This window comes from Salmonella sp. 32120201201600049SM (assembly GCF_017572835.1).
In the GTDB taxonomy this organism is placed as follows: domain Bacteria; phylum Pseudomonadota; class Gammaproteobacteria; order Enterobacterales; family Enterobacteriaceae; genus Salmonella; species Salmonella enterica.
The window spans coordinates 460034-517704 of record NZ_JAGESA010000002.1; the positions used below are offsets into that span (position 1 = coordinate 460034).

Annotated in this window: 54 protein-coding genes and 1 pseudogene (1 of these 55 cut by a window edge); 21 read left to right on the top strand and 34 right to left on the bottom strand. The window is 52.1% G+C overall.

Annotation, left to right across the window (positions count from 1 at the left end):
• Positions 1-522: 522 nt before the first annotated feature.
• From J4650_RS08170 to J4650_RS08180, 3 genes are all read right to left on the bottom strand, one after another.
• Complete coding sequence (locus tag J4650_RS08170; protein WP_000540892.1) at positions 523-1446, bottom strand: polysaccharide deacetylase; 924 nt, start codon at positions 1444-1446, stop codon at positions 523-525.
• A gap of 38 nt (positions 1447-1484) precedes the next feature.
• Positions 1485-2363 carry a carbon-nitrogen hydrolase family protein gene (locus J4650_RS08175; RefSeq protein ID WP_000089255.1) on the bottom strand — a complete coding sequence of 293 codons (879 nt, stop codon included), beginning with the start codon at positions 2361-2363 and terminating at the stop codon, positions 1485-1487.
• A gap of 395 nt (positions 2364-2758) precedes the next feature.
• A complete protein-coding gene (locus J4650_RS08180; protein WP_000784371.1) occupies positions 2759-4063 on the bottom strand; it encodes an MFS transporter in 1305 nt (434 codons plus the stop codon).
• Between the two features lie 403 nt (positions 4064-4466).
• On the opposite strand from J4650_RS08180, the gene uxuA reads away from it, so the two are divergent.
• The 3 genes from uxuA to uxaC all read left to right on the top strand — a co-directional run bounded on the left by uxuA (position 4467) and on the right by uxaC (position 8658).
• Complete coding sequence (gene uxuA / locus J4650_RS08185; protein ID WP_000815487.1) at positions 4467-5651, top strand: mannonate dehydratase; 1185 nt, start codon at positions 4467-4469, stop codon at positions 5649-5651.
• A gap of 110 nt (positions 5652-5761) precedes the next feature.
• Positions 5762-7234, top strand: a complete 1473-nt coding sequence (locus J4650_RS08190; protein WP_000437136.1) for a fructuronate reductase — start codon at positions 5762-5764, stop codon at positions 7232-7234.
• 11 nt (positions 7235-7245) lie between these two features.
• A complete protein-coding gene (gene uxaC, locus J4650_RS08195; protein ID WP_076727201.1) occupies positions 7246-8658 on the top strand; it encodes a glucuronate isomerase in 1413 nt (470 codons plus the stop codon).
• 299 nt (positions 8659-8957) lie between these two features.
• On the opposite strand, the gene J4650_RS08200 is transcribed toward uxaC, so the two are convergent.
• Positions 8958-10013 (bottom strand): methyl-accepting chemotaxis protein, encoded by a 1056-nt coding sequence (locus J4650_RS08200; RefSeq protein WP_000475251.1) that lies wholly within the window; start codon positions 10011-10013, stop codon positions 8958-8960.
• Positions 10014-10682: 669 nt separating this feature from the next.
• A complete protein-coding gene (gene gss / locus J4650_RS08205) occupies positions 10683-12539 on the bottom strand; it encodes a bifunctional glutathionylspermidine amidase/synthase (RefSeq protein ID WP_000033690.1) in 1857 nt (618 codons plus the stop codon).
• 226 nt (positions 12540-12765) lie between these two features.
• Here gss and yghU point away from each other — a divergent pair, with 226 nt between their 5' ends.
• Positions 12766-13632 (top strand): glutathione-dependent disulfide-bond oxidoreductase, encoded by an 867-nt coding sequence (yghU, locus tag J4650_RS08210; protein ID WP_000774853.1) that lies wholly within the window; start codon positions 12766-12768, stop codon positions 13630-13632.
• A gap of 67 nt (positions 13633-13699) precedes the next feature.
• Here yghU and J4650_RS08215 read toward each other — a convergent pair whose 3' ends face one another.
• From J4650_RS08215 to J4650_RS08280, 14 genes are all read right to left on the bottom strand, one after another.
• Positions 13700-14410, bottom strand: coding sequence for a molybdate ABC transporter substrate-binding protein (locus J4650_RS08215; RefSeq protein WP_001748656.1), 711 nt, complete (start codon positions 14408-14410; stop codon positions 13700-13702).
• The gene (locus J4650_RS08220) at positions 14410-15462 is read right to left on the bottom strand and encodes an ABC transporter substrate-binding protein (protein WP_001032007.1); all 1053 of its coding nucleotides are present in this window, start codon (positions 15460-15462) and stop codon (positions 14410-14412) included. The genes J4650_RS08215 and J4650_RS08220 overlap by 1 nt, the downstream gene beginning before the upstream one ends.
• A 75-nt stretch (positions 15463-15537) precedes the next feature.
• A complete protein-coding gene (gene hybG / locus J4650_RS08225) occupies positions 15538-15786 on the bottom strand; it encodes a hydrogenase maturation factor HybG (RefSeq protein ID WP_000334887.1) in 249 nt (82 codons plus the stop codon).
• 27 nt (positions 15787-15813) lie between these two features.
• A complete protein-coding gene (gene hypA, locus J4650_RS08230) occupies positions 15814-16155 on the bottom strand; it encodes a hydrogenase maturation nickel metallochaperone HypA (protein ID WP_000544945.1) in 342 nt (113 codons plus the stop codon).
• Entirely contained in the window at positions 16148-16636 is a 489-nt protein-coding gene (gene hybE, locus J4650_RS08235; protein WP_023203800.1) for a hydrogenase-2 assembly chaperone, read from the bottom strand. The genes hypA and hybE overlap by 8 nt, the downstream gene beginning before the upstream one ends.
• Positions 16629-17123, bottom strand: coding sequence for a HyaD/HybD family hydrogenase maturation endopeptidase (locus J4650_RS08240; RefSeq protein WP_001221960.1), 495 nt, complete (start codon positions 17121-17123; stop codon positions 16629-16631). Before J4650_RS08240 ends, hybE begins: the two co-directional genes overlap by 8 nt.
• Positions 17123-18826: a hydrogenase 2 large subunit gene (gene hybC / locus J4650_RS08245; protein ID WP_023993928.1), complete on the bottom strand. Its 1704-nt coding sequence runs from the start codon at positions 18824-18826 to the stop codon at positions 17123-17125. Before hybC ends, J4650_RS08240 begins: the two co-directional genes overlap by 1 nt.
• On the bottom strand, positions 18823-20001 hold the full coding sequence (gene hybB / locus J4650_RS08250; RefSeq protein WP_000017678.1) for a Ni/Fe-hydrogenase cytochrome b subunit: 1179 nt from the start codon (positions 19999-20001) through the stop codon (positions 18823-18825). Before hybB ends, hybC begins: the two co-directional genes overlap by 4 nt.
• Positions 19991-20977, bottom strand: coding sequence for a hydrogenase 2 operon protein HybA (gene hybA, locus J4650_RS08255; protein ID WP_001081721.1), 987 nt, complete (start codon positions 20975-20977; stop codon positions 19991-19993). Before hybA ends, hybB begins: the two co-directional genes overlap by 11 nt.
• Positions 20978-20979: 2 nt before the next feature.
• A complete protein-coding gene (gene hybO / locus J4650_RS08260) occupies positions 20980-22098 on the bottom strand; it encodes a hydrogenase 2 small subunit (protein ID WP_000145429.1) in 1119 nt (372 codons plus the stop codon).
• A gap of 189 nt (positions 22099-22287) precedes the next feature.
• Positions 22288-22575, bottom strand: coding sequence for a DUF2623 family protein (locus J4650_RS08265; RefSeq protein WP_001059119.1), 288 nt, complete (start codon positions 22573-22575; stop codon positions 22288-22290).
• Between the two features lie 84 nt (positions 22576-22659).
• On the bottom strand, positions 22660-24303 hold the full coding sequence (locus J4650_RS08270; protein ID WP_001238434.1) for a methyl-accepting chemotaxis protein: 1644 nt from the start codon (positions 24301-24303) through the stop codon (positions 22660-22662).
• 306 nt (positions 24304-24609) lie between these two features.
• Positions 24610-25104, bottom strand: coding sequence for a TIGR00645 family protein (locus tag J4650_RS08275; protein WP_000439335.1), 495 nt, complete (start codon positions 25102-25104; stop codon positions 24610-24612).
• Between the two features lie 278 nt (positions 25105-25382).
• Positions 25383-25886 (bottom strand): hypothetical protein, encoded by a 504-nt coding sequence (locus J4650_RS08280; RefSeq protein ID WP_001534190.1) that lies wholly within the window; start codon positions 25884-25886, stop codon positions 25383-25385.
• A 103-nt stretch (positions 25887-25989) separates the two neighbouring features.
• Here J4650_RS08280 and J4650_RS08285 point away from each other — a divergent pair, with 103 nt between their 5' ends.
• The 3 genes from J4650_RS08285 (at position 25990) to J4650_RS08295 (ending at position 27799) form a co-directional block, all read left to right on the top strand.
• Positions 25990-26400 (top strand): hypothetical protein, encoded by a 411-nt coding sequence (locus J4650_RS08285; protein ID WP_000936441.1) that lies wholly within the window; start codon positions 25990-25992, stop codon positions 26398-26400.
• Entirely contained in the window at positions 26387-26791 is a 405-nt protein-coding gene (locus J4650_RS08290) for a hypothetical protein (protein ID WP_000665657.1), read from the top strand. Before J4650_RS08285 ends, J4650_RS08290 begins: the two co-directional genes overlap by 14 nt.
• A 123-nt stretch (positions 26792-26914) precedes the next feature.
• A complete protein-coding gene (locus J4650_RS08295; RefSeq protein WP_000019032.1) occupies positions 26915-27799 on the top strand; it encodes an SDR family oxidoreductase in 885 nt (294 codons plus the stop codon).
• Between the two features lie 113 nt (positions 27800-27912).
• Here J4650_RS08295 and exbD read toward each other — a convergent pair whose 3' ends face one another.
• Both exbD and exbB read right to left on the bottom strand, forming a co-directional pair.
• Positions 27913-28338, bottom strand: a complete 426-nt coding sequence (exbD, locus tag J4650_RS08300; RefSeq protein ID WP_023994023.1) for a TonB system transport protein ExbD — start codon at positions 28336-28338, stop codon at positions 27913-27915.
• A 6-nt stretch (positions 28339-28344) separates the two neighbouring features.
• Positions 28345-29079: a tol-pal system-associated acyl-CoA thioesterase gene (exbB, locus tag J4650_RS08305; RefSeq protein ID WP_000527859.1), complete on the bottom strand. Its 735-nt coding sequence runs from the start codon at positions 29077-29079 to the stop codon at positions 28345-28347.
• A 251-nt stretch (positions 29080-29330) separates the two neighbouring features.
• On the opposite strand from exbB, the gene metC reads away from it, so the two are divergent.
• Both metC and yghB read left to right on the top strand, forming a co-directional pair.
• Positions 29331-30518 (top strand): cystathionine beta-lyase, encoded by a 1188-nt coding sequence (metC, locus tag J4650_RS08310; protein ID WP_000130262.1) that lies wholly within the window; start codon positions 29331-29333, stop codon positions 30516-30518.
• A 139-nt stretch (positions 30519-30657) separates the two neighbouring features.
• On the top strand, positions 30658-31317 hold the full coding sequence (gene yghB, locus J4650_RS08315; RefSeq protein WP_000268444.1) for a DedA family general envelope maintenance protein YghB: 660 nt from the start codon (positions 30658-30660) through the stop codon (positions 31315-31317).
• A 63-nt stretch (positions 31318-31380) separates the two neighbouring features.
• On the opposite strand, the gene J4650_RS08320 is transcribed toward yghB, so the two are convergent.
• Entirely contained in the window at positions 31381-32280 is a 900-nt protein-coding gene (locus J4650_RS08320; protein ID WP_001078198.1) for an AraC family transcriptional regulator, read from the bottom strand.
• A gap of 192 nt (positions 32281-32472) precedes the next feature.
• On the opposite strand from J4650_RS08320, the gene yqhD reads away from it, so the two are divergent.
• From yqhD to J4650_RS08340, 4 genes and pseudogenes are all read left to right on the top strand, one after another.
• Complete coding sequence (gene yqhD, locus J4650_RS08325; RefSeq protein ID WP_001058729.1) at positions 32473-33636, top strand: alcohol dehydrogenase; 1164 nt, start codon at positions 32473-32475, stop codon at positions 33634-33636.
• A 105-nt stretch (positions 33637-33741) separates the two neighbouring features.
• Positions 33742-34569 (top strand): 2,5-didehydrogluconate reductase DkgA, encoded by an 828-nt coding sequence (gene dkgA / locus J4650_RS08330; RefSeq protein ID WP_000013100.1) that lies wholly within the window; start codon positions 33742-33744, stop codon positions 34567-34569.
• 165 nt (positions 34570-34734) lie between these two features.
• Positions 34735-36220 (top strand): annotated as a pseudogene (locus tag J4650_RS08335) (DASS family sodium-coupled anion symporter).
• A gap of 44 nt (positions 36221-36264) precedes the next feature.
• Positions 36265-36720: an HIT family protein gene (locus J4650_RS08340; protein WP_000128242.1), complete on the top strand. Its 456-nt coding sequence runs from the start codon at positions 36265-36267 to the stop codon at positions 36718-36720.
• Between the two features lie 157 nt (positions 36721-36877).
• On the opposite strand, the gene J4650_RS08345 is transcribed toward J4650_RS08340, so the two are convergent.
• Together J4650_RS08345 and J4650_RS08350 are read right to left on the bottom strand one after the other, a co-directional pair.
• Entirely contained in the window at positions 36878-37072 is a 195-nt protein-coding gene (locus J4650_RS08345; protein WP_000525382.1) for a hypothetical protein, read from the bottom strand.
• Between the two features lie 202 nt (positions 37073-37274).
• Positions 37275-39446: a YgiQ family radical SAM protein gene (locus tag J4650_RS08350; protein ID WP_001274458.1), complete on the bottom strand. Its 2172-nt coding sequence runs from the start codon at positions 39444-39446 to the stop codon at positions 37275-37277.
• A 488-nt stretch (positions 39447-39934) separates the two neighbouring features.
• On the opposite strand from J4650_RS08350, the gene J4650_RS08355 reads away from it, so the two are divergent.
• Genes J4650_RS08355 through J4650_RS08365 form a run of 3 tightly spaced genes read left to right on the top strand, consistent with a single transcriptional unit; the run spans position 39935 to position 42760 of the window.
• A complete protein-coding gene (locus J4650_RS08355) occupies positions 39935-40918 on the top strand; it encodes a TRAP transporter substrate-binding protein (protein WP_000799367.1) in 984 nt (327 codons plus the stop codon).
• Positions 40919-40959: 41 nt separating this feature from the next.
• Positions 40960-41442 carry a TRAP transporter small permease gene (locus J4650_RS08360; protein ID WP_001221828.1) on the top strand — a complete coding sequence of 161 codons (483 nt, stop codon included), beginning with the start codon at positions 40960-40962 and terminating at the stop codon, positions 41440-41442.
• Positions 41443-41452: 10 nt separating this feature from the next.
• Entirely contained in the window at positions 41453-42760 is a 1308-nt protein-coding gene (locus tag J4650_RS08365) for a TRAP transporter large permease subunit (protein ID WP_000345259.1), read from the top strand.
• Between the two features lie 44 nt (positions 42761-42804).
• On the opposite strand, the gene ftsP is transcribed toward J4650_RS08365, so the two are convergent.
• From ftsP to J4650_RS08390, 5 genes are all read right to left on the bottom strand, one after another.
• On the bottom strand, positions 42805-44217 hold the full coding sequence (gene ftsP / locus J4650_RS08370; protein WP_000010658.1) for a cell division protein FtsP: 1413 nt from the start codon (positions 44215-44217) through the stop codon (positions 42805-42807).
• A gap of 73 nt (positions 44218-44290) precedes the next feature.
• Positions 44291-45028 carry a 1-acylglycerol-3-phosphate O-acyltransferase gene (gene plsC, locus J4650_RS08375; RefSeq protein WP_000965730.1) on the bottom strand — a complete coding sequence of 246 codons (738 nt, stop codon included), beginning with the start codon at positions 45026-45028 and terminating at the stop codon, positions 44291-44293.
• Between the two features lie 256 nt (positions 45029-45284).
• Positions 45285-47543 carry a DNA topoisomerase IV subunit A gene (parC, locus tag J4650_RS08380; RefSeq protein ID WP_001281853.1) on the bottom strand — a complete coding sequence of 753 codons (2259 nt, stop codon included), beginning with the start codon at positions 47541-47543 and terminating at the stop codon, positions 45285-45287.
• Positions 47544-47653: 110 nt separating this feature from the next.
• The gene (locus tag J4650_RS08385; protein ID WP_000998786.1) at positions 47654-48520 is read right to left on the bottom strand and encodes an AraC family transcriptional regulator; all 867 of its coding nucleotides are present in this window, start codon (positions 48518-48520) and stop codon (positions 47654-47656) included.
• A gap of 71 nt (positions 48521-48591) precedes the next feature.
• Positions 48592-48984, bottom strand: coding sequence for a YgiW/YdeI family stress tolerance OB fold protein (locus J4650_RS08390; RefSeq protein ID WP_000731552.1), 393 nt, complete (start codon positions 48982-48984; stop codon positions 48592-48594).
• Between the two features lie 151 nt (positions 48985-49135).
• On the opposite strand from J4650_RS08390, the gene qseB reads away from it, so the two are divergent.
• From qseB to J4650_RS08410, 4 genes are all read left to right on the top strand, one after another.
• On the top strand, positions 49136-49795 hold the full coding sequence (qseB, locus tag J4650_RS08395) for a quorum sensing response regulator transcription factor QseB (protein ID WP_001221574.1): 660 nt from the start codon (positions 49136-49138) through the stop codon (positions 49793-49795).
• Positions 49792-51141, top strand: coding sequence for a quorum sensing histidine kinase QseC (gene qseC / locus J4650_RS08400; protein WP_000779328.1), 1350 nt, complete (start codon positions 49792-49794; stop codon positions 51139-51141). The genes qseB and qseC overlap by 4 nt, the downstream gene beginning before the upstream one ends.
• A 106-nt stretch (positions 51142-51247) precedes the next feature.
• The gene (locus J4650_RS08405) at positions 51248-51829 is read left to right on the top strand and encodes an NAD(P)H-dependent oxidoreductase (protein WP_000065416.1); all 582 of its coding nucleotides are present in this window, start codon (positions 51248-51250) and stop codon (positions 51827-51829) included.
• A 31-nt stretch (positions 51830-51860) separates the two neighbouring features.
• Positions 51861-52175, top strand: a complete 315-nt coding sequence (locus J4650_RS08410; protein ID WP_000958587.1) for a putative quinol monooxygenase — start codon at positions 51861-51863, stop codon at positions 52173-52175.
• 124 nt (positions 52176-52299) lie between these two features.
• Here the strand turns inward: J4650_RS08410 and parE are convergent, their stop codons facing one another.
• Genes parE through nudF form a run of 5 tightly spaced genes read right to left on the bottom strand, consistent with a single transcriptional unit; the run spans position 52300 to position 56704 of the window.
• The gene (parE, locus tag J4650_RS08415) at positions 52300-54192 is read right to left on the bottom strand and encodes a DNA topoisomerase IV subunit B (protein ID WP_000195318.1); all 1893 of its coding nucleotides are present in this window, start codon (positions 54190-54192) and stop codon (positions 52300-52302) included.
• A 27-nt stretch (positions 54193-54219) separates the two neighbouring features.
• Positions 54220-54801 carry an esterase YqiA gene (yqiA, locus tag J4650_RS08420; RefSeq protein ID WP_000105725.1) on the bottom strand — a complete coding sequence of 194 codons (582 nt, stop codon included), beginning with the start codon at positions 54799-54801 and terminating at the stop codon, positions 54220-54222.
• Positions 54801-55628, bottom strand: a complete 828-nt coding sequence (cpdA, locus tag J4650_RS08425) for a 3',5'-cyclic-AMP phosphodiesterase (RefSeq protein WP_000444735.1) — start codon at positions 55626-55628, stop codon at positions 54801-54803. Before cpdA ends, yqiA begins: the two co-directional genes overlap by 1 nt.
• 24 nt (positions 55629-55652) lie before the next feature.
• Complete coding sequence (locus tag J4650_RS08430; protein WP_000833404.1) at positions 55653-56075, bottom strand: DUF1249 family protein; 423 nt, start codon at positions 56073-56075, stop codon at positions 55653-55655.
• Positions 56072-56704, bottom strand: a complete 633-nt coding sequence (nudF, locus tag J4650_RS08435; RefSeq protein WP_001231950.1) for an ADP-ribose diphosphatase — start codon at positions 56702-56704, stop codon at positions 56072-56074. Before nudF ends, J4650_RS08430 begins: the two co-directional genes overlap by 4 nt.
• 200 nt (positions 56705-56904) lie before the next feature.
• Between nudF and tolC the strand changes: the two genes are divergently transcribed.
• On the top strand, positions 56905-57671 hold the 5' portion of the coding sequence (gene tolC, locus J4650_RS08440) for an outer membrane channel protein TolC (RefSeq protein ID WP_001663008.1). The gene runs 709 nt beyond the window's last position; 767 of the gene's 1476 nt are visible here — the first part of the coding sequence; the start codon lies at positions 56905-56907; its stop codon lies off the right edge, out of view.

Below are 57671 nucleotides of genomic sequence, written 5' to 3' on the forward strand. Positions count from 1 at the left end.
GTGGCCAAATACAATTGAGGTTATACTGAACGCTCTCTGCCATATTCAATCCCTTTTATCGCAAAGTATCCCTGGTGCCGGTATCACAGCGTCGTTATTCAAAAATTGACATTTCAGAATAATAATCAGCTATATATAAAAAACACATCAAAAAGCAAATATCAACTTAATTTTTACTTATTTAATAAAAAAATCCAAATTGATTTACATCAATTAACACATGCAAAAGCATTAAAAATCAAAGCGTTAAATAAAAATTAATCACTATGGAAATTTTATTTTTCTTAATACTCACATTATAAATGTTATTTGCTTATTTTCCTGTGAACACAAAAAATGATTTAAATCAAAAAACAAACTATACTCGTTGATTAACGTTTTGACCGAAATAAAAAAGATTTTATACGTCCCGGGATAGTCTCCCTTTCTGATGGACAATATGCATTAACAAGCGGGCAAACAGGTAACTTCTGCCCGGGTAATCCGTTACCCGACTGATATTAACATTGTCATGAGGTGATATCATTTGCCCGGCCAGCCATAATCATCCGGAACCGGCGCTACGCCACGAACATCAGGACGGAGCATTTTTTGTCGATCCTCTTCGTCATCCACCCAGACACTGGCTATCTCTTCACAGGTTGCAAACCATACGCCATCATGCCCTTTAATATGTTCAATCAAACGTGACAACATCATCATATGATGCCCATGACCGATTATCTGCGGATGAAGAGCCATCGCATATAAGCCGTTTTCCTGATGGTTATAAGCATAGGTAAAAATATCCTTCCAGCGTCGCAGAACACCGTCAGTATCGCTCATCCCCTCCTGGTTGCCGGTATACGCCAGTGCGGGAAAATCATCCAGATACCAGCTAACAGGAATTTCCAGAATCGCGCTGGCCGGGCCTGCGATATTTCCCGTTTCCCAATTCACCTGCCAACGTTGAGGATGGTAAGGCACAAGATCTCTCGCCATCAGGCTACTGTCATAGAGAAAACCGGCTTCCTCCAGAAGATCCAGCGTATTCTCGCTATAATCCCAATAGGGAGAACGGTATCCCACAGGACGTATGCCGAAATGTCTTTTATAACAGGCGAACGCCAGATCCATAAGTCGGCGTTCTGTATCACGATTCACCAGCGTCGGATTTTCATGATAGTAGCCATGGTGAGCGATTTCATGCCCGGCATCAAAAATCGCTTTACTGATTTCCGGGAAGGTGTCTACAGTGTGTCCGGGAATAAAAAAGGTGGTTTTGATATTATTTTCTTTAAACAATTTCAGAAGCCTTGGTACGCCAACTTGTGCGCCAAACTCTCCTCGTGACATAAAGGATGGCGACGGTCGATTAAATCCGCCCAGCCATAAAGACTGAGCATCTACATCAACACCAAGATTGACCGCAATCCTTTTACCCTCAGGTAATTTTAAATATCCCATAACGACCTCCAGCTAATACATAGAAGGGACACATTCTGTTATTTAATGTGTGATGGCCAGATATTATATATGCCTGCTTTTCTGCGTCTGTCCTTGAACGTTGTTGCTGCCCCCCCAAGTCTATTTTCATATAGAACATCGAGGTTAATTTCTCCTGAAATGACATCCTCTTGATTGACGTGCGCCTCTGCGATAATACCTTGTGGATTTTTCCACACGACATCACAGGGGCTTAAAATTGAACTTCGGGCCCAGCAGCCAGGCAGTGGCCCGCCCGGGTTTCCGCCCAGGCAACAGTGAACAAGATAAATTTGATTTTCAATACAACGTGCGTGGCAACAATGCCTGACTCGCCAAAATCCCTGTTCAGTAAACGTAGCGGAAGGCGTTAAAATTAACTCCACACCCTGTTCCGCCAGCGTCGCGGCACACTCCGGTATTTCTGCTTCATAACAAATATTAAAACCCACCTTTGCAAATGGCAGTTGAAAAACAGCCATTTTATCGCCTTCCTGAGTATACCAACCCCGTTCAGCCGGGAAGATATGCGTCTTACTGTGAGCATAATGTTCGCCATCGGGTCCCCATATATGCGCAACATTCTCATAGCGATCTGCTCCAGTCTGCTCCAGATGAGAGCCAGCAATAATGAACTGTCCTCTTTCTTTCGCTTCCTGTTGAAAAAGCTGCTTATAGGCATCCGTGAACTGATCAATTAAAGTAAGGTGTGAAATGGGTCTTTCTTGCCATTTTTTCAATAGTGTAAATAGCTCAATGGTAAATAGCTCCGGGAAGATAACGACATCAGCTCCCTGACTTTTATTAAGAAGTATCCTTACCTTTGTTATGAAATCTTCAAAAGTGTTTATTTCAGTAACAATATACTGACAAGCTGAAACAGTAAAATTACGTGACATCGTGATATCCCCGGCATGAAATTTAAACTTAAATTAACGTATAGCGCATGGAGAATATTAGGGAGCAGACATTACGACATCAGGTTATTTTTTGTGAAGCTGCGCAAAATATATGGAGAAAAGAGTAGAAGCATTGAACCTTTATTTACATAAAGGGGACTTTATCGATGATCGCAGCGAGACAGAGAGTCGATAAAAATCCAGGCGAAAAACAATAACCCTTACCACAATATTATTTTCAGCATCTGAAAATAATCAGGCAAACTAAATGATAACGCGCTGGTATAAAACCAACGCGTATTTTTACCGATAAGGGTAATGAAGACGGCCACCCGAAGGTGGCCGTTAGAACCCGGTAGCGCTTCGCTTATCAGGCCAGTGAAACCGAGACAGCTTTAGCGGTGAGACGCCAGCGGCTGTTCCGTCATTGGCGGGTGGTGCTTTTCTGGATCTTTAATCAGTACCCACAGGATGATGGCGCCGATAATATCGAACAGACTGAGTGCAATGAAGAACGGGCCGTAACCGATAATAGCGACCAATGCCCCCATAAACAGGTTGAAGCTTAACTGTCCCATCCATGCCGCAGATCCTGCCAGACCGGCAACCGTCGCGACCTCATTTTTCTTGAACAGGTCAGCGCTCATGGTAATCACGACGGTAGACAGCGTCTGGTGCGCAAAACCGCCAATACTCATCAATGCAATGGCGACATACGGGTTAGTCGTAATGCTGACAAAACCGATCGAAATCATCAAAACAGCGCCGATGGTAAAGCTACAACGACGCGCATTGATCGTGGTCATGTGCATCTTTTCCATGAAGAACTTCGCCAGGAAACCGCCTGCAACGCAGCCAAAGTCCGCCGCCAGGAACGGCAGCCAGGCAAACATGGCGATCTCTTTTAACGGCAGATGCATCACGTTAATCAGATACAGCGGCATCCAGAAACTCAGCGTTCCCCATGCCGGGTCAGCCAGAAAACGGGTAATCGCCAACGCCCAGAAGTTACGCTTTTTAACGATCTCTTTAACGGCCGGTTTTTTATTATCGTCCTGGAGATAGCTTTCCTGGCCGTCTTCGATATAACGCAGCTCTTTGTGGGTGATCCACGGGTGTTTATTTGGCGAGTTATAAATCAGGAACCAGGTGATGGCGAACAGCACGCCGATCCCACCGGTAATCACAAACGCCATTTCAGTACCGATGCCGCTATCAGCAAAGGTCAGCATCGCCCAGACCACCAGCGGCGGCGCCAGCATCGCACCAATCGAAGTACCGATATTAAACAGGCCCCCCGCAATACCGCGTTCTTTCGTCGGGAACCATTCGGCGCTGGCTTTAATCCCGGCCGGAATCGCTGACGCTTCGGTTAGCCCCATCAGACCACGCAGAAATGCCAGACTTATCCAGCCGCCGGCCAGCGCGTGCGCCATGTTAATCAGCGACCACAACAAGGCAAAGATAAAGAAGCCGATTTTCAGTCCGATGACATCCATCAAATAGCCGGTGATCGGCTGCGCAATGGTGTAACAAAGCTGGAAGGCGCTCACCACCCAGGAATATTGTTGCTCATCAAAATGGAGTTCTTTCATCATCGCTGGCGCCGCAACGCTAAGCGAGCTACGGGACAGGTAGTTTACGATGGTCCCTACGCAGACCAGGCCGATAATCCACCATCTTAATTTTGTCATCTTCATGATAAAGCCTCGTTAAAAAACATTAGCTCCGCGCCGTCTGACCTGTAGCGGGAAAACTGAAATCACAAAATTGGTTGACCAATCAATATTTTCTCATCCGGACCGGTCAAAATCTGGCGGCAACTCCCGCCCTTAATATTCTTGAAATAAATACATCAACTCATTTCAAGTTGAATGGTGAATGCTTTTCACCCAGCAAAAATTGACACAGATCAAATAAATAAAATTGGCAGACCGTGAATGATGATATTTGTGATTTGGTTAGCCAATTTAGACAATAAGGTTGACATGAGAAAAATTTTGGTTGAATTTAGGGGGCAGAACGGGTTTACAAAGCACGTTTCGAAGTTGGCTGGCAATGGGTCAACCACGAAGACGTTATCGCAAGAAGAGGAAACGAGATATGAAACAAACCTGGCGCTGGTACGGACCTAACGACCCGGTAACGCTGTCAGATGTACGCCAGGCTGGCGCAACCGGCGTGGTAACGGCGTTACACCATATCCCGAATGGAGAAATTTGGTCGGTAGACGAGATCCAGAAACGTAAAGCAATCGTTGAAGAGGCGGGTCTGGAGTGGTCTGTGGTAGAGAGCGTACCTATCCACGAAGACATCAAAACCCACACCGGTCAGTACGATTTATGGATCAAAAACTACCAGCAAACGCTGCGTAACCTGGCGCAATGCGGTATCTATACGGTTTGCTATAACTTTATGCCGGTGCTGGACTGGACACGTACGGATCTGGAATACGTATTGCCGGATGGTTCAAAAGCGTTGCGTTTTGACCAGATTGAATTCGCCGCGTTCGAACTGCACATCCTGAAGCGTCCGGGAGCAGAAGCCGACTATACGGCAGAAGAGATTGCTCAGGCAGAGCGGCGTTTCGCCACCATGAGCGAGGAAGACAAAGCACGTCTGACCCGCAACATTATTGCCGGTTTACCTGGCGCGGAAGAAGGCTATACGCTGGATCAGTTCCGTCAACACCTGGCGACGTATAAAGATATCGATAAAGCAAAACTGCGTGAACATTTTGCCTATTTCCTGAAAGCCATTATTCCGGTTGCCGACGAGGTTGGCGTGCGTATGGCCGTTCACCCTGACGATCCGCCGCGCCCTATTCTCGGCCTGCCGCGCATTGTCTCTACCATTGAAGACATGCAATGGATGGTGGAAACCGTTAATAGCATGGCGAACGGCTTCACCATGTGTACCGGATCTTACGGCGTGCGCGCCGACAACGATCTGGTTGATATGATCAAACAGTTTGGTCCGCGCATCTACTTTACGCATCTGCGCTCTACGCTGCGCGAAGAGAATCCGAAGACCTTCCACGAGGCCGCCCATTTGCACGGCGATGTGGATATGTATGAAGTCGTTAAAGCGATTGTGGAAGAAGAGCACCGTCGTAAAGCCGAAGGTAGCGACGATCTGATCCCAATGCGCCCGGACCACGGTCATCAGATGCTGGACGATCTGAAGAAGAAAACGAATCCGGGTTATTCCGCCATTGGCCGTCTGAAAGGGCTTGCGGAAGTCCGCGGCGTCGAACTGGCTATCCAGCGCGCTTTCTTTAGCAAATAACCTTCTTTCGCATGGCGCGACGCGTCATGCGATTTCCCCTACTCAATGCAATAGCAACATGCCTCGCCCCGGAGATCGCGGGCGAAGACGTCGAATGACAGGAGTTTGCAATGGAACAGAATATCGCCACCGCCCAGGTTTCCGTCGCCCGCCCAAACTGGGACAAATCACGTCTGGTATCCCGTATTGTGCATCTGGGCTGCGGGGCGTTTCACCGCGCGCACCAGGCGCTCTTTACCCATCATCTACTGGAAAAGAGCGACAGCGACTGGGGCATTTGTGAAGTGAACCTGATGCCGGGTAACGACGCGCGGCTGATCGCGAACCTGAAAGCGCAAAATCTGCTGTACACCGTTGCAGAACGCGGCGCAGAAAGCACCGAACTGAAAATTATCGGTTCAATGAAAGAAGCGCTGCACCCTGAATTCGACGGCCATGCAGGGATTCTGGCGGCAATGGCGCGCCCGGAAACCGCCATCGTCTCCTTAACCGTGACCGAAAAAGGCTACTGCACCGACCCCGCCAGCGGCGAGCTTGATGTCAATAACCCGCTGATCCAAAACGATCTTGCCCATCCACAGCAGCCTAAATCCGCCATTGGCTATATTGTCGAAGCGCTAAACATGCGCCGGGAGCAAGGACTGAAAGCTTTTACCGTGCTGTCGTGTGATAACGTGCGCGAGAATGGTCACGTCGCGAAGGCTGCCGTCCTCGGCCTGGCGAAAGCTCGCGATGCCGCCCTCGCCGCATGGATTGCCGACAATGTGACCTTCCCCTGCACCATGGTTGACCGCATTGTTCCGGCAGCGACCGAAGAGACGCTACAACTGGTTGCCGACCAGTTAGGGGTTTATGATCCTTGCGCTATCGCCTGCGAACCCTTCCGCCAGTGGGTCATCGAAGATAACTTTGTGAATGGTCGCCCGGACTGGGACACCGTCGGCGCGCAATTCGTTGCAGACGTCGTACCGTTTGAGATGATGAAGCTGCGTATGCTTAACGGCAGCCACTCTTTCCTCGCCTATCTGGGTTATCTCGGCGGGTATGACACTATCGCCGATACCATGACCAACCCGGCTTACCGTCGCGCGGCGCTGGCGCTGATGCTTGATGAACAAGCGCCGACGTTATCAATGCCGAAAGGCACCGATCTGGAAGGGTATGCGAATTTGTTGATCGCGCGTTTCACTAACCCCTCGTTGAAACACCGCACCTGGCAGATCGCGATGGATGGCAGTCAGAAACTGCCGCAGCGTTTGTTGGACCCGGTACGTCTGCACTTGCAACAGGGCGATGACTATCGCCGCCTGACGCTGGGCGTCGCCGGATGGATGCGTTATGTCGGCGGTGTCGATGAACAAGGTAAAACCATTGATGTCGTCGATCCGCTGCTCGCGCAGTATCAGGCGATTCATCAGCAATATCAGACGCCGGAAGAACGCGTTCGCGGGCTACTGGCCATCGAATCTATCTTTGGCAACGACCTGCCGAAGAACCACGAATTTGTGCAAGCCGTTACCGACGCTTACCAACAGCTATTGCAGAATGGCGCGAAAGCCACGGTAGAAGCGCTGGCTAAGTAAGGAGATAAATCATGGCTACGTTTATGACTGAAGATTTTCTACTTAAAAACGACATTGCCCGCACGCTGTACCATAAATACGCCGCGCCCATGCCGATTTATGACTTCCACTGCCATTTAAGTCCGCAGGAAATCGCCGACGATCGCCGTTTCGATAACCTCGGTCAGATCTGGCTGGAAGGCGACCACTATAAATGGCGAGCGCTACGAAGCGCAGGCGTGGATGAGTCGCTGATCACCGGCAAAGAGACCAGCGATTATGAAAAATATATGGCCTGGGCCAATACCGTTCCAAAAACGCTGGGCAATCCGCTGTATCACTGGACGCACCTTGAACTACGCCGTCCATTTGGCATTACAGGTACGCTGTTCGGACCGGATACCGCGGAAAGTATCTGGACGCAGTGTAATGAGAAACTGGCGACGCCGGCCTTTTCCGCGCGCGGTATTATGCAGCAGATGAATGTGCGGATGGTCGGAACCACCGACGCCCCTATAGATTCTCTGGAATATCACCGCCAGATAGCCGCCGACGACAGCATTGATATTGAAGTCGCGCCAAGCTGGCGCCCCGACAAAGTTTTCAAAATCGAACTGGACGGCTTTGTCGATTACCTGGGGAAACTGGAAGCGGCGGCAGATGTCAGCATTACCCGTTTCGACGATTTACGTCAGGCGCTCACTCGCCGCCTCGACCATTTCGCCGCCTGCGGCTGCCGCGCGTCCGATCATGGCATTGAAACGCTGCGATTTGCGCCGGTGCCCGACGACGCGCAGCTTGACGCCATTCTGGGCAAACGTCTGGCAGGCGAAACGCTGAGCGAACTTGAGATCGCCCAGTTTACCACGGCGGTGCTGGTCTGGCTGGGCCGTCAGTACGCCGCGCGCGGCTGGGTGATGCAGCTACATATTGGCGCGATCCGTAACAATAATACCCGTATGTTCCGCCTGCTCGGGCCGGATACCGGCTTTGACTCTATTGGCGATAATAACATTAGCTGGGCGCTCTCCCGTTTGCTCGACAGTATGGATGTGACCAATGAACTGCCCAAGACTATCCTCTATTGCCTGAACCCACGTGATAACGAAGTCCTGGCGACCATGATCGGTAACTTCCAGGGGCCGGGAATTGCCGGAAAAGTGCAGTTCGGTTCCGGCTGGTGGTTTAACGATCAGAAAGACGGGATGCTGCGCCAACTGGAGCAACTGTCGCAAATGGGACTGTTAAGTCAGTTTGTCGGGATGCTGACCGACTCCCGCAGTTTCCTTTCTTATACGCGACATGAATATTTCCGGCGTATTCTCTGTAACCTGCTGGGACAGTGGGCGCAGGACGGAGAGATTCCTGATGATGAAGCGATGCTAAGCCGTATGGTTCAGGATATCTGCTTCAATAATGCCCAGCGTTATTTCACGATTAAATAATCGCTATTAATCTGTGAGCACAGGTCTCAGGTATTTCGAGGGGCAGGAAGGCGGTAAGAGAGTGAGAAATTTAGCAGTAACGCACTTTTCCAGCCAAAGTCTGGCCGCCGATAAAAAGCAAAGATGTTGCTGATTAATCCCGAATCACTTACTAAGGTAAGTGATTCGGGTAAACAAACACAGCCATCTTCTGCGTCATGCTTTTTTTCTCTGTCCGGAATAACTCCAGTGCAGAAAGTGTGATACATCAGTCCTGTTGATGATGGCTCCTGTTGGTTATACGGTAATAACTCATGACTTCACAGTGTGGTTTCTTTTAATAAATCGACAGCCAGCATTTCCAGCTGGTTAACCACCTCATTACTGGAACGCTCCATTCTGTCGAGTTCTTGCGACATCGCATTCATATCGCCTGCGGCAAAATAGTTCAGCGCAGAGTGACCAGCGCTATGCACCTCTTTATGCGGCGCTTCCAGACTACGGAAACTGTAGTAATTGCTAAACTGCTGCCCTTCAAAACCGTAGTACCATTTCCCCAGCCGACACTGATCGTGCATCGTTATTTTGCTGTTTATGTCTTTATTTAAGAGTAATTTGTAGACTTCCATTTTCCAGATAACATGGTCAACTTTAACAATATTCAAAAACTGCACCGTAGAGATGTACTGCATGACCGATTTCATGCTCAGCGATTTATCGATGACGATGCCAATAGACTCCACAATTTGATTTATGTTAGTCGTAATATTATCAATAACCGGCTGTTGGTTATCCAGCACCTCACTCACTCTGGCCGTATTATCTTTGATTACAGAGGTTAACGTACTGACGCTTTTCGAACTGTGTTTAACATCTTCGGACAGGTTTTTCACTTCTTTCGAAATAACGCTAAAACCACGCCCGGCATCCCCTACGCGCGCGGCCTCGATCGCGGAGTTAATCGCTATCAAATTGGTCTGGTTAGCGATCTTCTGTATCTCTTTAATACACGCATTAATTTGCGTTAAGGAGGTATTTAAGTCGCCCATACGACAGCCAATATCCGATGAAGTCGTGCCAATTTCGGTGATAAATTCCACGAGCGATTTTAATGAACTTCTGGCTTTATCATTCTGTTCGTTAAGTTCATTAATGCGTTCTTTTTCAATGTTGAGCTGCTCACAGGACTTAATGATGGCATTACGAATGATATCGATCGTCGAGATCCCCATCAGAATTTTTTGACACAGTATCCGCTCATAAGGCTCAGGAGTATCCACCACCACGTCAGACGCATTAGCGCCAGATTCTGCTGGCGGCGGTATTTTTACAACATTATTATTCCAGTGGCGCAAGCCTAATACTTTTTTAAACATATACCATTCTCCTTATTATATGTGGACATCCTGATCTATGCCTGGATAAAGTATTATCAACTCATGCTAACATAATGAAAAATCGGCTGTCATCTGCCATAACCATACGTTCACCAGAATAAGACAAAACGTCCACTAAACTTAAATAATTACAGAGTAAACTATTCAATAATACCATTAATAGTCATAATGGAAGTCGCTTCACTTTATACGAAAATATCATTCACAAGGCTGACAATAATAGTTGAATAATAATTAACTGCATTTACTTAGGTGTATCTATATCTCGTTCCGAAGATTGCAGACAGGGTTTAAACGCAAACTTTTGCGATAGAAAAATAACCTAACGTAAACTTTTTATATGACTAATAATGTCATTTGAACTCGTCAATATATTATGCTGTCCGTTTACCAACCAAACAGGCATGACCTAAATCCAAAGGGATAGGGGCGGCGTAACCAGCCGCAAAAAGTATCGAGTAGTCGAAAATCAGGAAACGGATGCGCCAACGCGGCGAGCGTCACCGCCTGCGTCAGAAAAGTTAAGAATAATTTGTGATATTATTTCTCATATGTTACCAGTAAATGGCAGGCTGATAGCCGTTCACTGGTAAACACAACAGGCGGGATATCGGCACCCACGCCGATATCCCGACGAGAATGACCCCGTTACGCTTTGATGACGATTAACGGTTCAATATCGCTCTCTTTTTTAATGACTAATGAATCATCGCCGCGCAGGCACGTACCGCCGTAGTTACCGCCCACGGTAAACGTACAGACCTGAATATACTTCCCGGCGACCTTCGGCAGGCACCACAACTGCTGATAGATATTTTTCTGCGTGGCGAACTTGCCGCTGGTTTTATCCAGGAGCTCTTCCTGATGGCTCACCAAATCAATATTACTACCGCAACGTCCGGCAATCGGTTTTACCGCATAGCCGGTCTGCACCAGCTCATCGTTAACGGTAAAATCCGTGTCGAGCAAATAGCGATGATGTGGGAAGAGCGACCACAGGATGGGCAGGATCGCTTTGTTACCCGGGATCACCGTCCACAGCGGTTCAAACACCAACACTTCCGGGCGCAGTAATACATCAATCAGCCGGACTTCATTTTCCGGGTGCCCGGTACGAATAGGCACTGCGGCGTACTCCGTCTCGCTGACTTCGCGTATCTGCTCCATCGCCGTTTCCCACGCCCAGGTTTTCCAGACACAATTCACCAGCCGTCCGTCGCCATCAATCAACTGCCCGGCGTCATCCCAGCGCAACTCGCCCAGCCCGCGGAGAATTTTGCTCGCGAAACCAGCCTGATGCAGCGCCTGCTGCATAAACTGCGCGTGATAGTCCTCCTCGATATCATCATCCTGCATGATATGAACGAAAGGACGCGCTTTACTGTGTTTCCAGGCGCCTGCCAGCTCGTTAATTAAGCCCTCCGCCGGGTTATGCCCTTTACCGGTATAGCCCTGCTCAGCCCATTTTTCGAGAATTAATCCCGCTTCGGTATGGCATGATGCGGAATCGGCATTGTATTCATAGACTTTCAGCCCGCGTTCATCCATGCAGAAATCCATACGACCGGTGATCATATGGTGACGACGGCGCTGCCAGGAGAGACGCAGGCGCGGCCAAAGAATTTTGGGGATATCGAATAGCGCCAGCAGATTATCGTCTTTTAAAACTTTGTCCGTGGCGTGCAGGTACATCAAATGCAACTCATTGGTCGCTTTGATAAGCTCCTGTTCAGCGCTCTCGGTGATGGTAAAATACTGGTACGGGTCCTGATTGATAACGTGTCCGTTCGCCTGTACATAGGCTTTTTGTAACGGATCGCGCTCATCCAGCCACTGACCGTCAAACTGACCTTTCTCTGGCAGTCTTGCGCCGCGAATCGCCAGCGACTGATTCGCGATGTCAGGCTGTGACAAACTGTATTGCGTGTCGTCGGTCTGGATCATCCAGCCTAAAATCGTCGTGTCATCAAAGGTGTCGCGCAGGGTGTAACACCCGTTTTCTACGACCATTTCCAGTTCGCGAGTCCACTGCTGCCCTGGCGGCAATGGCGTGTGGATAACGTTTTGCTCAGCAATACGAATTTTGTTATCCAGGAGCTGGGTGATAATCGCAACGTGCCCGGTTTCGTTAAACTCGCCGCCCTTTTGCCAGATGAGCAGCGCCCCGGCCTCCGGCGCGCGCGGCGAACCGTTCGGGAAGGCCTGCAAAGGCAAAATATTATCATTCACCACCTCGCGCAGAAAACGCAGCGAGAAGATTTCCCAGGCCATGCCGACGTCAGTAAAAACAACGCCATAATTCAGAAAGAGAAAACGGCGGGCAAATTCCACGCACTGCCATTTATGCCCCATGTATTCATCGTCGATGTAGCTACGAAAAGCTGCGTCGTCGTCGTCCCACGGATCGAGGGAATTGTAATCTGAAGAGTAGATCGCTACGCCGCCGGGGGCGTAACCCAATAATGTCCCGAAGGGGGCATCCTGACTGGTGGTTCCTTTGCTCATGCACTTACCTCAAAACAAGACCGCCTGAGCAGCCTGGCGTGATTTCGCTCTGATTGTCTGCTCTGTGACACTAACCGGACAGAGGTCGACATAATCATACACCTCAATAAGGCACACTGAGGCCAGAAGGTTAAAATTTCACTCGCCGGAATGTCCCAATCGGTTAAATGTCCGGTTAGCAAGCTGCTACACTGCTTCAACACCACCACTGTGAAGGCAGGTCAATATGGCAGATAATACTTATCAACCCGCAAAAGTCTGGACGTGGGATAAATCCGGCGGCGGCGCGTTCGCTAACATTAATCGCCCGGTTTCCGGCCCGACGCACGACAAAACGCTGCCCGTCGGCAAACATCCGTTACAGCTTTATTCGCTGGGGACGCCTAACGGCCAGAAAGTGACTATTATGCTGGAAGAGCTCCTGGCGCTGGGCGTGACCGGCGCCGAATATGACGCCTGGTTGATTCGCATCGGCGAGGGCGATCAGTTCTCCAGCGGCTTTGTTGACATCAATCCGAACTCAAAAATCCCGGCGCTGCGCGATAACTCACACAACCCGCCGATTCGAGTTTTTGAGTCGGGCGCAATTCTTGTTTATCTGGCGGATAAGTTTGGCCATTTCCTGCCGCAGGATCTGGCTAAGCGCACAGAAACCCTTAACTGGTTGTTCTGGCTACAGGGCGCGGCGCCGTTCCTCGGTGGCGGTTTCGGTCATTTCTATCATTATGCGCCGGTAAAAATTGAGTACGCCATTAATCGCTTCACCATGGAAGCCAAGCGTCTGCTGGACGTGCTGGATAAGCAGTTAGCTCACCACCCGTATGTCGCGGGAGAAGAGTACACTATTGCCGATATGGCCATCTGGCCGTGGTTCGGCAACGTGGTGCTGGGGAATGTCTATGATGCAGCGGAGTTTCTGGATGCCGGAAGTTATCAAAACGTACAACGCTGGGCGAAACAGGTAGCCGAACGTCCGGCGGTAAAGCGGGGGCGCATTGTCAACCGGACCAACGGCCCATTGAACGAACAGCTTCACGAACGCCATGACGCCAGCGACTTCGAAAACAATACCGAAGATAAACGTCAAAGTTAAACCATGATGCCGGATGAGGTAGTAATGTCGTCATCCGGCATGGTATTCCCTGCTGACGCTTCGCTTATCAGTTCTGCGAGTGTGTCATATTCGGCGCTTCACTAAACCCATGTTGCATGAGAATCAACCTCGCCCGTGCTGATAGTAAAAAGTCGGCAAGCGTTTTTCCCTGCTCGCTCAGGCAGGCAAAGCCATATTCAGCCACGGGATTATAAGGTTCCGGGATATCAATCACTCGCAGCGAATTAACCTGCCGTAGCCTGGGAGCATAGCTGGCATAGCCGATAAAGATATCGGTGTAATCATGATTGATGAGCCATTCCGCTGCCAGCCGGCCCGCCGGTAACGGCAAAGTCTGCCTGCCGCCAACCAGCGCTACCGCGCGTTTTCGGACCGCTTCGCCCTCGTTGCCCATCCGCGAAAAAAGCTGCTGCGTATAATCGCCGGAAGGATCGCAACCTGCTGTTGAGGTGCCGATCCGCAGATCCCGCCGGGTTAATAGCGACAGCCAGTCCTCGCCTTCACGCATCGCCTGTGCCCGCACGCTCAGACACAAACGGTTCGTCGTAAAAGGCGCGACCCGCAGCGCCCGCCCGCTTTCCAGCAGCGCCTGCGGATGCGCCAGGTTCGCCGAAGCAAAAAAGTCGCATGCTTCGCCCGCTTCGATGCGTTCACGTAACAGCCCCGCCGGACCGAAATCACATACCGCATCCGCCTGAAACGCCGTCATTAGCTGCGGCCAGACGACGCGCAAGCTCCCCGCAGCCAGTATTCGCATCACTGTACGCCCTGATAGTCAGTACGGTAAAAACGTTGATACCAGTCGTTAGCGGCCTTTTGCATGTCAATATCGTGGAATTTTTCCGGATAGAGTTTTTTCGCCATCCACAGTTCGCCGATTCCCACCGCCTCCGGCATCGGATATCCCCAGGCTTTGGCATAATCCGGCATCAGGTAAACCCGATGATGCTTCACCGCGTCAATGACCTGCCACTGGGGATTGTGCAGGATCTCATTGACGACCTTTGGATAGCGATTCTGGACAAAGATCACCTGCGGATCCCAGGCGATCACCTGCTCCATTGTCACCTGCTTAAAGCCTTTCACCGAGGATGCCGCTACATTCAGCGCCCCCGCATGGGCCATCATCAGACCGGTATATTTACCGGAACCGTAGGTGGTCAGCTCCGGATTCGCCATATAGGCGCGAACCCGCTCATTTTCAGGAACCGACTGCAAACGGTCGCTGACCATCTTGCGACCTTTATCCATCGCCTCAATCAGCGCTTTCGCCTCTTGCGGTTTATTGACGATATCGCCAATCAGCGTTATTCCTTCACGCAGCCCGCGATTATAAGCCTGCTCTTCATCGGCCAGGGTCGGGTTCATTTTAGCCTGCTCGCCAGCAATATCATGGCGCAGCGAAATCGCCACTACCGGAATGCCAAGACGGCTGATCTTGTCGATCATCTCCTGCGGAGCGTAATTCGTGACAAACACCACCTGCGGGCGCAGCGCCACCAGTTTTTCAGGATCAACGTGCGTTAGATCGCCCAGCGAGGCTTTTTGCGCCAGTTCCGGCGCCAGACGCGCATAGCCGTCGCCTAATTGCTGTTTCCAGTTCGCCATGACCCCAACGATTTTGTCAGTGGCATTCATCTGTACAAGGAGATTGAGCGTTTGATGCTGGAGCACCACCACTCTGTCGACGGTGTCCGGAACCGTGACCTGGCGGCCAATTTGATCGGTAAAAGTACGCGCCGCCTGTGACATTAACGGCCAGCAAAAAAGCAACGCCAGCAGAGAGAGCTGGCGCAAAAATTTATTCATAGGTTTCGCCCCATAATCGATATATAAATAATTATACAACGATTATAGAGCGATATAATAGAGGTGATTAAGGGATCACGCGCTGGTGATGTCGTACTCCATGCGGCGCAGCGCATCTAACGTGGCTTTCGCTTCGTCTTCGTCAATGATGCTCATCGCAAAACCAACGTGTACCAATACCCATTGCCCTATCAGATCGGCTGGCTTACCTTCACAAATCAGAGCAATATTGACATCACGTTTGATGCCACACACTTCCACCTGCGCAAGCTGGTGAATATCATCTCCGACGGCCAGCACCTGACCGGGGACGCCAATACACATAATTAACCACCTGAAATAAAATGCGGGTTATTCGACCTCAATACTTTTTACTTTCAACGAATCGCCGGTATCCACCCGCAGGCGATCGCCATGACAATGCGGACATTGCGCGTCATGCCTGAGAATTTCCACCACCTGACTGCAATCCCAGCACCAGGCCTGGGCCGGTCTGTAGTCGATGTGCAATTCGCACCCTTGCGCTAAAGTTCCCTGGCAGGCGATGTCAAAGCTGAAACGAACCGCGCGCTCTTCAACGCACGAAAGCGCGCCTATCTCCAGCCATACGCCGGTGACGCGCGCCACGCCGTGCTGTTCTGCCTGCTGCTGAATAATTTCAACGGCGCTTTGGCAAAGAGACAGCTCATGCATTCTCACAGCTCCGACGGCCAAACAGCAACGCACGCCGGCTTGTCTGCGGCGCATCAGGATTGCTTACCGGCAGGGATAGCAGCATCCGCGCGCAGTCATCCGCCAGCCGGACGCCCTCTTCCGGCGACAGGCTACGGGAAAGCGGCGACATCAACGAGCAGGCAAGATATTGCGAAACGCCTTCCAGTTCGCCAACGGTAAAGGTCATCGCGCCATAAGGCAGTTGCAGACCGAGTTTTTCACCGACGGTACGCCCGGGCCAGATCTGGTCCGGGCCAGGGAAGATTAATGCGCTTAACATCCACGGCGTAATTACCGTGCCCGTCCATTGTCCTTCAAACAACGTAAAATCAGAGACATGCACAGGCATAGTCGGATGCAGAAACGAAAGATCGTGCATCGAACGATGGGCTATCTCTTCAAATGCCGCCTGAACCCGGGCGACGGGCGCCGTGTCGAATCCGGAAAACGTTTCAGACATGCGCCGTCTCCTTAGGAATTGCTTCGACGCCGGACTCACGCAGCGCAGCAAGAACCTGCTCAAGCGCAGGTTCAATCATCGCTTCTACGGTTGGCGTTAAGCCGATGTGCGGTTCCAGCGACTGTGGAATAACGCCGACCAGGGTCAGTTTCTTCGGAAACTCGCCGGTAAAGCGGAGGGCCGACAATACGTCGGCCAGTCCAAGCTGATGGGGGGAGATTTTGTTGGTGAACAGCGCCGGAACTTCATCGTCGCGCAGTACCATAATGGTTCCCGGCGCGTTCTTTTTCGACACGATGGCGTCGGCAATGATCAAATGATCACGATTCGCCATATCGCCAAGAAGTTCCATTCCCGCCGTACCGCCATCCAGAATCTCAACGAAATCCGGCAGGGTGTATCGTTGCTCTAACGCTTCAACAATACGTACCCCGATGGCTTCATCGGTCAGCAAAATATTGCCGACCCCTAAGACTAATATCCGCATTACAAAACCTTCACCGAGACCACTTCATTGCCATCGGCGTCCACCACGTGTACCGCGCACGCCATGCAAGGGTCGAAGGAGTGGATGGTACGTACCACTTCCAGCGGCTTCGCCGGATCGGCGATCGGCGTACCGACCAGCGACTGTTCGTACGGCCCCACGTCATCGTTGAAGTTACGCGGACCTGAGTTCCAGGTCGATGGCACCACTGCCTGATAGTTACTGATAATACCGTCTTTAATCACCATCCAGTGAGACAGCATACCGCGCGGCGCCTCCAGGAAGCCCACGCCCTTGAACTCGCCCGTCGCCGGAATGTTCGGCTTCACAAACGTGGTGTAATCACCTTTGCCGATATTTACAATCAGCGCGTTGTATTGATCCTGCAATATGTTTTGCAGTTCACAACAGTGAACGGTACGCCCGATGATACGACCCAGCGTAGAGTGAAGTTGCGCCATTTCCAGCGTTTTGCCGGTCAGCTTCTGATAAAGCGCAATGATTTCATTGAGCTTAGTCTGGGTGGATTCACGACCTGCAGCCAGTTTACACAGCATGTTCGCCAGCGGCCCGACTTCGACGGTTTTGCCGTAGAATGTCGGCGACTTGACCCATGAGTATTTACCGTCATCCGACCAACCGTCGTAAGCCGGGATCGTAGTGCCTTCCCACGGCGCCTGCGGCGCTTCATCTTTGTACCAGGCGTGCTTCGCGCTCTCCTGAATACCTTTAATCAGGAATTCGTCGGAGTGAGAGGTGATCGGACGGTATGTCGACAGATCGGCATTGGTAATGTAACCGCCCGGGAACAGGAAACTGCCGTTTTTACCGTCGGTCGGGAATTCCGGCGCGCTCAGGTAGTTCACCGCGCCTTTGCCGTGCTCCAGCCATTCCGGATAGTAGGCCGCGATGACTGCGGTATCCACTTTATACACCTGCTCGACAAAATCGCTCAGCTTATCGATAAACGATTTGATGTACATCAGGCGTTCAAGGTTCAACGTACCGATACTGTCGAGATTGATCGGGTTCGCCACCCCACCGACCGCCAGGTTCTGGATATGCGGCGATTTACCGCCCAGCAACGCCACCACGCGGTTAGCGTCACGCTGACATTCCAGCGCCTGCAGATAGTGGGCGACCGCAATCAGGTTGACCTCCGGCGGTAACTGCATTGCCGGGTGCCCCCAGTAGCCATTGGCGAAAATACCTAACTGACCGCTGGCGACAAGATCCTTGATCTTGTTCTGAACTTTCGTGAACTCTTGCGCGCTGTTCAGGTGCCAGCTCGACACGCCATCCAGCATCGCAGAAGCTTTTTCCGGATCGGCTTTCAGCGCAGAGGTAATGTCCACCCAGTCCAGCGCAGAGAGCTGGTAGAAATGAACAATGTGGTCATGGGTGGTATGCGCCGCCAGGATAATATTACGGATATACTGCGCGTTGACGGGAACATCAATATTCAGCGCGCTTTCTGCCGCACGAACGGAGGAGATCGCGTGAGTTGTCGTACAAACGCCGCAAATACGCTGCACAATCATCCACGCATCGCGCGGATCGCGGTTCTTCACGATCTCCTCCATACCGCGCCACATGGTGCCGGACGCCCATGCTTTGGATACGACGCCGTTCTCAATTTCGCAGTCAATGCGTAAATGACCCTCAATACGGGTTACCGGATCAATAGTAATTCTCTGGCTCATGCTTTGCTCGCCTCATGACGATTATGATCGTTTTGTTTTAAAGGAGGAAGTATCGGCAGTAGACGAATGAGTACGATGTATGCACAAATCTCAATAGCCACAAAACCAATAGAAATCAACAGCTCTTCCCAGGTTGGGAAGTAGTGGTAGCCGCCACCCGGGTTGAATGCCACCAGCGAATAGGTCAGACGCCACGTCGCGCAGCCCAACAGCGCGCTCAGCGCCGACAGGTACAGCATACGAGAGTCATTACGCAGTTTCGCCACACGCAGTACCACTAACGGGAAGACCATCAGGACGACTTCAATCCAGAACATAGCGGAGTAAAAATCGCCGGCAAACGCATAGGACAGCTTGTCGCGATAAATCAGTTCGCCAAAGCGCAGGACGACGAAAATCGCCAGCAGCACGCTGATGGTATTCGTCAGCTTAACAAACAAATTTTTCTCATCCGGACCGTTTCCTTTCAGGCCAGCCTGAACCAGCGAACCCTCAAATATGACAATAGAGAAGCCCATGATAAACGCGGTCAGAACCGAGAACAGCGGCAACATTTCATAGCTTTGCCATAGCGGATGCACTTTATAGCCCGCCGAGATCATCAATGACCCCATTGAGGACTGGTGCATCGTCGGCAGCAGCGCGCCCAGCGCGATAATAAAGAACATCACCTTATTCAGACGCTTGAGCGACACTTTCCAGCCCAGACGTTCAAACAGGGCAGGCGCAAACTCCAGCGCCATCACGCCGATGTAGATGGTCATACAGACCGCCGTCTCAAACAGTACCGAGTTCACGTTGAAGTGACCTGGAATGTAGAAGTACGGCAGGTTCCAGTAACGACCGACGTCGATAGTGATCGACAGGCCGCCCAGCGAGTAACCAAACAAGCTTGCCAGCAACGCCGGGCGCACCAACGGATGGTATTGCCCACGGTTAAAGACATACACCGCCCATGCCAACGCCCAACCGCCGCAGGCAAAGCCGGTGCCGATCAACAGGTCAAAGGCAATCCAGACGCCCCACGGGAAACCGCCGTTCAGGTCGGAAACGGAGCCCAACCCGAAGACCAGACGCTTCACGATAAGGAGCATACACAGGACGATTAACGGTCCAAAAATAATGACCGGTTTACTGATGATTTTTCCGCCCAGCGGTTTTGGATCATGACTCATGATCGTCTCCTCCATCGTGATGGTCGTTTTTGCTATTACGACGAACCAGCACGGTTAAGCCCGCCAGCGCAGCCAGGGGTAGTATCATGCCTTTATAAAGCGTGTGTTGAACATGCTCGGAGCGCGCTCCGGTTGAAAGGTCATCCAGCTTCGGCAGATCCAGATCTTCATAAGGAACGCCTGTCAGCACCAGCACCTGAGTACCACCGCCCTCTTTTTCACCGTAGAGGTGTGGGTAGTATTTAGGCACCGTATGCAGATAGGTGTCGTCCGTTTTCAACGTCTGGCGCGGATAGTGATATTCACTGCCTGGTTTGAGGGCCAGACGTTTTTTCGCTTCCGCCATCAGCTCTTCACGAGTACCGAAAATGACGGCCCCTGCCGGACAAACTTCCACACACCCAGGCAAACCGCCTTTATCCAGACGCTCAACGCCTTTCTGGTTACACAGCTCACATTTGTGAAGCGCGCCAAACGGGTTGTTGTAGTCGTACTTAGGTACGTTGTACGGACAGGCGACCATACAGTAACGGCAGCCGGTGCAGACATCTTTGTCATAGTGGACGATGCCGGTTTTCGGATCTTTTTTCAGCGCCGACACCGGACAAACGGAAACGCAGTTAGGATCGACGCAGTGCATACACTGTTTCTTGATGTAGGCATAGCCGTTCTCTTCCTGATCTTTGTTCACGCCCGTACCGCTACGCCATACCTGAATAATGTTATTGGTATACGGCGACAGCTTGTCGTTGTTCGACCAGGTCTGCTCCCCTTCCGGGTTACGCGCCGGGAAGTTGATATCCTGACACTTTGTGACGCAGGCCTGACAGCCCACGCACAGAGTGGAGTCATACAGCATACCCAGCGAACCTGGAATCGGCGGACGGTTTTCTGCAGCCGCATGGCTGACAGACGGCGCGGCGCCCAACAGCAATGCTCCACCGGAGGCTGCTTTAATAAAGTCACGTCTGTTCACGGTTATTCTCCCCGTGAGTCAGCGTTATCTTTCTTTTGCTGACGCCCCAGTTCACGTACCGCCATCACGCTGACGCCGGCAACCAGACCGACTACGCCGCCAAGCAGACCGACAGCGCCCGCAGAGATATTGCCGCCTTCTTTCATATTGACGTCAGGTTTCTCTGAACGCGGAGTTTGATTTTCGACATGAGCAAGCTGGTGAATGCCCTTATGGAAGCCGATACCTTCTTCGTTACAGCCATAGCAAGGATGACCGATCGCCACTGGCCAGACGCCGCCAACGTCACAGAACTGTAACGTAGAACAGTTGCCCCAGGTTTCCGGCCCTTTACAGCCAAGATGGTAGAGACACCAGCCCTGACGGTGGCCTTCGTCGCCAAATTCTTTGGCAAAACGGCCTGCGTCGAAGTGTGGACGACGTTCGCAATGCTCATGAATCAGACGGCCATAGGCAAAGGTTGGACGATTTTTCGCATCCAGCTTCGGCGGCGTGCCGTAAGTGATGATATGCGCGACGGTCGCCAGGAAGTTATGCGGGTTTGGCGGACAACCTGGAATATTGATAACCGTTTTGCCCGGTAAGACTTCCTGCAGACTGACAGCGCCGGTTGGGTTTACGCCAGCCGCAGCAACGCCGCCCCATGCCGAGCAGGAACCGATAGCGATAATCGCGGCTGCGCCGTCGGCGGCTTTGCGGATGTGATCCACAATCGGCTCGCCAGCAACCATGCAGTAGATACCGTTATCTTTTAGTGGGATAGAACCATCCACCACCAGAACATATTGCCCTTTATACTTCTCCAGAGCGTTATGTTTGTTTTCTTCGACCTGGTGACCGAATGCGGCGGAAAGCACCTCGTGGTATTCCAGAGAGATGGTCTCCAGAACGAGGTTTTCAACGGTTGGGTGTGTAGCACGAAGCAGTGATTCGGTACAACCGGTACACTCCTGAGCGCCAATCCAGATAACGGGCGGACGCTGTGGATTGGATACCGATTCTGCCATTTCTGCGGCGGCTTTGCTACTGAGCCCCATAGTAGCGGCCAGTGCTGCACAAAGCTTCATGAAATCACGGCGGTTAATGCCGTGAGAAGTGATGAGAGTATTATCTCCAGTCATTTTATAGTTATTCCGTTACGAAGACCTGGCTTTTATTTTGCACTGTTCGCGAAGAAGTTATTGCGATCGGTACGCCATTTACCACACTTTTTTTATGGTTATGTGCGCCATAATACTTCGACGGAACAGTAAAACGAAGGGAAGAGGCGATAGTGTAATTAATTAAAGCAAGATAATACCCCTGTTGGATCAACCTTCGAGTCGATAACCGGCCATAAAGAAGCGAACCGCCATCCCGGAATGATTCTCTTTAAAGAAATCCATCACCATTTCTTTATCCAGACCATAGCGACGCGTCAGAATTCCAGCCTCCCACGCGCTAAGTTGACGATCGCCGGTCTTTTCGAACATACGGTGTGTAAAACCCAATACAAAGCCACGTTTATACTCAGAACAGAAATTCACCGCATGATGCGCGCTATATGCATATGGCGCGTGCAACCCGGCCATTAACCCTTTCCCAAAATGATTATTCATCTGACCTCCTTAGTCGCTATATAATAAATTATATAGCGACTAGTTAAATGAAGGCCAGCGCATTACGCGCTTTTTTGCTTCACATCAGAAGGAAACCCATTCATCAGTAGACTGTGCGGGAGCCGACGCCATTCTCTGAACGCCAGGCGCCGCTTTCGCCGTTACGCGTTGTTGCGGCTCACTAGCGGAAAGCCGGAACTGCTGTACGGAGCGTTGCAAATCCTCCGTCTGCCGTTCCAGCGCCGCCGCCGCCGCGGAAACCTGCTCAACCAGCGCGGCGTTTTGTTGCGTAACGCTATCCATTTGCGTGATCGCCACACCAACCTGAGAGATACCTTTACTCTGTTCTTCGGAGGCGGACGCGATCTGTTTCATAATCGTCGTCACTTCCGTGACGCCGCGCAGGATGGCGTCCATCGTCGCGCCGGTCTCCTGGACCAACTGCGCGCCCTGCGCTACGCGACGTACCGATTCGCCAATTAAAGCTTCAATTTCTTTCGCCGCCCCCGCGCTGCGGCTGGCCAGGTTACGTACCTCACCGGCGACCACCGCGAAGCCGCGTCCCTGCTCGCCCGCTCTGGCCGCTTCTACCGCTGCGTTCAAGGCCAGAATATTGGTCTGGAAAGCAATACTATTAATCACGGTAGTAATTTCGGCGATCTGCTGCGAACTGGCGGAAATACCGTTCATTGTTTCTACCACATCGGAAACCAGTTCACCGCCTTTTCCTGCCGTTAGCGAGGCGGCATCCGCAAGCTGACTCGCCTGGCGAGCGTGTTCGGCGTTCATTTTCACCGTTGCGGTAAGCTGTTCCATGCTGGCGGCCGTCTCTTCCAGCGCAGCAGCCTGTTCTTCCGTTCGGGAAGAGAGATCGTTATTACCGGTAGAAATTTCCGTCGCGCCGCGCCAGATATTGTCGCTTCCGGCGCGGATCGTACTCACGGCTTCGCGTAAACTGTCCTGCATCGCGCGCAGTAGCGGCACCAACCGGCCTACGCAGTTACGCCCCAACGCTTCAATCGGCTGGCTAAGATCGCCTTGCGCGATGCGCTGAAATTGCTGACGGATGCGCTCCAGCGGTTTCACCATCATTGCAACCAGATAGCGATCGGTAAAAATCAGGATAGCAATGCCCAGAATCACCGCCGTGATAAGCAGGATGCGGATGGTATAGGTTTTACCATCGACCATCACGCGGGTGTTATCCAGCATGGCGCCAGCTTCATGACTAAACCGTTCCGCGCTGGCGCCGAACGCGCGACTGAGTGCGGGCGTGACCGTACTGGCATGTTCGCTCCAGGCGGTCAGCGATCCTTGCTGCGCCAGTTGCATTTGAGGAACGACGCCTTTCTCCAGCAAGGCCTGCCAGTTGGACAACACCTCCCTTGAGATATCAGGGTTCATCGGCCCTGGCGATAGCGCTTTCATCTCCTCCAGCTTCTGACGCATATTCTCGAGCGACTGCCGGGCGGGCGCAAAATCGGGCGTGCCGCCGCCGATTTTTACATCCATCGCGCGGCTAAGGCGGGTAACAAAGCGGAAATATTGATCGTTACCCTGGCTTAGCACCGTCATTTGCCGCACAAGATGCCGGTCAATATCATTTCCTTCCGAAACTTCGGATAAAGCATGGACGCTGTATAAACCCACCCCCGACCAGAGTAGACAAAAAAGTCCCAGTATCGTCAGCATGACCATACGAATAGTAAAGTTTTGCAGCAAACGCATATGAATTTCCTTGCTGAATATAAGAGATTAGTCATCAGACGATGACGCACTCTCGTTATCGGCAAGGCGCGGAGAATATATAATGCATTCTCCATTTTTTTACAGTTATCGCCGTTCACGTACCCGCAGATGTTATATATCTGTGAACGCAGAGAAAATCTTTTAGTCTTATTACTGAGTAAATGAATAGATGTAGTAAAAATATTGCGTAAGGCTGCAGGGAGACGGTTATCCGCCGTTAAAGAAGCGCTGTTTTACAGCCGGGCTCAGCGTCCTTTGCCCGACTGCCCCGCCGTTGACGGCGGCTCAATGGTTATGCCGCGTCAATCTGTCCAGATAGCCCATCACAAATGCCGACAGGACAAAGGTCAGATGGATGATGACATACCACATTAATTTGTTATCCGGGACGTTTTTCGCATCCATAAACACGCGTAACAGGTGAATGGAAGAGATAGCGACTATCGATGCCGCCACCTTATTTTTTAGCGAAGTCGCATCCATTTTCCCCAGCCAGTTCAGCTTCTCCTTGCCCGCAGAGATATCCAGCTGAGAGACAAAGTTTTCATACCCGGAGAACATGACCATTACCAGCAATCCGCCAACCAGCGTCATATCAACCAGCGATAACAGCACCAGAATCAGATCGGCCTCCGCCAGGGCAAAAACGTTCGGCAGAACGTGTAGAATTTCCTGGAAAAATTTTAGCGCTAAAGCGATCAGCGCCAAAGAGAGGCCAAAATACACCGGCGCGAGCAGCCAGCGAGACGCATACATTACATTTTCAAGAAAGCGTTCCATAGGGACCTGTCAGGTAACTAAAACCAGCAACAGTATATCTCAACCATGCAACATCAGATCAACATGCAGTTAAGAGCCTATCCCACCAGGCGTTATTGGCGCAGCCAGTTTGGACACGGACAGCGCGCAAAAACCGGAGCGTACACGTAGTACGTGAGGTTTGACTCGCTACGCTCGCCCTTCGGGCCGCCGCAAGCGGCGTTCAAAACGCTAACGCGTTTTGGCGAGCACTGCCCAGGTCCAAAATGGCAAGTAAAATAGCCCTAATGGGATAGGCTCTAAATCTCATCCGGTTTAACCTGTGGGCGCTGATATTCCGGCCATACCAGCGCGACCAACGCCGGGTAGGCTTCAAGACTGAACTCACGAAAACACTGGCGTAAATTAAGGACGTCCAAATCCGAATACGGCACCTTTTCTCCGTTCAGACAACGCTTCTTAATATTGTCGTAATACTTATAAACGGCAGAGTTAAGGTCGCTGCAACGACGCTGTGCGTCAAATAATCCAGGCGTTTCATTCAACTCAGTCATTGTCATTCGTTTTATCGTTGCATGAAGGAAATCGATATATTCATGGTTAACGCGCCAGTACCATACCGGCGTTATCGAATTCATTAATACTGAGAAATGATCTTCGCCCTCTTCCTTTGTCATGGGTTCAGTTTGATTTAAATTTACGACTTTTCCACCAGGACGTTTTTTATTAACCTCCCACATCAGGAAGAGTATCGCGCCGGTCAGTAATAGCAATATAATAACAGAATAAAAAATACTGTTCATAGCAGGCTCCATTTTTTTTGATTTTAAAATTACACCATGTTATTGTCAACGAAACCTACACTATTAAAAATAGTATCCCACTGATCGTAAAGGATATTTAGTCATGCTTCCTGAGCATCTGGTTTCCTCTCATTTTCGCCTGTCATCGCCGCCCCCTGAAGCCACAGAAAACAGTAAAAATTTGCCTAAGGGAAAGACAAAACTCAGCGATTTCGAGCCCGATATTTTAATTAGCGCTAACGCTGCCGGGCAACACAGAAACGTATTATTTGAAGAACGCGACCGTCATATTAAAGAACGTCTGTATTGTGTGGCTAAAATTGAAACGTTTGCCCGCCTGATAAACGCACTACAGGCAGAAGGCGATATTGATGCCCAAACGCTAAGTAAAATACTGGCGGATAAAACCGCAATGATAAATGAAAAAGGCAATGCCATTTGGCTTAATTTAATCACTCGCGAAACCAATATGCCGCTATTTTATTCACTGGAAGATAAAGATGAAAGAAGTTGAAGACAATAACGTTTATTTGGCTTTAGACAACCATAAAAGTGATGAATTTATCTTAAAGCAAAATCTTGCAGCGCTAATCGCCAGCAAAAATGCCACCCTGGAAAAGGTAACGCAGGAGGTGGTATCCATACCGGCGGCGTTAGTGCGCCTGAAGTGGCAAAACCGACGAGAGATGTATGCGTTACAGGTCAAAGAGGAGATTTATGGCGCGACCATCAATGCCATTATCGAGCAGCATCCTGAATTACGAGACAAAATTATGTCTCGTCTTGAAAGTGACTGGCAGCATCTGCTGGCTCGCGAGACGGCAACCCTACGTCTGACGCGTAAGCTTTCCGATGGCGATTACCGGACGCGCAACGTCACCACCGTCGCACGGCAAGAAAAATAACCTTCATGGCTAGTTAACTCTGTTGTGAATACGGGCGAAGCATAAGGATCGTTCTGATTCTCCCTCTTACGGTAGTAAAAGTGTCTAAGCTTAAAGGGTGTTCAACCTGAAGGGAGAAGCTCAATGTCTCATCTATACGACCCTACCACGCAGTATTACACCGGCGAGTATCCTAAGCAAAAACAGCCGGCGCCCGGCGTCCAGGCGAAAATGACGCCTGTTCCTGACTGTGGTGAAAAAAGTTATGTCGGCAGTGGTCGCCTTAAAGATCGTAAGGCGCTGGTGACAGGGGGCGACTCCGGGATTGGGCGCGCTGCCGCTATCGCTTACGCGCGTGAAGGCGCAGATGTCGCGATCAACTACCTGCCAGCGGAAGAAGAGGACGCTCAGCAGGTTAAAGCACTGATTGAGGAGTGCGGCCGTAAAGCGGTGTTATTGCCAGGCGATCTTAGCGACGAATCTTTCGCCCGTTCGCTGGTCCATAAGGCGCGTGAAGCGCTGGGCGGGCTGGACATTCTGGCGCTGGTAGCCGGTAAACAGACGGCAATCCCGGAGATAAAAGATCTGACCAGCGAGCAATTTCAGCAAACCTTCGCCGTTAACGTTTTTGCCCTGTTCTGGATAACCCAGGAAGCGATTCCGCTGCTGCCAAAAGGCGCCAGTATTATCACAACGTCGTCTATCCAGGCGTATCAGCCCAGTCCGCACCTGCTGGATTATGCGGCAACCAAGGCGGCAATCCTTAATTACAGCCGCGGCCTGGCGAAACAGGTGGCGGAAAAAGGAATTCGCGTGAATATTGTCGCGCCTGGCCCTATCTGGACAGCGCTGCAAATTTCCGGCGGCCAAACACAGGATAAAATTCCGCAGTTTGGCCAGCAGACGCCAATGAAGCGGGCCGGTCAACCGGCAGAGCTGGCGCCGGTGTATGTCTATCTGGCAAGCCAGGAATCAAGTTACGTTACCGCAGAAGTGCACGGCGTGTGCGGCGGGGAACATTTAGGCTAACGCATGAAGTCGATTAAGGTGGCGCAATTCTGTTAAGCAAGGCGCCATCTTAGGCAATAAAAAAAGCCGGGTGGCGACTTCGCCTTACCCGGCCTACAGTATCAGCAGAATATTTATTTCGCTTTCGCGGTCTCTTCGCCGACCAAACCAATCTTGAGATAGCCCGCCTGATGCAGCATATCCATCACTTTCATCAGGGTTTCATACTCTACGGTTTTATCCGCGCGGAAGAAAATCGTAGTATCCTTTTTCCCTTCCGTCAGGGCCGTTAGCTCGGCAATCATCGTATCATCCGTCACCGGATCGTTACCGATAAACATGGTGTTATCCGCTCTCACCGACAGATAAACCGGTTTTTCCGGACGCGGCTGTGGCGTACTGGTAGAAGCGGGCAGATTCACCTTGACGTCTACCGTCGCCAGCGGCGCAGCCACCATAAAGATAATCAGCAGAACCAGCATGACATCGATAAACGGCGTCACGTTGATTTCATGCATTTCGCCGTTGTCATCCAGGTTCTCGTTAAGACGCATTGCCATGACGCATTACCCTACCCGTAATTTCTGCGCGGCGCGTACCGGCTGCGCACTGGCGCTCGCATTCAGATCAAGATCGCGGCTTTGCAGCAGCAATACCTGCGCCGCCACGTCGCCCAGCGTCGCTTTGTAACTGCCTATCTGACGTGCGAAGATGTTGTAAATGACGACCGCCGGGATCGCGGCTACCAGCCCAATCGCCGTCGCCAGCAGCGCTTCCGCAATCCCAGGAGCAACCACCGCCAGGTTGGTGGTCTGCGTTTGCGCAATACCGATGAAACTATTCATAATGCCCCATACGGTGCCAAACAACCCGACGAAGGGGGAAATGGCGCCGATCGTCGCCAGATAACCGTTGCCTCGTCCCATGTAGCGGCCAACTGCCGCGACGCGACGTTCCAGACGGAAGCCGGTACGTTCTTTAATCCCTTCGTTATCTTCGCTGCCCTGAGAGAGTTCCAGTTCATTCTGCGCTTCATTGATGAGTTGTGCGCTGAGGCTTTTTGCGCTGAAACCTGCCGCAATGTCGGAAGCCTGATCTAAGGAGCGCGCATCGGCTAATTGCAATTGTTCGCGCTTTAAGCGGCGCTTTTGCGTGAAAAATTCAACGCTTTTACTGAAGAAGATAGCCCAGGTGACGACTGACGCCAGAATCAAACCAATCATCACGCACTTCACGACAATATCGGCGTGCTGATACATACCCCAGACGGAGAGATCCGTCTGCATCAAATTATTACCCACTCTGTATCTCCAGGACGCAAATCACGAAATCTGAGCATAATAATATCAAAACAACGTCGAATTGATAGTCGTTCTCATTACTATTTACATACTGCCGCACCTTTACTGCTTTTTCTTTGCGCTTACGCATTAAAAAAGCCACCTGTTTTTATTTTGGCAAAATTTTCATCTGTATCACACGTCGCCAGGGTGCAGATGGTTATATTCATGCTAGTTTAGACATCCAGACGGTTAAAATCAGGAAACGCAACATGACGGATAAACAGTTGGATACCAAACTGGTAAACGCAGGACGCAGCAAAAAATACACGCTTGGCTCAGTGAATAGTGTGATTCAACGCGCTTCTTCACTGGTGTTTGACACCGTCGAGGCCAAAAAACACGCTACCCGCAATCTCGCCAACGGCGAATTATTTTACGGACGCCGGGGAACGCTGACCCACTTTTCGCTCCAGGAAGCCATGTGTGAACTGGAAGGCGGCGCCGGATGCGCGCTCTTCCCGTGCGGCGCGGCGGCGGTTGCCAACACCATTCTGGCATTCGTTGAGCAGGGCGACCACATCCTGATGACCAACACAGCCTATGAACCCAGCCAGGATTTCTGCAGCAAAATTCTCGGCAAACTGGGCGTGACGACAAGCTGGTTCGACCCGCTCATCGGCGCTGATATCACGCAACATATTCAACCGAACACGAAAGTCGTATTTCTGGAATCCCCCGGTTCTATTACCATGGAAGTACATGATATTCCGAGCATTGTTAGTGCGGTCAGACGCGTCGCGCCAGAAGCCGTCATCATGATTGATAATACCTGGGCGGCTGGCGTTCTGTTCAAAGCGCTGGAGTTCGATATTGATATCTCTATCCAGGCGGGCACTAAGTATCTGATTGGTCATTCTGATGCGATGGTCGGTACTGCCGTTGCAAATGCGCGCTGCTGGGAACAATTGCGGGAAAACGCCTATCTGATGGGGCAAATGCTCGACGCCGACACGGCTTATATGACCAGCCGCGGGCTGCGCACGCTCGGCGTCCGACTGCGCCAGCATCAAGAAAGCAGCCTCAAAATCGCCGCATGGCTGGCGAACCATCCTCAGGTCGCGCGCGTTAATCATCCGGCCCTGCCGGGTAGCAAAGGTCATGCCTTCTGGAAACGAGACTTTACAGGCAGCAGCGGTCTGTTCTCCTTTGTGCTCAATAAAAAGCTGACCGAGGCAGAATTATCAGCCTATCTGGATAACTTTTCGCTGTTCAGTATGGCCTACTCCTGGGGAGGCTACGAATCGCTGATTATTGCTAATCAGCCGGAACAGATCGCCGCGATTCGTCCCGCAGGCGGCGTAGATTTTACCGGTACGCTGGTTCGGGTGCATATTGGTTTAGAGAGTGTTGATGATTTGATCGCTGATTTAGCCGCCGGCTTCGCCAGAATTGTGTAAAGTTGCCGGGGATGGACATATATGCAGACAATTTCCGTGGAAAAGTCTGCGTTTGTTGCGTCCGGGATCAAGGCATCCCGGACGATTCAGGAGTACAATAGGCGAATAAAAGCATAAATGCTGTTCCACAGGAAAGTTCATGGCTGTCATTCAAGATATTATCGCTGCGCTCTGGCAACATGATTTTGCCGCGCTGGCGAATCCACACGTTGTTAGCGTCGTCTACTTTGTCATGTTCGCCACGCTATTTTTAGAAAACGGTCTGCTGCCAGCGTCATTCTTACCTGGCGATAGTCTGCTGCTACTGGCAGGCGCGTTGATCGCCCAGGATGTGATGCATTTTTTGCCGACGATTGGCATTCTCACCACCGCGGCCAGTCTCGGCTGCTGGCTAAGTTATATCCAGGGACGCTGGCTCGGTAATACGCGTACCGTCAAAGGCTGGCTGGCGCAGCTTCCGGCAAAATATCATCAGCGCGCCACCTGCATGTTTGACCGCCACGGTTTGTTAGCGTTGCTTGCCGGGCGCTTTCTGGCGTTTGTCCGCACTCTGCTGCCAACAATGGCGGGTATTTCCGGCCTGTCCAACCGCCGGTTTCAGTTTTTTAACTGGTTAAGCGGCCTGCTGTGGGTGACTGTCGTGACCAGCTTCGGCTACGCGCTCAGTATGATCCCGTTTGTTAAGCGCCATGAAGACCAGGTAATGACATTTTTAATGATCCTTCCCGTCGCGCTACTGGTCGCCGGACTGTTAGGTACGCTGGTCGTGGTGATTAAAAAGAAATACTGTAACGCCTGACGTATCCATAATCGGCCAGGATGGCCCGGTTACGCTTCGTTGACCCGTGGCGGGATGCCCCACTTAGCTCCCTTGCATTGTCCGCATTCTTGCCGCATCTTCGCCCGGCGTAACGCCAAAATAACGTTTAAACTCCCGGCTAAACTGCGATGCGCTCTCATAGCCGACCCGCATCGCCGCGGCGCTGGCCTTCATACCGTCGTGAATCATCATCATCCGTGCTTTATGCAGTCGGTAGCTTTTTAAATACTGCAACGGCGAGGTGCTGGTGACCGCCTTAAAATTATGGTGAAACGCCGACACGCTCATGTTCGCTTCTGCCGCCAGTTGCTCAACATTCAGGTTCTCGGTGTATTTCATTTCGATCTGTTTAAGTACGCGACTGATCAGGCTAAAGTGCGTCTGGCGACTAACCAGCGCAAGCAGCGCCCCGCCGCGCGGCCCCATCAGCACATGATAAAGAATTTCGCGAATAATCTGTTTTCCCAGAATCCGCGCATCCAGCGGGCGCTCCATCACATCCAGCAATCTTTCCACCGCACATAAAATCTCGTCCGACAGCGTGGCGGAGTTAATCCCACTGGCCGCCATCGGCAACTGGAAACGCTCATCTTCGCCAATGTCCATGAGCAACTCTTGCAGTTGCAGCACATCAATATCGAGCCGAATACCGGCCAGCGGTACCTCCGGCGTCGCCCAGGTCTCGCATTCAAAAGGGAGCGGCACGGTCAGTAAGAGATATTCATTAGCGTCATAACGAAACTTGCGCTTGTTAATATAGCCAATTTTATGGCCGGAAAAGAGAAATATGATGCCAGGCTGATACATGACCGGCGTGCGCGGCCCCGGTTCAACACCATACAACAGACGAATGCCCGCCAGCCGCTCGCTGATTATTTTATCATTATTTTTTAAATGATTAATTTTATCCGCCAACTGTAAGCAAATTGCTTCACGATTCATAACGCGCCATTTTTTCATCAAATCCACTCCGCTGGATTGTGCGCATTTTTAGCGATTTTCTCCAGCATTCTGGAGAAATAGGCAAAACATTGGCAGAAATGTGCATTGAGAGACATCCCTCACAAGACCACAATGATGACCATCAGGCAGACAGCCGCCTGCCCTCTTTTTACCCACATAAGGGAATGAGCAATGAACAATTTCAAATTACATACCCCTACCCGCATTCTGTTTGGTAAAGGCGCTATCGTCGATCTTCGCGATCAAATCCCGCAGGACGCCCGCGTGCTGATTACCTATGGCGGCGGTAGCGTGAAAAAGACCGGCGTACTGGCGCAAGTTCAGGAAGGGTTAAAAGGACTGGATGTTCGGGAGTTTGGCGGTATTGAACCGAACCCGTCCTATGAAACGCTGATGAAGGCCGTGCAGCTTGTGCGCGACGAAAATATTACCTTCCTGCTGGCCGTTGGCGGCGGTTCCGTACTGGACGGCACCAAATTTATCGCCGCAGCGGCGCAGTATACGGACGGCGTCGATCCGTGGCACATTCTGGAAACCGGCGGTACTGAGATTCGTAGCGCAATCCCGATGGGGTCTGTGCTGACCCTACCGGCAACCGGCTCAGAATCGAACGCCGGCGCAGTCATTTCCCGTAAAACCACTGGCGACAAACAGGCCTTCCACTCCTCGTTCGTGCAACCGGTGTTTGCCGTACTGGACCCGGTCTACACCTATACATTGCCGCCGCGCCAGGTTGCGAACGGCGTCGTGGATGCTTTCGTCCATACCGTTGAGCAGTACGTCACTTACCCGGTTAACGGCAAAATTCAGGATCGTTTCGCCGAAGGTATTTTACTCACACTGATCGAAGAAGGTCCCAAAGCGCTGCAAGAGCCTGAAAACTATGACGTCCGCGCTAACGTGATGTGGGCCGCTACTCAGGCGTTAAATGGCCTGATTGGCGCTGGGGTTCCGCAGGACTGGGCGACGCATATGCTGGGCCACGAGCTTACCGCGATGCACGGTCTCGATCATGCCCAGACGCTGGCTATCATTCTGCCTGCGCTATGGAACGAAAAACGAGACGTTAAACGTGCAAAACTCCTGCAATATGCTGAACGTGTATGGAATATCACCGACGGTTCCGACGACGAGCGTATTGATGCCGCCATTGCCGCCACCCGCCGTTTCTTCGAACAGATGGGCGTGCCTACCCACCTGTCCGATTACGGTCTGGATGGCAGCACTATTCCGGCGCTACTGGCTAAACTTGAGGCGCATGGATGCATAAATTTAGGTGAAAATCAGGATATTACGCTGGATGTCAGCCGTCGGATTTATGAAGCGGCGCGCTAAGGTTTTTTCGCCTCTGACTTTCGTTTTTGGCCATTTCGTCCAGACTTAAGTCACTTAGTCTCGCCGGATCCGACTCCGGCGAGCCAATTAAAAGAGGAACACATCATGGCTAATCCAACCATTATCAGGCTACAGGATGGCAACGTAATGCCACAACTTGGGCTGGGAGTCTGGAAAGCAAGCAATGAAGAGGTGATCGCGGCGATTCATAAAGCGCTGGAGGTGGGCTATCGATCGATTGATACCGCCACAGCATATCAGAATGAAGAAGGCGTCGGCAAAGCGCTAAAAGCAGCGAGCGTAGCGCGGGAAGAGCTGTTTATCACCACCAAGTTGTGGAATGACGATCAAAAACGTCCCCGCGAAGCCCTGCAGGAGAGCCTGAAAAAACTGCAGCTTGATTATCTCGATCTCTATCTGATGCACTGGCCCGTACCGGCTATCGATCACTATGTCGACGCCTGGAAAGGCATGATCGCGCTGCAAAAAGAGGGGCTGGTAAAGAGTATCGGGGTCTGTAACTTTCAGATCCATCACCTCCAGCGTCTGATCGATGAAACCGGCGTTACCCCTGTGATCAACCAGATCGAGCTTCACCCCTTGATGCAACAGCGCCAGCTACATGCGTGGAATGCGACGCATAAAATCCAGACCGAGTCCTGGAGCCCGCTGGCGCAGGGCGGCGAAGGCGTATTCGATCAGAAAGTGATTCGCGAACTGGCGGATAAATACGGCAAAACGCCCGCCCAGATTGTTATTCGCTGGCATCTGGACTGCGGGCTGGTCGTCATTCCGAAATCCGTCACCCCTTCCCGTATCGCGGAAAACTTTGCTGTCTGGGATTTCCGTCTCGATAAAGATGAATTAGGCGAGATCGCAAAACTGGATCAAGGCAAACGCCTCGGCCCCGATCCGGATCAGTTCGGCGGTTAAGCCAGATTTATCGCACGCCATGCCCGACGATGTCGTCGGGCTTTTTTGCATTCCGAAACATTAAGAAACAATTACGCGCATTTAACAGTATATTTCCCCCACACACAAGCGCAGAATTATTCTGATTTTGTGAATATTTATTCATATTTATTATGAATTTACTTAATACATATAAAATATTTATGGATGTGTGATTGTGGCGGAAAAAAAATCTCAGGGCGTCAAATGGCTCCCATTAATTCTTATTCTGGTTATCGCCGCCGGACTGTGGCAGCTAACGCCCCCTTCCGGGTTAAGCGCGCCGGCCTGGCATTCCGCGATTATTTTTGTCGCGACGATCGCCTCTATCGTGGCGAAAGTGCTGCCTATTGGCGCGGTCGGTATTATCGGCATCACCGTCTTTGCGCTCGCCTATGCTGCCGGCGACAAAACGGCCAGCGGCGCGATTACCACGGCCTTGAGCGAGCTGAACAGTTCGCTGATCTGGCTTATCGTCGTCGCCTTTATGATTGCCCGTGGGTTTATCAAAACCGGGCTGGGTCGGCGTATCGCCCTACAAATGATCCGTCTGTTAGGTAAACGAACGCTGGGCCTGGCTTATGGCCTGGCGTTTGCCGATCTGATCCTCTCCCCCGCGATGCCCAGTAACACCGCGCGCTGCGGCGGCGTGATTTACCCGATCGCCGACTCGCTGGCGCGCAGCTTTGATTCACATCCGGAAGATGAGTCTCGCAGCAAAATCGGCACCTTTCTGATCACCTGTATTGGCAATGTTAACGACGTCACCGCCGCACTGTTTATGACCGGTTATACGGGTAACCTGCTGGCGGTAAAACTGGCGGCGAACGCCGGCGTTACGTTGAGCTGGGGAAGCTGGTTTATCGCCGCGCTCCTGCCTTGCCTGGTCTCTTTTCTTATCGTCCCGCTGCTGGTCTACTGGCTGACGCGTCCGGAAATTAAACATACGCCGGATGCGCCGGATTTGGCGCGCAAAGAGCTGGCGCAAATGGGCAGTATGACGCGCGGCGAGTGGCTCATGCTGGCGACCGTCGGCGTGTTGCTGGTGCTATGGATTTTTGGCAGCTCGCTCGGCGTGGATGCCACGACGGCCTCTTTTGTCGGTCTCTCGATTTTATTACTGAGCGGCGTGCTCACCTGGGAAGACGTTAAAAGCGAAAAAGGCGCCTGGGATACGTTGATTTGGTTTGCCGCGCTGCTGATGATGGCTAACCAGTTGAAGAAACTAGGATTCACCAGCTGGTTTGGCAACCTGATTGGCGACAGCATCGGCAGTACGATGCATGGAACCAGTTGGATAATCATTCTGCTGCTGCTTAACGCAGCCTATTTTTATACCCACTATTTTTTCGCCAGCGGCAACGCGCAAATCGCCGCGCTGTATGCGGTGTTTCTGGGTGTCGGTCTGCATCTGAATATCCCGGCGGCGCCGATGGCGCTCATGCTGGCGTTTACCAGCAGCCTGTACTGCTCTCTTACGCAGTATACCCACGCACGCGGCCCCATTCTTTTTGGCGCCGGCTATGTACCGACGGGCGTCTGGTGGCGAACGGGATTTATTATCAGTCTCTTTAATCAGGCGGTCTTTTTGACAGTCGGCCTCGCATGGTGGAAAGTGTTAGGGTTGTATTAAACGCTTAACTCATCGATAAGCCCCTCGGTTAACGGAGAAATGGAATGACCTGCATTTTCTGTCAAATAGTTGAAGGTAAAGCACCTTGTCATAAAGTTTGGGAAGATGAGCATCACCTGGCTTTTTTGTCGATTTTTCCGAATACCGATGGGTTTACCGTAGTGATCCCGAAAAAACATTACCCCAGCTACGCGTTCGATCTACCGCCGCAGGCGTTAGCGGACCTGATGCTGGCGACCCAAAAAGTGGCGAAGAAACTGGATAAGGCTTTCCCGGATGTCAGTCGTACGGGAATGTTCTTCGAAGGTTTCGGCGTAGACCATGTGCACAGTAAATTAAGCCCCATGCACGGTACTGGCGATTTAACCCACTGGAAACCGATTGAATCGCGGCAGAATAAATTTTTCGAACAGTATGAAGGATATCTGTCGTCACACGATCATGAACGGGCTGATGATGAAAAACTGGCCGCGCTGGCGGCCAGAATTCGTGAGGCATAAATACGGAGCACTTCTGCCGGATGGCGGTGTAAGCACCTTATCCGGCCTACAAAACTGTGCTATTCATAGACCTGATAAGCGCAGCGCCGTCAGGCATTATACCTTAGATTATATACTTCTTATCTATTTTAATATATCAACCCTGGTAGGTTAAATATTACGGCGCGTGGCTAAATATTTCGTACAAAAACCATCCAGGAATAGCGGCAATAACACCCATTAAAATTATCCCTGCAAGAGTCATTTGCCTGTCTTCACGTTTTTCCATATTACATGCTTTAATAGCCATTATGAATATAACAACAGCTATTATAGCAATTACGATAAAACAGGGAATAATAATCATACCCATGATATCCCCTCCTCTGGGGCTGTATACAAGCATCATGCCTTAATCATTAAGGTAATATATAATTAATTTATACAATCAATAATATTTAAATAAAATATAAAGCTCCCCGTAATTTAGCAATTACTAAAGATCGACACAATATATTTAGATGTCTGTTACTTCCAGAAACATTAGCTTCCAGAAGCAACAGATTCAAAGGTAATTAACGCCCTGCGCCTTTCCCGCGCTTCTTATTCGCAGCAAGCCCCTGCCGCTGATGTTCCACCGGCGTATGCTTGGTCAACGCCGGGCGCGTGTTGCGGTTCTGGCGACGCGCTTCGCGCATCTCTTCAATGGTCGGCGCAGGCACCAGACACTCACGGCGACCGCCAATCAAATGCTTTTTCCCCATCGCTTCCAGCGCCTGGCGAATCAGCGGCCAGTTCGCCGGATCGTGATAACGCAGCAGCGCCTTATGCAGGCGACGTTGCCTGTCTCCCTTCGGCACCACCACATCTTCACTCTTATAACCAATTTTACCCAGCGGGTTTTTGCCGGTGTAATACATGGTGGTCGAATTCGCCAACGGCGACGGGTAGAAGTTCTGCACCTGATCCAAACGGAAGCGGTGGCGCTTGAGCCACAGCGCCAGATTCACCATATCCTCGTCCCGCGTGCCCGGATGCGCGGAGATAAAATACGGGATCAGATACTGCTCTTTTCCGGCCTGTTTAGAGTAAAGGTCAAATAACTCTTTAAAGCGATCGTAGCTGCCCATACCCGGCTTCATCATTTTCGACAGCGGACCTTCTTCAGTATGCTCCGGCGCAATCTTCAGATAGCCGCCCACATGATGGCTTGCCAGCTCTTTAATGTAGCGAGGATCTTCTACAGCGATGTCGTAGCGCACGCCGGAGGCAATTAAGATTTTCTTAATGCCTTTCAGCTCACGGGCGCGGCGATAAAGATTGATCGTCGGCGTATGGTCAGTATCCATATGCGGACAGATATCCGGATAGACGCATGACAGGCGACGACAGGTCTGCTCCGCACGCGGCGACTTACAGCGCAGCATATACATGTTCGCGGTAGGACCGCCCAGATCGGAGATCACGCCGGTAAACCCCGGCACCGTGTCGCGGATCGCTTCGATCTCGTTGATAATAGAGTCTTCCGAGCGGCTCTGAATGATGCGCCCTTCATGTTCAGTGATCGAGCAGAAAGAGCAGCCACCAAAGCAGCCGCGCATGATATTGATCGAAAAGCGGATCATCTCATAGGCCGGAATACGGGCATTGCCGTAAGCCGGGTGCGGCACACGCTGATACGGCAGCGCAAACACGCTATCCATCTCTTCAGTGGAGAGCGGTATGGCGGGCGGGTTGATCCAGACATAGCGGTCGCCGTGTTTTTGCATCAGCGCCCGCGCGCAGCCAGGGTTAGTTTCGTGATGCAGAATACGCGACGCATGGGCGTACAGCACCTTGTCGCCTTTCACCTTTTCAAAGGATGGCAGCAGGATATAGGTTTTTTCCCACGGCTTCGGACGCGGCGGCTGCACGGTAATCGCTTTAGCTTCCTGCTTTTTCGGCGCGACCGGCTTGTTATCCGCGCACGGCAGATCCTCACCATAGGGATGGGGAATTGGATCGATTTTACCCGGCGTGTCCAGACGAGTGGAGTCGACGCCGCTCCAGCCAGGCAGCGCTTCTTTAACCATAATCGCAGTGTTACGCACGTCGCGAATCTGATCGATGGTTTCGCCCATTGCCAGACGGTGCGCCACTTCCACCAGCGGACGCTCGCCGTTGCCAAACATCAGCATGTCGGCTTTGGAATCGACTAACACTGAACGACGCACAGTATCAGACCAGTAGTCGTAATGCGCGGTACGGCGCAGACTGGCCTCAATGCCGCCGAGGATCACCGGGACATCTTTCCACGCTTCTTTGCAACGCTGGGTATAGACCAGCGTGGCGCGGTCCGGGCGTTTGCCCGCGACGTTATCTGGGGTGTAGGCGTCATCGTGGCGCAGCTTACGGTCAGCGGTGTAACGGTTGATCATCGAGTCCATGTTGCCGGCGGTGACGCCGAAGAACAGGTTCGGTTTTCCCAGACGCATAAAGTCGTCTTTGCTGTTCCAGTCCGGCTGGGCGATGATCCCCACGCGGAAGCCCTGCGCTTCCAGCATACGACCGCAAATCGCCATGCCGAAGCTCGGATGGTCGACGTAGGCGTCGCCGGTTACCAGAATAATGTCGCAGCTATCCCAGCCAAGTTGATCCATCTCGTCACGTGACATCGGCAAAAACGGCGCCGGCCCAAAGCAGGCGGCCCAGTACTGCGGCCAGGAGAAAAGGTCGCGATCCGGTTGGATCAGGGAGATAGCGCTCATATTGCTTCCAAAACGATTGGCAAAAAAATAATCAAAGGTCGGGGATTATAAGCCGTATCTATAGCGAAAATGAAGGAGATTATCGCCTTATATGCAGGGCTGGCGCGAAATAGAAACAACTTTCAACGGCCTGGCCTGAGGTGTTTGAAATTGGTCTTATGAATATCTTCAAATTGGTATGCAATTAATTATACCCACGTCTAAAAACGCAGTATCGCCATAACAACAAAAAGTAAAAAAAACATCAAATTATCAGCAATATATAAAAAAACTTCGCTGAATTGCTCACGACACTGTTTTTACCATGACTTTCTTCTGTGAACCAGATCTCTTTCTTTGGTCTATTGATTAAATTAAATTGGCTGACAGAATTCAGGGGATAAAGAACACCATCACCACGCCTTTCCCCAACGCAACACCTTACGTATCAGCAGGTTATTAATTAATCAACGATAACCACAGGAATCCCAACCTATAAGGAAGCAGATATGAAAAACACACGTTCATTCACAACATCAGCGGTATTACTGGCCGGCTGTTTGCTACTGGCATTTCCAGCGCTCGCCAAAACCACGCTGAAACTGAGCCACAATCAGGATAAAAGCCACGCCGTTCACAAAGCGATGAGCTATCTGGCCGATAAAGCGAAAGCCTATTCGGACGGCGAATTAAATATTCGTATTTACCCCAACGCCACGCTGGGCAACGAACGTGAATCGCTGGAATTGATGAACTCCGGCGCTCTGCAAATGGTGAAAGTCAATGCGGCATCGCTGGAGTCTTTTGCGCCGGAATATAGCGTGTTTAGCCTGCCGTTTTTATTCCGCGACCGCGATCACTACTACAACGTACTGAAAAGCGACTTAGGGAAACGCATTCTCGCGTCCTCCGAAAGCAAAGGCTTCGTCGGCTTAACCTGGTACGACGGCGGCGCCCGCAGTTTTTACGCTGGTAAGCCCATCACTCAACCCGACGATTTAGCCGGTATGAAAATCAGAGTGCAGCAAAGCCCCAGCGCTATCGCGATGGTGAAAGCGCTCGGCGGCGTGCCGACGCCGATGGCGCAAGGCGAACTCTATACCGCGCTCCAGCAAGGCGTGGTCGATGGCGGCGAAAACAACCCCGTGGTTTATGCCGATATGCGTCATGCGGAGGTGGCGAAATTCTATTCCCGCGACGAGCACACGATGGTGCCGGATGTCCTGGTCATCAGTACCAAAGTACTTAACAAATTGAGCGATAAAGAGCGGAAAGCGTTATATAAAGCCGCAGATGAATCCATGCAGCAAATGAAAGACGTCATCTGGCCCGCCGCGGAAAAAGAGGCTTATGAGAGCATGAAGGCCATGAACGCGACCGTTGTTGATATTGATAAATCCGCGTTCAAACAGCGTGTTAAGCCCTTGTTTGATGAGTTCCGCGCGAAAGATGCTCAGTCAGCGAAGGATCTGGAATACATCGAGAATATGTAAATCTGCCGGGCAGGGTTCTCCTGCCCTTTACAGGATGTAATATGCGAATACTCACCAATGCACTGAACAAAATACTGGCCGGGTGCTGCTGTATTATTCTGGCGGTCATGGTTGCCTGCGTATCCTGGCAGGTGGCGGCGCGCTTTATATTCAACGCGCCAAGCAGCACGCTCGACGAATTCACCCAGATTCTTTTTATGTGGATGATTCTGTTAGGCGGCGTCTATACCGCCGGATTAAAAAAACATTTAGCTATCGATTTGTTAGCGCAAAAACTCTCCCGAACGCCCGCCCTCGTGCTCGACAGTATCATTCAGGTGATTATTACCGTGTTCGCGCTGATTTTTATGGTGTACGGCGGTGATATTATTGTTGAAAAAGCGGCGCACGTCAGCCAAATGTCCCCGGTATTAAAATGGCCTATGGATAAAGTCTATTGGGTCATGCCGATTAGCGGCGTCATCCTGGTGTACTACACCATTGTGAACGTTATTGATAATTATCATCAGCGCCATCTTCGCTAACGAGGGATATATGGACTTTGAATATATTTACCCAATAATTGTTTTATTTGGCAGTTTTGCCATTATGCTGGCGGTCGGCGTTCCTATTACATTCGCTATCGGGCTGTCGTCCTTATTCTCAATCCTGATAGCCCTTCCCCCGGATGCGGCAATCTCGGTTATTTCGCAAAAAATGACCGTCGGTCTCGATGGCTTTACGCTGCTGGCGATCCCCTTTTTTGTGTTAGCCGGCAATATCATGAATACCGGGGGAATCGCCCGGCGCCTGGTGAATCTGGCTCAGGCGTTAGTTGGCCGCCTTCCCGGTTCGCTGGCGCACTGCAATATTCTGGCGAACACCCTGTTTGGCGCGATATCCGGCTCGGCGGTCGCTTCTGCGGCCGCGGTGGGCGGCATCATGTCGCCATTACAGGAAAAAGAGGGCTACTCTCCGGCGTTCTCTACGGCGATCAACGTCGCTTCGGCGCCGATTGGCCTGATGATCCCGCCCAGCAATGTGCTAATTGTCTATTCGCTGGCTAGCGGCGGCACCTCTGTCGCCGCCCTGTTTTTGGCGGGCTACCTGCCCGGCATCTTAACCGCGCTGGCTTTAATGACGGTAGCGGCGCTGTATGCCCATCGCCACCATTACCCGGTAGCCGAACGCATCAACCTGCGGCAGTTTCTGTCGGTATTCCGCGATTCATTGCCCAGCCTGTTGCTGATATTTATTATTATCGGCGGCATTATCGGCGGCGTATTTACGCCAACAGAGGCCTCTGCGATCGCGGTAATCTATAGCCTGGCGCTGGCGGCCATTTATCGAGAAATTAATGTGAGTAAGTTGCGCGATATTCTGCTGGATTCGGTAGTAACCAGCTCTATTGTTCTCTTACTGGTCGGCTGCTCAATGGGAATGTCATGGGCGATGACCAATGCTGATGTTCCTGAACTGATTAATGAAATGATTACCAGCGTGTCCGAAAATAAATGGGTCATCTTGCTGATTATCAATCTCATTTTGTTATTCGTCGGGACGTTTATGGATATTACCCCGGCTATTCTAATCTTTACGCCTATTTTCCTTCCCATTGCTCAACATCTGGGAATCGACCCTGTCCATTTTGGCATTATTATGGTTTTCAATTTAACCATCGGACTGTGTACGCCCCCGGTAGGCACTATTTTGTTCGTCGGTTGCAGTATCGGCAAAATCAGTATTGATAAAGTCGTCAAACCGCTATTACCGATGTTTCTGGCACTCTTTGTGGTCATGGCGATGATTTGCTACTTCCCGCAGTTGAGTCTGCTGCTTCCCACGCTGTTTGCTCCTTCCTGAAAACCCTGACGGGTCTGCGCTATTCAGACCCGTACTCGGACGCTTTACGACGCAGGATTCACCAGCATTTGCCCAATCGAGCCGCGGTCAGCCATTTCCAGCGTCTGGCTGTTGAAATAGAACGGGAAGTGCGGCCAGGACGGCTGACCGTAGTAGACCAGCAGTTCGACTTGCCCATCCACCCAGACGGTATCTTTCCAGCCTCTATCTTCCGGGAACGGCATAGCGCCGTTGACGTTACGAATCAGGAAAGAGACGCCCTCAATATGGAACGACTGCGGCATATCGGCGCGTACCGTCCAGCGCTCCCAGGTGCCTTGTTGGGCGGTAATATCAATGCGATTCACATCCCACAGTTGGCCGTTAATCCCCGGATCGTCGCCAAGACTGATGTCCCGACTGCGGACAGGCGCGCCGCTCATGATCTCCGTCGGCAACAGACGCATCGGCAGATTATCGGTCACCAGCGGCAGCAATCCGGTTGGCCGTAACGTCAGCACCAGGGTCGAAACCAGAATACTGGAAGGCTCAAAGAAACCGCGAATCCGATCGACTATGCTGGCCGCTTCCCCGCAGGTGATCGAGACTTCGTCGCCGTTGGTCATATCAACCAGGATTTCACGTCGCTCGCCGGGCGCCAGTGACAACTGTTTGACGGAAACCGGCGCAGGTAAAAAGCCCTGATCGCCTGAAATCACATGCAGCGCCCGGCCATCGCTCATCTGAAGCTGATAGCGCCGCGAGTTCGAGGCGTTCAACAACCGTAACCGTACCCAGCCGCGGGACACTTCGACATAGGGGCTTTGCGCGCCGTTCACCAGCAGCGTATCGCCGACAAAACCACCGCTTCCCGGTTCGCTATACTCCGGCGTCCCAAAGTTATCCAGCCGTTTATCCTGGATAATGACGGGAAAATCATCCACGCCGTAATGGTTCGGAATGGGCAGCGTTTTACTGATGTCGTCTTCGACCAGCCACATTCCGGCCAGGCCGTTATACACCTGCTGCGCGGTACGGTTAGGCGTATTAGCGTGATACCACAGCGTGGCGGCGCTCTGACGAATCGGCAACACCGGCGCCCAGTCCGCGTTCGGCGACATCATACGCGCCGGGCCACCCATCAGCGGCCCCGGCACCAGTAAACCAGCAACCGTCATGGAGACATTTTCCGCCAGGCGGTTGCTATAGATGAGTTTAACGTCATCGCCTTTCCAGACGCGGATTGTCGGCCCCAGATAACGACCGTTCACTCCCCAGACCGGCGCGCGCGTGCCTTGCGTAAAGGACCAGTGCGCTCGCTGTAGCGTCATAAACAACGGCTGCCCGCGACGGGACTCCAGCAACGGCGGAACAGGCAACGGCTGTTGCTGACCGGCAGCATTCGCCCTGAGGGGAATCGCGCCTGCACATAGTGCGATTCCCGATGCCTGAAGAAACTGACGCCGACTGAATGACATATAAGCTCCATGTAAAACAGGCTAAAGAGTTGTGCCTGAAAAAATGATTTCTACAATAACAGAGTAAGGCTGCTTAAACCTTACCGGTCGCTTCACGTTCCGCAACCTCTTTATCAAGTTCCGCGATTTTTTGCTCCATTAACGCACGGCAGTGGGCCGCCAGCTCGCGAACCTGATCTTTACCATATTCGCTGACGTCGACTGGCGGCAGCATTTCCACAATAACCAGTCCGTTGTTCAGGCGGTTTAGATTGACTTTGTTAGAGGTGTTGGAAACGCAGACAGGAATGATCGGCACACCAGCCGCGATAGCCGCATGAAACGCGCCGGTTTTAAACGGCAGCAGACCGCGTCCCCGGCTACGCGTACCTTCAGGGAACATCCAGATAGAAATACGGCGCTTTTTAAAATGGTTAACCACTGCCGCAATGGTGCTATGCGCTTTGGCGCGGTTATTACGGTCAATCAACAGATTGCCGGTCAGCCAGTACAGTTGCCCAAAAAACGGGATCCAAAGCAGGCTTTTTTTCCCCACCGTCACCGTTGGCGGCTGCACAATATTCGCCGCCGTGACCATATCATAATTATTCTGGTGGTTAGCGATATAGATAGCATTGCCATAGTTTTCCGCGTCGGCGGGTTTGCGGCACTCCACTTTCAGGCCAAACAGCGGGGCCAGACGGCCGAACATATGTCCAAACGTCGCCACGTGTTTTGGGTTACGTGGGCTGAAAAGGCAGTAAATAGAACCGAAAACACAGACCAGAATGGAGTAAATAACGGTAACAATAAGACGAAAAATATATAGCATAACAACCTCTGAAGGCCTAAGAGCCCGGCATTCTACGTCACCTGAAATTCAGGTTAGGATTTTGGTAAGTGTGGCTCTCTGGAAAAACGTATTGTTAATCGCAATGCACGAATAAACAACGGTTTTACGGGAAATTTTAATGTTAATCCGATCTGAAACCGTAGGCCGGATAAGACGCTACTGCGTCGTCATCCGGCAACGGCAGAGCGCCGGATGGCGGCTTAGATGCCTTGTCCGGCCTACGGGCGCCCCTCTCTTACTCTTCGCTGTCGCCATGACTTACGCGATGCGGCGAATCAATCTCAATGCGATCGATACGCTGCAGGCCGCGCATTAATGTGCCACGGCGTCCGCGTTCGCCGACCACCTTCTGTAACTCTTCAGGGCGCAGTTTGATTTTGCGCTTCCCGACATGGATAGTCAGAGTGCTTTGTGGCGGCAGCACGTACAGGTGCGCCAGTCCATCATCGCCTTTCGCCGCTTCCGCAGAGGGGATATTAATAATCTTATTCCCTTTGCCTTTCGACAGCTGCGGCAGAGAGTCTACCGGGAACATCAACATCCGTCCGGCCTGGGTAATCGCCAGCAGCATATCGTGCTCGTCTTCAATCACCAGCGGCGGCATGACGTGCGCATTTTCCGGCAGTGTAATCAACGCTTTACCGGCACGGTTACGGGCAACCAGATCGTTAAACGTACAAACGAAGCCGTAGCCCGCATCCGACGCCATCAGCAGTTTCTGGTCATCGCCTTCCATCAGCATATGCTCTACGGTCGCCCCCGGCGGCAGCGTGAGTTTGCCGGTCAGCGGCTCGCCCTGCCCACGCGCCGACGGAAGCGTAATGGGATCAATAGCATAGCTGCGCCCGGTGGTATCAATAAACACCACCGGTTGATTACTCTTACCTTTCACCGCGGCTTTAAAGCTGTCGCCCGCTTTATAGTTAAGCCCCGGCGCATCAATATCATGACCTTTGGCGCTGCGCACCCAGCCCATCTGCGACAGCACGATAGTCACCGGTTCGGACGGCAGCATGTCGTGTTCGCTCATCGCTTTAGCTTCTTCGCGCTCACGCAGCGGAGAACGGCGATCGTCGCCATAGGCATCGGAATCTGCCTGTAGCTCTTTTTTCAGCAAGGTATTCATTTTGCGTTCGGACGCGAGAATGCCCTGCAACTGGTCACGCTCTTTTTCCAGCTCGTCCTGCTCGCCGCGAATTTTCATCTCTTCCAGTTTGGCGAGATGGCGCAGTTTCAGTTCGAGAATCGCTTCCGCCTGGGTTTCGCTGATGCCGAAACGCGACATCAGCGCGGGTTTCGGCTCATCCTCGTTACGGATAATCTCAATCACTTCGTCGATGTTGAGAAACGCCACCAGCAAACCTTCGAGGATATGCAGGCGCTTAAGCACTTTCTCCAGACGATAGTTCAGACGACGGCGTACCGTGTCGCGGCGGAACGCCAGCCACTCGGTGAGGATCTCCAGCAGGTTTTTCACCGCCGGACGACCATCCAGACCGATCATGTTCAGGTTAATACGGTAGCTTTTTTCCAGATCGGTGGTGGCGAACAGATGGTTCATCACCTGCTCCATATCCACACGGTTGGAGCGTGGCACAATCACTAAACGCGTCGGGTTTTCGTGATCTGATTCATCGCGCAGATCGTCCACCATCGGCAGTTTTTTATTACGCATCTGCGCAGCAATCTGTTCCAGCACTTTCGCGCCAGAGACCTGATGCGGCAGCGCGGAAATTACCACGGCACCGTCTTCTTTGGTCCATACCGCGCGCATACGCACGGAGCCCCGCCCGTTTTCGTAAATTTTACGAATTTCCGCACGTGGGGTAATGATCTCCGCTTCGGTCGGGTAATCCGGCCCCTGAACGATATCCAGCAACTGATCCAGCGTCGTTTTCGGCTGCTCAATCAGCGTAATCGCCGCTTTCGCCACTTCGCGCAGGTTGTGCGGCGGGATATCTGTTGCCATGCCCACCGCTATACCGGTGGTGCCGTTCAGCAGGATGTTCGGCAGACGCGCCGGTAACATTTTCGGTTCCTGCATCGTGCCGTCGAAGTTTGGCACCCAGTCCGCCGTCCCCTGACCGAGTTCGCTTAACAGCAGCTCGGCATATTTGGACAGGCGAGATTCGGTATAACGCATTGCCGCGAATGACTTCGGATCATCCGGCGCGCCCCAGTTTCCCTGGCCATCGACCAGCGGGTAACGGTAAGAGAACGGCTGCGCCATCAGCACCATGGCTTCATAGCAGGCGCTGTCGCCGTGCGGATGATACTTACCCAGTACGTCACCGACGGTACGGGCGGATTTTTTAAATTTAGCGCTGGCGTTCAGCCCCAGCTCTGACATCGCATAGACGATGCGGCGCTGTACCGGCTTCAGGCCGTCGCCAATAAACGGCAACGCACGATCCATGATCACGTACATGGAGTAGTTTAAGTAGGCGTTTTCCGTAAATTCATGTAGCGCAAGGCGCTCTGCCATATCGCTCATTAACAGGGGATCCTCAATCTGCATGCTGACCGTTCGGACGGCAATATTGCCGCAGATAATACCCTATCTCACGGTCTGAGTCACAAACCGTGAGCCAGGTGACGAGGAAGTTAACGAAGCGGCAGATAGATATCCGTCAGCAGCTCATGTTCCGCCACCTCATTGACGAAATTCAGGTACTGGAAGAAGACCGGAAAATCGCGCAGCGTCTCGCCGCTGGCCGGTAGCCATTCGCGGAATAAATACCACACGCTCTCCGGGAGGCTGTCGAGCGATCCCTGATGGCGTACCACCGCGCAGCGCCCGCCAGGAATCTCGCTATTCACCACGCCAACGTCATTTTCGGCTATCGGCTGGTGGACGCTGCCGCAGATATCAAAGCGGAATTGATCCGGCGGCGTCGTCTGCGGGTCGTGCCAGGCAATACCAAAGGTTTGGCTGCTGGCAATCGGCGACTGGCCCGTTTCACGCCGCCATGCAATAAATTTCGCCGCGCTGGCGTTGACCTTATCCGGATGCCCCAGATGCGTCAGCATCGCGACGCGGGTAGGTGGAAATTCAACGATTTTTACGTCCATGACATGCTGCTCCTGTAACGCAAGTTTAGGAACGCGTTGGTTCCAGGCCAGCCAGTCCGGCGATTGCCGAAACCGGCGCGGGCTTTGACCAAACGCGGTTTTGAAAGCACGTGTGAACGACTCCGGATTCTGGAACCCGGCATCCAGCGCGATATCGATAACTTTATCCTGCGGGTTAAACGCCAGCCGCCATGACGCACGGCGCAAACGCAGCCACTGGATATAGCGATAGAGCGGAAGCCCGCTCCAGGCGGTAAACTGCCGATGAAAATGAAACGGCGAGCTGTGCGCCATCCGGCTTAACGCCTCAATCGACAGAGGCTCATCCAGATGACGCTCAATGTGGTCGCAAACGCGCCGCAGACGTTCGGAATAAGCCGCGCTGATCAGGTCATTCATCACTGCCTCCTTGTGGCCTATTCTGCCCACCGGGCGGCTGTGAATCCTGACCGATCTTGCGCAATGTGGGATTACGGATTCACTTTACGAATCTGTTTTACGTCGATTTCGACAGAGTTCCAGTCTTTATCCACTTCGCCCTGAATTTCAACGGTATCCTGCGGGGTTACGGTCAGGCCGTTCCAGCGCTTGTGGTCAATATCCACATTGATAGTACCGGTCGCATCTTTAAACACATACAGGTCGTCGGAAATGCGCTCGACGATATTCCCGCGCAGCGTTACCCACGCATCGTCACGCAGCGATTTAGCGCTCTCTACCGTCGTGCTGCTGCCGTTCGGGCCGACAAATCCGCCGCCTTGCGTTTGCGTCGCCGACGGGCCGGAGAAACCGCCCTGCTGAGCCGCCAGAACCGGGGTAGAACACAGTGCCATAACGGCAACGATTGCAGCTAATTTTTTCATGATTACTTTTCCCTTTCATGTCGTTTCAGATCCATTTAATAAGGTAATCCTTAACAACTTCTTAAGGCAAAAAAAGAATCTTTTTTTCTGTACATCGCCTGCGGCGACAAGGTTAACTGACGGCAACGCGAGTTACCGCAAGGAAGAACAGATGCGAATTTTACTGGTAGAAGATGACACACTTATTGGCGATGGCATAAAAGCGGGCCTGAGTAAAATGGGTTTCAGCGTCGACTGGTTTACCGAGGGACGTCCGGGCAAAGAGGCGCTTTACAGCGCGCCTTATGATGCGGTTATTTTAGATTTGACGCTGCCAGGCATGGACGGACGGGATATTTTGCGCGAATGGCGCGAAAAGGGTAAACAGGAACCGGTACTGATCCTGACGGCGCGCGACGCGTTAGCAGAGCGCGTCGAGGGACTACGTCTGGGCGCCGATGACTATTTATGTAAACCTTTCGCGCTCATTGAGGTCGCCGCCCGTCTGGAGGCGCTGGTACGCCGCGCCAGCGGTCAGGCCAGTAGCGAATTGCGCCACGGCCAGGTGACGCTCAATCCAGGCAATCTCGTCGCGACGCTTGCCGGCGAACCGCTGGCCTTAAAACCAAAAGAGTTCGCGTTGCTGGAACTCTTACTGCGCAACAAAGGTCGCGTGCTGCCGCGCAAGCTTATTGAAGAGAAGCTGTATAACTGGGATGACGACGTGTCCAGCAATGCAGTGGAAGTCCATGTTCATCATTTACGCCGCAAGCTCGGCAGCGAATTTATTCGCACCGTACACGGCATCGGCTACACCCTGGGTGACGCATGAAATTGACGCAACGTCTCAGCCTGCGCGTCAGGCTGACGCTTATTTTCCTGATTCTGGTCTCCATCACTTGGGCAATTTCCAGTTTTGTGGCCTGGAGAAAGACGACGGATAATGTCGACGAGCTGTTTGACACACAGTTGATGTTGTTCGCCAGACGGCTTAGCACCCTCGATCTTAACGAGATCAACGCCCCGCAGCGCATGGCGCATACGCCAAAGAAATTAAAACATGGGCATATCGATGACGATGCGCTGGCGTTCGCCATCTTTTCCGCTGATGGCAAAATGTTGCTGCATGATGGCGACAACGGCCAGGATATTCCGTATCGCTATCGCCGGGAAGGTTTCGACAATGGCTATCTGAAGGATGACAACGACCTCTGGCGTTTTTTGTGGTTGAACTCGGCGGACGGCAAGTATCGTATCGTCGTCGGTCAGGAGTGGGATTACCGCGAAGATATGGCGCTGGCGATCGTGGCGGCGCAATTAACGCCGTGGCTGATCGCCCTTCCCTTCATGCTGCTGATTTTATTGCTCCTGCTTCACCGCGAGCTCAGACCGTTGAAAAAACTGGCGCAGGCGCTACGCTTCCGGTCGCCGGAATCGGAAACGCCGCTCGACGCCAAAGGCGTACCGAGCGAGGTTCGCCCACTGGTCGAAGCGCTTAATCAGCTTTTTAGCCGCATCCACTCCATGATGGTGCGCGAACGGCGATTTACCTCCGACGCCGCCCATGAATTGCGCAGTCCGCTGGCCGCGCTGAAAGTACAAACCGAGGTGGCGCAGCTCTCGGGCGACGATCCGCTATCGCGTGATAAAGCGCTGACCCAGCTCCATGCGGGGATCGATCGCGCCACGCGGCTGGTCGATCAGCTGCTGACGTTATCGCGTCTCGACTCGCTCAATAATTTGCAGGATGTAGCGGAGATTTCGCTGGAAGAGCTGCTGCAGTCCGCGGTAATGGATATTTATCATCCGGCGCAGCAGGCGAATATCGACGTGCGTTTACAGCTTAACGCCCATGACGTCATACGTACCGGCCAGCCGCTACTCTTAAGCCTGTTAGTGCGTAACCTGCTGGATAATGCGATTCGCTACAGTCCGCAGGGCAGCGTCGTCGACGTTACCTTACATGCCCGCAGCTTCACCGTCAGAGATAATGGCCCCGGCGTAGCGCCAGAGATTCTGACGCATATCGGCGAGCGTTTTTACCGCCCGCCAGGCCAAAGTGTGACCGGCAGCGGTCTGGGATTATCAATCGTCCGCCGCATCGCTACGCTACACGGCATGACGGTGTCGTTTGGCAACGCCGCGGAAGGTGGATTTGAGGCCGTAGTAAGTTGGTAACAGAGACTTTTGCCAAAAACGCAAAAGACTTTGCACATTTTGCTAATTTCACCGCACCGCCCGTCAGCGTAGAATCAGCAGCAAACGCATTTCTTGAGGACACAAAATGAGTAACATCCTGATTATCAACGGGGCGAAAAAATTCGCGCACTCCAACGGCCAGTTAAATGACACCCTGACCGAAGTTGCCGATGGGCTTCTGCGCGATCTGGGTCATCAGGTTAAGATCGTCCGCGCCGACAGCGACTATGACATTAAAGAAGAGGTGCAGAATTTCGTCTGGGCTGACGTGGTGATTTGGCAGATGCCAGGCTGGTGGATGGGCGCGCCATGGACAGTAAAAAAATATATGGATGATGTCTTTACCGAAGGTCACGGTACGCTCTATGCCAGCGATGGCCGCACGCGTTCCGATGCCGCTAAAAAGTACGGTTCCGGCGGTCTGGTGCAGGGGAAAAAATATATGCTGTCACTGACGTGGAACGCGCCGATGGAAGCATTTACCGAAAAAGATCAGTTTTTCCACGGCGTAGGCGTAGATGGCGTCTATCTGCCATTCCATAAAGCCAACCAGTTCCTGGGCATGGACGCGCTGCCAACGTTTATTGCCAACGACGTGATTAAAATGCCGGATGTTCCGCGCTATACCGCAGAATATCGCAAGCATCTGAGCGAAATTTTTGCTTAACTGGTCATCCTGGAATTAGAAGGAGTTAACCATGCTTACCGTCATTGCCGAAATTCGCACGCGTCCGGGCCAACATCACCGTCAGGCCGTCCTCGATCAGTTTGCGAAAATTATTCCAACCGTTCTTAAAGAAGAGGGGTGCCACGGTTACGCACCGATGGTGGATCATGCCGCGGGCGTGAGTTTTCAGACTCTGGCGCCTGACTCGATCGTGATGATTGAACAGTGGGAAAGCGTTGCGCACCTTGAGGCGCATCTGCAAACCCCGCATATGAAAGCCTATAGCGACGCGGTAAAAGACGATGTGCTGGAAATGAATATTCGTATTCTGGAATCCGGCGTTTAAGTTATTACCCTCGTCTGACGTCTCCCTGATGCGATGCGCAAGTGTCGCCATCAGGCTGCGGCGTTATGTCGGATTCGCTTATCCGGCCTGCGCCACGCAGACCGGATAAAGCGTGCAACAACCGTTACACGTCGAGATCCGCGAGATCGCCTTTTTCCTGTAGCCAGTTGCGTCGATCTTCAGAACGTTTCTTCGCCAGCAGCATATCCATCATCGCGTTAGTACGCTGATCGTCTTCATCGCTAATGGTGAGCTGCACCAGGCGGCGAGTATTCGGATCAAGCGTAGTTTCGCGTAACTGCATCGGGTTCATTTCACCCAGGCCTTTGAAACGTTGTACGTTCGGCTTGCCTTTCTTACGCTTAAGTTGTTCCAGTACGCCCGCCTTCTCTTCTTCCGTCAGCGCGTAATAGACCTCTTTACCCAAATCGATACGGTATAGCGGCGGTAGCGCGACGTAGACATGACCATTCTTCACCAGCGCGCGGAAATGTCTGACAAACAGCGCGCAAAGCAGAGTAGCGATATGCAAACCATCGGAGTCCGCATCCGCCAGGATACAGATCTTGCCGTAGCGCAGCTGACTCAGATCGTCGCTGTCCGGATCGATACCGATCGCCACGGAAATATCATGCACCTCTTGCGAGGCCAGCACTTCATCGGAAGAGACCTCCCAGGTGTTAAGGATCTTACCTTTGAGCGGCATGATCGCCTGATATTCGCGATCGCGCGCCTGCTTGGCGGAACCGCCTGCCGAATCCCCTTCCACAAGGAACAGCTCGGTCCGATTAAGATCCTGCGCGGTACAGTCCGCCAGTTTCCCCGGCAACGCCGGACCGCTGGTGAGCTTTTTGCGTACCACTTTTTTTGCGGCGCGCAGTCGCCGCTGCGCGCTGGCAATCGCCATCTCTGCCAGTTGTTCCGCCGCCTGCACGTTCTGGTTCAGCCACAGGCTGAAGGCATCTTTCACCACGCCGGAAACAAATGCCGCACATTGACGCGACGACAGACGCTCTTTAGTCTGCCCGGCAAATTGCGGGTCCTGCATTTTCACGGAGAGCACATAAGCGCAGCGATCCCAGATATCTTCCGCCGACAGTTTGACGCCGCGCGGCAGAATATTGCGGTATTCGCAAAATTCGCGCATCGCGTCGAGCAGGCCCTGGCGCAGACCGTTGACGTGCGTCCCCCCCTGCATGGTCGGGATCAGGTTGACGTAGCTTTCCGTCAGTAATTCGCCGCCTTCCGGCAGCCACAATAGCGCCCAGTCAACCGCTTCCGTTTCACCGTTAAAATTACCGATAAACGGCTTTTCCGGCAGCGTCGGCAGGCCGTTTACCGCTTCGCCCAGATAGTCGTTCAGACCATCCTGGTAGCACCAGCGCTGCTCGCTGTTATTCACTTCATCTTTAAAAGTGATTTCCACGCCGGGACACAGCACCGCTTTTGCTTTCAGAACGTGCATTAAGCGAGAGACAGAAAAACGCGGGCTGTCGAAGAAACTTTCGTCCGGCCAGAAATGGACGCTGGTGCCAGTATTACGTTTACCGCAGGTGCCGACAACCTGCAAATCCTGCACTTTTTCGCCGTTTTCAAACGCGATGTTATAGACCTGACCGTCGCGGCGCACGGTCACTTCCACGCGCTTTGACAGGGCATTTACTACCGAAATCCCCACCCCATGCAGACCACCAGAGAACTGATAGTTCTTATTGGAGAATTTACCGCCGGCATGAAGCCGACAGAGGATCAGTTCTACCGCCGGAACCCCCTCTTCCGGATGGATATCCACCGGCATCCCGCGTCCGTCGTCAATCACTTCCAGCGATTGATCGGCATGTAAAATGACATCCACGCGTTTGGCGTGACCTGCCAGTGCTTCATCCACACTATTATCAATCACTTCCTGACCCAAATGGTTGGGGCGGGTCGTATCGGTGTACATCCCCGGGCGGCGGCGTACCGGCTCAAGCCCAGTGAGTACCTCAATGGCATCAGCGTTATAAGTTTGCGTCATGGTTTAATTAGCAATTCGAATTGATTGTCAGCAACTGTGCAGTCCAAGAAAATCGACAATCTGGTTGAAATAATCTTCGAAGCCCGTGAATGCGTGATTACCACCCTCGGTCACTGTCTGACGGCAGGAGGCGTAATATGCCACCGCCTGGCGGTAATCCAGCACTTCATCGCCCGTCTGTTGCAGTAGCCAGATCAGGTCCGGCGCTTCCAGCGGGTCAATCTGCATGACTTTAAGATCATAAATATGGCGAGACTCTAGCACATATTGCTGCCCGGTGTAGGGGTTCTCGTTCTGACCGAGATAGTCGGTCAGTAATTCAAAGGGCCGCACGGCGGGATTCACCACCACAGCCGGCAGCATAAAACATTGCGACAGCCAGGTGGCGTAATAACCACCCAGCGACGATCCTACCAGCCCTAGTGGCGCACCGCCATGCTCAAGCACGAGAGATTCCAGCAACTCCGCCGCATCGGCAGGATACGGCGGTAGTTGAGGGACGATCATCTCGACATGCGGATGACGCTCCGCCAGCCAGTTTTTTAGCTGGCACGCTTTTGCCGAGCGAGGGGAACTGTTGAATCCGTGCAAATAGAGAAGCGTAGACATCAGTATCCTTCCGAAGCGGTATCGGGTCGGAACCGGGTATCCTGCAGGCGATGCACTTCCGTCTCCAGGACGCCGTTCGCCCGGAGCTCCAGCGTACGCCAGCCCGGCGCGATAGTATCCAGCGTAAAGTTCGCGCAGTGCGGTTTGAACTGTACGCAGGTTGACGGCGACGCCAGCAGACGCCGTCCGTTCCAGTCAAGATCCAGCTCCTGGTGAATATGTCCGCATAACAGATATTTTACACGCGGGAAATTCGCCAGCACGCTATCCAGCTCACCGGCATTACGCAAGCTGTGCTGATCCAACCAACTGCACCCTGCCGGCAACGGATGGTGGTGCAAAAGGAGCAATGTCTGTCTCTCTGGCGCATCGGCGAGCTTACGCTCAAGCCATTCCAGTTGGAACTCGCTCAGTTCGCCATGCGGAACGCCAAACACCTGGCTATCCAGCAACAAAATCTGCCATTGTTCACCGATTAACACGCGTTTAGCCGGGGAAATCCCCGCCTCTTGCAGCGCGCTGTACATTGCCGGCTGAAAATCATGATTGCCCGGTAGCCAAACGCAAGGCGCGCGAAAGCTTGCGATACCCTCAGCAAAATGCTGATAAGCCGCAGCGGATTGATCCTGCGCCAGATCGCCGGTGGCCACGATCAGATCATATTCATACTGTTGCGCCCGAATAGCCTCCAGCACGGCCTGGTAACTTTCCCAGGTATTGACGCCTAACAGCGTTTCATGCTTTTCGGCAAACAGGTGAGTATCTGTAATTTGTAAAATCCTGACTCGGGCCTCACCAGCCAGAGGTAGGGTTAACAGGCTTTCCAAATGGTGTCCTTAGGTTTCACGACGCTAATAAACCGGAATCGCCATCGCTCCATGTGCTAAACAGAATCGTAGCCAGTCGGCCAGAAACTGATTAATTTGATGCTTTTCGTCGCGTTGATGCAACTTTTTATTTGGATAATCATACCGCGCTTTGAAGCGAAAGATCTGCTGGCTTGAACACACTTCAGCCACCATCGCATCATGGTAGAGGCGCACCGTCAGCGACGGCAGGCTCCAGTAGGTGATGGCTGGCGCCGTTTGCTCGATCGTTACAAGCGTAGTGTATCGGGTCGATTCCACAATCGTTAACCGATATTGTACGTTGCCCACCTGATAGCTCACCGTTTCACCGGGGGCGTCATTGCGCGGCAGCAGGCGGCGCAATTGCGAAAAATTGGTTTCGCACAAACGCATCATTTCTGGGAAGTCAGGTGTATAACGCTTCATTTTTTCCACTCGTTTTTTAACTCTTGATGATGCAACTGAAGCCATTGCAAAGCGATGACTGCGGCTGCGTTGTCGATTTTCCCCTCTTCTACCCACTGGTATGCCTGTTCCCGGCTTACCACATGAACCCGAATATCTTCGTTTTCATCCGCCAGACCATGAATACCTGCCGCGGTCGTGGCGTCCACTTCACCCACCAGAATAGATGAGCGCTCGCTAGTTCCTCCTGGACTCGCCAGGTAACTGATTACCGGTCGGGTGCGGCCTACGGTCAGCCCCGCTTCTTCCATCGCCTCTCGCCGGGCGACCGCCTCAATGGTTTCGCCTTCTTCTATCATGCCGGCGACCATCTCCAGCAGCCACGGCGTAACGCTTGTGTCATACGCGGCAATACGAATCTGTTCGACCAGCACCACCTCGTCGCGTTCAGGGTCAAAGGGTAGCAAGACGGCGGCGTGCCCGCGCTCAAAAATTTCGCGCTTTACCTCGCCACTCATTTCTCCGTTGAATAAACGATGGCGGAATCGATACACATCCAATGAAAAAAAACCGCGATAGCGCGTTTCCCGTGCAATAATTTCTACATCGCTTTTGGTGAAAGTAACTGGCAAGTTGTCTGATTTACGCATTGTGCTGCCCTGCTAGCAATAATGATTAAATGATGAATTTCAAGGGTGGTTGACTGCTGTTTTATCACCCTTGTGGTAAATTGGTGCCAATTAAGGCTCGTATGGCACGTAACGCCAACTTTTTGCAGTGGCGGATTCTGCTAGAATCAGCAATTATTTTTACAAATTGATCAGCGCTAAATACTGCTTCACAACAAGGAATGCAAATGAAGAAATTGCTCCCCATCCTTATCGGCCTGAGCCTGTCGGGGTTCAGCACACTAAGCCAGGCAGAGAACCTGATGCAAGTTTATCAGCAAGCACGCCTGAGCAACCCGGAATTGCGTAAATCCGCTGCCGATCGCGATGCTGCATTCGAAAAAATTAACGAAGCGCGTAGTCCTTTACTGCCGCAACTGGGTTTAGGTGCCGACTACACCTACAGCAACGGTTATCGCGATGCGAACGGTATCAACTCCAATGAAACCAGCGCTTCTCTGCAATTAACGCAGACGCTATTTGATATGTCGAAATGGCGTGGGCTCACCCTGCAAGAAAAAGCAGCAGGCATTCAGGATGTCACCTATCAGACCGATCAGCAGACGCTGATCCTCAATACCGCGAACGCGTATTTTAAGGTATTGAACGCTATTGATGTGCTTTCCTATACCCAGGCGCAAAAAGAGGCTATCTACCGTCAGTTAGATCAAACGACGCAACGTTTTAACGTGGGTCTGGTCGCCATTACCGACGTGCAAAACGCCCGTGCGCAATATGATACCGTACTGGCGAATGAAGTGACCGCCCGCAACAACCTGGATAACGCGGTAGAAGAGCTGCGCCAGGTAACCGGCAATTATTACCCGGAGTTGGCGTCGCTTAACGTCGAGCATTTTAAAACCGACAAACCCAAAGCTGTTAATGCGCTGCTGAAGGAAGCGGAAAACCGTAACCTGTCGCTGTTGCAGGCGCGTTTAAGTCAGGATCT

Excerpts from the sequence above, each read along its gene's own strand:
- J4650_RS08170 (WP_000540892.1), bottom strand. The coding sequence starts at position 1,446 with ATGGGATATTTAAAATTACCTGAGGGTAAAAGGATTGCGGTCAATCTT.
- J4650_RS08175 (WP_000089255.1), bottom strand. The coding sequence starts at position 2,363 with ATGTCACGTAATTTTACTGTTTCAGCTTGTCAGTATATTGTTACTGAA.
- J4650_RS08180 (WP_000784371.1), bottom strand. The coding sequence starts at position 4,063 with ATGAAGATGACAAAATTAAGATGGTGGATTATCGGCCTGGTCTGCGTA.
- uxuA (WP_000815487.1), top strand. The coding sequence starts at position 4,467 with ATGAAACAAACCTGGCGCTGGTACGGACCTAACGACCCGGTAACGCTG.
- J4650_RS08190 (WP_000437136.1), top strand. The coding sequence starts at position 5,762 with ATGGAACAGAATATCGCCACCGCCCAGGTTTCCGTCGCCCGCCCAAAC.
- uxaC (WP_076727201.1), top strand. The coding sequence starts at position 7,246 with ATGGCTACGTTTATGACTGAAGATTTTCTACTTAAAAACGACATTGCC.
- J4650_RS08200 (WP_000475251.1), bottom strand. The coding sequence starts at position 10,013 with ATGTTTAAAAAAGTATTAGGCTTGCGCCACTGGAATAATAATGTTGTA.
- gss (WP_000033690.1), bottom strand. The coding sequence starts at position 12,539 with ATGAGCAAAGGAACCACCAGTCAGGATGCCCCCTTCGGGACATTATTG.
- yghU (WP_000774853.1), top strand. The coding sequence starts at position 12,766 with ATGGCAGATAATACTTATCAACCCGCAAAAGTCTGGACGTGGGATAAA.
- J4650_RS08215 (WP_001748656.1), bottom strand. The coding sequence starts at position 14,410 with ATGCGAATACTGGCTGCGGGGAGCTTGCGCGTCGTCTGGCCGCAGCTA.
- J4650_RS08220 (WP_001032007.1), bottom strand. The coding sequence starts at position 15,462 with ATGAATAAATTTTTGCGCCAGCTCTCTCTGCTGGCGTTGCTTTTTTGC.
- hybG (WP_000334887.1), bottom strand. The coding sequence starts at position 15,786 with ATGTGTATTGGCGTCCCCGGTCAGGTGCTGGCCGTCGGAGATGATATT.
- hypA (WP_000544945.1), bottom strand. The coding sequence starts at position 16,155 with ATGCATGAGCTGTCTCTTTGCCAAAGCGCCGTTGAAATTATTCAGCAG.
- hybE (WP_023203800.1), bottom strand. The coding sequence starts at position 16,636 with ATGTCTGAAACGTTTTCCGGATTCGACACGGCGCCCGTCGCCCGGGTT.
- J4650_RS08240 (WP_001221960.1), bottom strand. The coding sequence starts at position 17,123 with ATGCGGATATTAGTCTTAGGGGTCGGCAATATTTTGCTGACCGATGAA.
- hybC (WP_023993928.1), bottom strand. The coding sequence starts at position 18,826 with ATGAGCCAGAGAATTACTATTGATCCGGTAACCCGTATTGAGGGTCAT.
- hybB (WP_000017678.1), bottom strand. The coding sequence starts at position 20,001 with ATGAGTCATGATCCAAAACCGCTGGGCGGAAAAATCATCAGTAAACCG.
- hybO (WP_000145429.1), bottom strand. The coding sequence starts at position 22,098 with ATGACTGGAGATAATACTCTCATCACTTCTCACGGCATTAACCGCCGT.
- J4650_RS08265 (WP_001059119.1), bottom strand. The coding sequence starts at position 22,575 with ATGAATAATCATTTTGGGAAAGGGTTAATGGCCGGGTTGCACGCGCCA.
- J4650_RS08270 (WP_001238434.1), bottom strand. The coding sequence starts at position 24,303 with ATGCGTTTGCTGCAAAACTTTACTATTCGTATGGTCATGCTGACGATA.
- J4650_RS08275 (WP_000439335.1), bottom strand. The coding sequence starts at position 25,104 with ATGGAACGCTTTCTTGAAAATGTAATGTATGCGTCTCGCTGGCTGCTC.
- J4650_RS08280 (WP_001534190.1), bottom strand. The coding sequence starts at position 25,886 with ATGAACAGTATTTTTTATTCTGTTATTATATTGCTATTACTGACCGGC.
- J4650_RS08285 (WP_000936441.1), top strand. The coding sequence starts at position 25,990 with ATGCTTCCTGAGCATCTGGTTTCCTCTCATTTTCGCCTGTCATCGCCG.
- J4650_RS08290 (WP_000665657.1), top strand. The coding sequence starts at position 26,387 with ATGAAAGAAGTTGAAGACAATAACGTTTATTTGGCTTTAGACAACCAT.
- J4650_RS08295 (WP_000019032.1), top strand. The coding sequence starts at position 26,915 with ATGTCTCATCTATACGACCCTACCACGCAGTATTACACCGGCGAGTAT.
- exbD (WP_023994023.1), bottom strand. The coding sequence starts at position 28,338 with ATGGCAATGCGTCTTAACGAGAACCTGGATGACAACGGCGAAATGCAT.
- metC (WP_000130262.1), top strand. The coding sequence starts at position 29,331 with ATGACGGATAAACAGTTGGATACCAAACTGGTAAACGCAGGACGCAGC.
- yghB (WP_000268444.1), top strand. The coding sequence starts at position 30,658 with ATGGCTGTCATTCAAGATATTATCGCTGCGCTCTGGCAACATGATTTT.
- J4650_RS08320 (WP_001078198.1), bottom strand. The coding sequence starts at position 32,280 with ATGAATCGTGAAGCAATTTGCTTACAGTTGGCGGATAAAATTAATCAT.
- yqhD (WP_001058729.1), top strand. The coding sequence starts at position 32,473 with ATGAACAATTTCAAATTACATACCCCTACCCGCATTCTGTTTGGTAAA.
- dkgA (WP_000013100.1), top strand. The coding sequence starts at position 33,742 with ATGGCTAATCCAACCATTATCAGGCTACAGGATGGCAACGTAATGCCA.
- J4650_RS08340 (WP_000128242.1), top strand. The coding sequence starts at position 36,265 with ATGACCTGCATTTTCTGTCAAATAGTTGAAGGTAAAGCACCTTGTCAT.
- J4650_RS08345 (WP_000525382.1), bottom strand. The coding sequence starts at position 37,072 with ATGGGTATGATTATTATTCCCTGTTTTATCGTAATTGCTATAATAGCT.
- J4650_RS08350 (WP_001274458.1), bottom strand. The coding sequence starts at position 39,446 with ATGAGCGCTATCTCCCTGATCCAACCGGATCGCGACCTTTTCTCCTGG.
- J4650_RS08355 (WP_000799367.1), top strand. The coding sequence starts at position 39,935 with ATGAAAAACACACGTTCATTCACAACATCAGCGGTATTACTGGCCGGC.
- J4650_RS08360 (WP_001221828.1), top strand. The coding sequence starts at position 40,960 with ATGCGAATACTCACCAATGCACTGAACAAAATACTGGCCGGGTGCTGC.
- J4650_RS08365 (WP_000345259.1), top strand. The coding sequence starts at position 41,453 with ATGGACTTTGAATATATTTACCCAATAATTGTTTTATTTGGCAGTTTT.
- ftsP (WP_000010658.1), bottom strand. The coding sequence starts at position 44,217 with ATGTCATTCAGTCGGCGTCAGTTTCTTCAGGCATCGGGAATCGCACTA.
- plsC (WP_000965730.1), bottom strand. The coding sequence starts at position 45,028 with ATGCTATATATTTTTCGTCTTATTGTTACCGTTATTTACTCCATTCTG.
- parC (WP_001281853.1), bottom strand. The coding sequence starts at position 47,543 with ATGAGCGATATGGCAGAGCGCCTTGCGCTACATGAATTTACGGAAAAC.
- J4650_RS08385 (WP_000998786.1), bottom strand. The coding sequence starts at position 48,520 with ATGAATGACCTGATCAGCGCGGCTTATTCCGAACGTCTGCGGCGCGTT.
- J4650_RS08390 (WP_000731552.1), bottom strand. The coding sequence starts at position 48,984 with ATGAAAAAATTAGCTGCAATCGTTGCCGTTATGGCACTGTGTTCTACC.
- qseB (WP_001221574.1), top strand. The coding sequence starts at position 49,136 with ATGCGAATTTTACTGGTAGAAGATGACACACTTATTGGCGATGGCATA.
- qseC (WP_000779328.1), top strand. The coding sequence starts at position 49,792 with ATGAAATTGACGCAACGTCTCAGCCTGCGCGTCAGGCTGACGCTTATT.
- J4650_RS08405 (WP_000065416.1), top strand. The coding sequence starts at position 51,248 with ATGAGTAACATCCTGATTATCAACGGGGCGAAAAAATTCGCGCACTCC.
- J4650_RS08410 (WP_000958587.1), top strand. The coding sequence starts at position 51,861 with ATGCTTACCGTCATTGCCGAAATTCGCACGCGTCCGGGCCAACATCAC.
- parE (WP_000195318.1), bottom strand. The coding sequence starts at position 54,192 with ATGACGCAAACTTATAACGCTGATGCCATTGAGGTACTCACTGGGCTT.
- yqiA (WP_000105725.1), bottom strand. The coding sequence starts at position 54,801 with ATGTCTACGCTTCTCTATTTGCACGGATTCAACAGTTCCCCTCGCTCG.
- J4650_RS08430 (WP_000833404.1), bottom strand. The coding sequence starts at position 56,075 with ATGAAGCGTTATACACCTGACTTCCCAGAAATGATGCGTTTGTGCGAA.
- nudF (WP_001231950.1), bottom strand. The coding sequence starts at position 56,704 with ATGCGTAAATCAGACAACTTGCCAGTTACTTTCACCAAAAGCGATGTA.